The organism is Paracoccus sp. pheM1 (genome assembly GCF_018499825.1).
Lineage (GTDB): Bacteria > Pseudomonadota > Alphaproteobacteria > Rhodobacterales > Rhodobacteraceae > Paracoccus > Paracoccus versutus.
In genome coordinates, this window is record NZ_JAGXCX010000003.1 from 674,526 (window position 1) to 730,060 (window position 55,535).

Sequence of the window (55,535 nt, forward strand, 5' to 3'; positions counted from 1 at the left end):
AACAGGGCGAAGTGGTTCATATTTCCGCCCGCGGTTCCGCCCGTATTTTCGGCAGACGCCATATCCGCTTCAACCTCGGTGTTGAACAGCGGGATACCGTTGCCAACCTGCTCGGCTGTCAGCGGTCCAAAGATCAATACGGCAAAAAAGACGAAGAAGCACAGGATGGTGAACAGGATCACCTTGCGAACCGCCGAGACGGGGGCAAGAAAATGCAACAGATCCCAGAACGGAATTTTGCGCCGGGTTGCGTCCCAATGCAGCAGCTCAACCGACTGCGGTAGTGCAGGGCGGATCACCTCGGCCAAGGCGGCATGCAGGGCGACCAGATCCTTGATCGGAATATCCTGGCGTTTCGAGATTCCCAGGTCGAGGATCGTTATTCGTTCAAGAATGGCCGGCGCGCAGGAAATTCCCCGACCGGCCATCAGCGCGATCATCGCCTCGCATTCCCGATAGAGGCGCGCATGAAGATCGACGTTATCTATGGGTTCTTGATAGATATCATCCATAGCGAATCCCGCCTTCAAGCGCGCTCGCACTGTATCGGATTACAATGCACAGAGCGGGAGAAATTTTAACCGCAGAGAACTCATCAGCTGCCGCAAGACGATCTTGATCTGCACACCGTGCAGGTCACTGAATGCTATCGAGGAGGCGTCACGTCAATATTGTTCCGGCGAACGGCGATTTTCGCGGATGCCGGATTAATAAAAGCCCAACAGGGTGCAGGACTGCCGGTCGACAGTCGATTCGAATTCTGGATAAGGTCTCGGTCAGCTTTCTCCATTTTGAGCGTTTTGGCAATATCAATATCTGCCGCACTCTCAGGCCGGAGAGGAAATTTAGCGGGCAGACCCTCTTGCCGCTGAGCATGTCCAGCCTGGCGTTCAGGCCGCCTTTTGTGCGCATGATCGCCTGCGGAAGGCCCCGTTCGCAGGGCTTGAGGCCGCTGAGGGTTTTTAGTCTGTGGGCGGGTCGAGCATGATCATATCGGCACCCTGACCAGCAGTTCGTTGAAGAAAGCGGGATACGGTGCGAGCTTGCCATGGCCCTTGGGACGGTCCTGAGGGGTGGCCCGCGCATGACCCATCGCTTCGCACCCACCGCACACCTGCCTTCGGCGACAGCTTCAACCGTGCCGCCGCCGCGCCTGGATCTTCATTGAGGTAGCGCGGAAACCGAACCCAAAATGCCGATGGTGCGGTGCTGACATGATCCATCTTCCCAAAGGAATGGAATCACAGGGCCGCTTGCCAGGAATCCCCCTGATCCAGGTTTCTGGCACATCGGTTCAATTCGATGTCATTTTCAAGCAATGCACCATGGATTATCGGCCGAACCTCCTGGAGGTATCGAAGCCTATTAAGCCGGACCAAGACGGACGCCCATCCTTGAACAGCAGGGCGAGGTCGGTTTCATCAAGCATCTGGCCCGCGATTCTCTTTCCAACGTCACGATAAGCCTCGAACTGCTCCATCGAGAAAAACTGGTCCGTCGTGCTCTCATAGGGAAATTCGGGGTGTCCGCCCCGATAGCTGCGTGTCGAGATCGATAAACCCGGAATGAGGGCGGATTTGAGATAGATGAGCAACCCCTCTTCCGGACCCAGTTTCTCTTCTGGAGCCTTGCCATATTTGGAATGCGAGGCCGCAGGAACTTTCCTGATGCGTTTTTCCATCTGGCTTTGGCTGGCGTAGCGGATCGTTCCTAGGAAGTAGCCGCGGCGCGCGAACTCGACCTCCTTGGGATATTCGTTCTCGTGCTTCCGTGCCACGATATGCTGCGGTCCAGAGGGCTGGAATTCTCCGCCACTCTTGTCGAAGATCTTCATGTTGAAATCTATCTCCGCGGCAAAATCCTCGCGAATAAGCCGGATGGCCGCGGTGAAGTTGTTATAGGCAGTGGTGGGGTCCGACTCGCCATCGCAAACGATAATCAATGCACAGCGCCGACGCACCAGCTCATAGAGTCCCAGGTTCTCGAAATGCCCGCCGTCGCTGAGTTCAACGAACACCGGGTTTTTCGTTTTGGAGTTTAATACCCGACGCAGCAGGTTGGTCGTGACGGGGAAAAGGTGGTTGCCATATGGATTCAACCATTGACGCCACTTCGCTATTTTTCGCCATCGGAACCAATAGCCGAGGCGCATGCTGAGAAGCGTCATCGCAGTTGCTACGACGATATTGGTTGTAGGACCGGCACCCGCGAAACCACCACCTGGATTTGCAGCCGCGCCGGAGATTGCCATGGCCGTCGGCAGCGACAGATTCCCGCCGAGCGCTTCTTGAGTGGGTTGCCAGCTCGTCACTGTCGAGCCGCAATAGAGTGGCGAAAGGATGAAGGAATCGCCGCCGCGCCGCCGGTCTGTCATGTCTTCCGCCCAGGGCGTCATCACCGTCGTACAGATCAGCGGATAGGGTCCGTTGAGCCTGCGCGGCTCAGATGGCATAACGATATTGCTCTCGTCCTCGCCAGGCTTATCCTTTTGGGGAAGATTTGCGATTTCTCTCATCTTGTAGCGATCGGCCGAACCCGCCGCGCCGACTTTGCGGAGGTCGACGCTTGCCTTGTCCGGCATATAGGCTTCCATCAACCGATCGCGATAAAAGCGACCCAATGAGATATCGTTGATATTGACAATGAAACAGAGCGCGGCAGCGGTGATCACGGCAACCATATAGAGAACATGGCGCAGCTCGAGCGGATTGGTATTGTCCAAGAGCGCCTTATGGATCTCGAGCAGGTCCAGCGCGGCCAGATATGCGGCTATGCCTGCGCCATAGACAAGGATCGCAGAGCCAGCGACAATGACCACGGTGGCTTTCTGTCCCAATACTCCCTTCAGCCGCGCCTGGTAGAAACCGAAAAGCGCCGACATGGTGGCTATGAGATAGATAGCGAAAGGCAGAAGGCCCAGGTGGCCGCCCTCTTCAACGCCTTTTGGGCCGCCACCGATCTCGCCGACTAAAAAGGGGAGGAGAGGAGGAATGAAGGGAATGATGCCGACCAGAAGGAATCCCACAGCGAGAATGAGCATTCCCCCAGAGAGGGCCTCGACCATGCGCCGTCGTCCGTATTCCGGGGCGGGCGGGCCATTCGGCGACCGGCCGCCTCCACGGAGGCGGGCGGGAATATATGCTCCGACCAACCAGAGACCAACCAGCGCAAAAGCCGTAAAGATAACGACTGGGGCGGGTTTCACGAACCAGGGCACGGACCGGAGTATGGGCCATGGCTCGGCTCCCCAAAGCACAAGGGCTACGAAGGGCAGGCAGAGCAGAACGAGACCCGTGGAGAATCGCCAGAGATTTTCCTCCTCCGTCTTTCCCGCCTCGTTCGGCCGGAAGCTCGAGATGGAAGCCATGACCATCAGAACAACGATTACGCCAAAAAGGAAAAGTGATAGCGTAAGAAACAGCCAGAAAACGATATTTTCGTGCCTGCATATATATTCCGAATATTGTTCAAGCCAGGATCCTGTCATGCGAGGGCACGACAGGTAGCTATGCCAGCCCTTATACCAGGAATTATCCTTGGGAATGACCCACATGGAAAATTTCATGAGAGCTGCAACGACAACGCCGGCAAGCAGCGTCCAGATGAACAGGTTGAACAGGATTGATCTGGCAACAACGTAGAAGCCGGTTGCAAAACCCCGGAAGCCTTCCGGCGCAAGATAGTTCGCATTGTTGTGCAAGAAGTTCAGTGCGCGACCACCATCATCGTCCTCCTCGGGCTCCTTGAATGGAAAGTTCCCATCTGGATCCCCCGCTTCGGACGGATTTTCATCGCGGTTTTGCGCGTAATGCAGCGCCATCGCTGATGCGATATATCCGCCGCCCGAGACCGCCGACATATAGTCGAGATGCTTGATGAGCTTCGCCTTTGCCAAAGCCTGAAGAACCCCCAAAGCAAAGGTTGCGGAGCGAATGCCGCCTCCCGAAAGGCAGATGCCTGTCCGGTAGCCTTTCCGGTCCTCTTTCCCGGCTCTACCATAGGCGCCGTCGATGATCTCTTCCTCACTCTTGAAGAGATCGCTCCATTTGTCCTGCTTATTCTGTTCTTCTTGCCGAAAGGTGGAGGTCGTGCCGGATGTGTGTGGCATCGGATGCACCTAGACGGGAAATAATGGTAAAATTCTACCATTTTCACAACTGCAAGTCACTCATTTGTTTATTCGATCAAATGCTCTCAATTCATGCAATGATATAGTGTCGTCCTTTGGTTGATCGACCTCTTCTGGTGGGTCGATCTTGATATGATAGGATGGCCCCCGGCGGCATTGATCTGCCAGGGTAGGGGTTGAAGAACACCGTGGAAGGAGAATGCCTTTCAGGCGCAAGGCTGCCAATACTGTTGATCGGTCGTTCCGCCCCCTGACGATGCGGGGCAAGGTGTGGAATTCTTCTCAATGCAGCCAAGCTGCGTCGTTGCGTTGGAAGCACGTGATGGCGCTTACCATTCAGCTCGGGCGGGCGTAGGACCACGATGTCCGGCCCATTTCTTCAGCTTATGCCCTTTGTGAAACGGCAAAAGAATGACGCGGCTGGGTTCGATCTTCGACGAGGTCGTGGAACCAGACATGGTTGGGCTGCTCGGCGCGCAGGCGGATGCATCAGCCGTCACCCGTCATTGAGCCAGAGCCGGTCTCGCTTTGGTTGTCTGTCCGCCTTACCCCGTCCTTGCCGCGCGACCTGCTTGTCATTGACCACTCGGCCCGATCGGCTGAGCCGAAGTTCGGCGATCTGGCGATAGCCGTGGCGGCCATGGCGGAGGGCCCCCGCAACCACCGCTGTCATAACTCGCTAATCATCCAAGTATAATCGATCGCTCGGGCTGCAAAAGGGCGGCCTTTCTTATCTTGAAGCATGCAAAATATCGGCCGTTCGCCTGCCAGATCAGCTCATATGGCGGCGGATTGTATGGCGAGCGGATACCCTTTTTTGCAGAACGGCCACAGGCGGTTCGGTCCAGATGCCGCAGCAATGGCAATCGAGCAGTTCGGGCGCACCGGCCACGAACACATGTCCAGCCGGTTGGTTCAGGGCTGCATCGACAGTATCGCTGGCGGTTCAGCATTCTCGACCGCGATGCCGGGAGGCCCGCTACCGAAACCGGTCGCAGCCCAGTCCAGCCCGACAAGCCGCAGGAGGTTATCGATGAACCCCGTCGTTCGTCGGATCTCCACGCCAAAGAGCACCTGTATTGAGAGGCGCGTGGGCGAGAGGGTGACGGCGGTCGTGGTCCCGACTGGCTGCTCCGCCCTGACCGGGACGGATATGCTGGCCCTGCTGGAAGGGCGGCTGGCGAGGTTCAGGCAGCGCAAGCGCGTGCTGTTCGTGGACGAGTTACCGCGCAACGCCATGGGCAAGGTGCAGAAGAACCTGCTGCGCGACCGCTTCGCCGGGCTTTGCGACCAGGGTCCGGTCGCGCAGGCGGGCAGGAAATGGGGCAGGGCGGCGATGGCCGCCCTGCCTGTCGCGGGTCAGGCTCGGGCGACGCCGCCGTAGACCAGCCGGCCCTTGTGGAACGCGGCGCTGCGGGCCGAGCGCCGGGCCACCGCCTCGGCCGAGCAACTGGCCTCGGCCAGCGCGAACTCCGCCGCATCGCCGGGTTTCGGCCAGGCGCGGTCGCCCGCATCGTCCAGCGGCAGCACGTCGCCGGTGGCGATGGCCATGGCGCGGGTCAGGCCGAACTCGTCGCGCCCGCCGTAAAGCTGTGCGCAGAGATTGGCCTTTTCCAGCATGTCGCCGGTGCCGAAGGGCGACCAGTGGTCGATCACGCTGTCGGTGCCGGTCATCAGCGTCACGCCCTTTTCGCGCAGGCGCGGCAGGGGCATGGTCAGCGCCCCGATGGGCACGGTCGAGATCACCGTGACGCCCTGCGCCGCCATGCGCTCGGCCAGCGCGTCCAGTTCGGCCTCGGGCAGCGTCCCCAGCGCGAAGGCGTGGCTCAGGTTCAGCCGGCCCTTGAGTTGCGGGGTGCGCTCGACCGTCTCGACCATGTAGTTGATCGCGGCGGTGCCGGAGGGGCCGGTTTCGTGCAGGTGGATGTCCACCGCCTTGTCATGGTCCAGCGCGATCTGGAACATCGCGTCCAGAGACTGTTCCATTGCGCCGTCCACGTTGGTCGGGTCCAGCCCGCCGACGAATTGCACGCCCATGGCCATCGCCTCGCGCATCAGCCCGTCCACCTTGGAATGCAACAGGCCGTGCTGCGGGAAGGCCACGATTTCGCATTCGAAGCGGTCGCGGTGCTTTTCCAGCGCAAGCTGCAGATGCTCCAGGCTTTTCAGCCCGCTGACCGGGTCGATGTTGCAATGGCTGCGCGCCACGGTCGTGCCTTGCGACAGCAGCAGATCGATCAGCGCCTCGGCCCGCTGCTGCGAGGTGGGCAACAGCTTCGGCAGCAGGATTTCCTCGCGTGCGATCATGTCCATGATCGTCTTGCCCTGCCGGGGCAGCGGCGCCTGCCACGGCCCGCCATAAAAGGTCTTGTCCAGGTGGATATGCATGTCGCGAAAGGCCGGCAGCGCCAGCTTGCCCCCGGCCGAATAGCGCGGGACGTCCGGCGTCAGCGCGGCGCCTTCCTCCAGGATCGCCTGGATGCTGCCGTCGCGGATTTCCAGCGTATGCAGCGCGGTGCGGGTGGCGGTGATGTATTCGCCCTCGCGCTCGAAGCCGCTTTCAAGCCGGACCTCGGTCAGGTAGTAATGCGTCTCGGCGATCTCGCCGGTCAGTGCCAGTTCCTCGGCGGCCCCGGCCCCGGCGGCGGCTCCTGCGGCGCTGGCGGTTCCCATGCCCATCACGGCCGATGCGGTCATCAGCCCCCCGGTGCCGCACAGGAAGGCGCGGCGGCTGTGGCGGTGCTCGGTGTGCAAATGCGTTTCCTCCCGAATGTCGTTTGTCCTGCGTTCTGGATAAGCGCGACCGGGATCATCTGGAAATTAAATGTCCAGATGATAAACATCGTGAAATCGAATGGAGTCCGGGATGCTCGATCCGCGCCTGCTGCGCGCCTTTGTCGCCATCGTCGATAGCGGCAGCTTCACCCGCGCCGCGGAACGGCTGCACATGACGCAATCCACCATCAGCCAGCAACTGGCCCGGCTGGAGGATGCCGCGGGCCATGCCCTGATCGACCGTGCCGCGCGCCCGGTGCTGCCGACCCCGCAGGGCGAGCGGCTTCTGGGCTATGCCCGGCGCATCCTGGCCCTGCAGCAAGAGGCGGCGGCGGCGCTTGGCGATCCCAGCGGCACCAGTTCGATCCGGCTGGGCCTGCCCGAGGACATCTTCAACCCCGAGATGTGCGGGATCTTTCGCGACTTCACCCGGCAGTTCCCGCAGATCCGGCTGGACGTGACCGTCGGCCTCAGCCGCGAGTTGATGCGCCGCTATCGCGCGGCCGAACTGGACATCGTCGTGGTCAAGGAGCCCGCTCCCGAGAGCGATTGCCGGGCGCATTTTACCGAGGCGATGGCCTGGTTCGAAAGTGCCCTCCTGCCGCGCGACTGGCAAGACCCGGTGCCGCTGGTGGTGTTCCCGCCCGGCGGGCTTTACCGCGACGCCATGTTCGCGCGGATCGAGCGCGAGCAGCGGCGCTGGTATGTCGCCTTTTCCGGCAGCAGTCTGCCCAGCGTCATCCTGGGCGTCGAGGGCGGGCTGGGCATCACGCTTCTGCCGGTCGCGGCGGTCTCGGGCGCGCGGCTGCGGCGCTGCGACAGTTTCGGCGGCGAGCCGGCCATGGTGGTGTCGATCTATTCCTGGGAAAGCGCCGGTTCCATCGGCCGGCTGATCGGCGAGATGACCGGCCTGCTGTCCGAGCGGCATCGCCGCAGCCTGGCGGCAGCCGGCAGGTGATCGCCGGTCAGCCGGCGCCCCCCCCCCCCCGCATCCGCCAGTCCCAGCCAGCGCATCCGGCGATAGATGGTGCTGCGGTCCACCCCCGGCTGCCGCGCCACCGCCGAAATATTGCTGCCGCATACCCCGATCAGCCGGCGCAGCGCGGCACGCTCCGCGGCATTCGGGGTGCTGTCATGACGCGATTAGATGTTGTTTCGTCCGTGTTTCTTTAAACTGGTCACAGCAAACGAACGGGTGCCAAGCTGACCTGCTTTCCGAATCGGTCAAGTTTGTTTTCGGGGCGCTTACTCCTCGACGACGAGTGGCACGCAGATCCCCTGCGCCCGCGTCAGCGGTAGCCGATATTCATGACATAATCGTGCAGCAGGTTTTCCTCCTCCCGGACTTCCTGCAGCAGCGTTTGAAGAACATCGCGCGCATTCAGCACGCCGAGCGGGTGGCGATTTGCATCGACGATCGGAATGTTCTTGAAGCCGCGGGTCTTCATGATGTCCCAGACATCCTGGAGCCAACCGTCCGGGGTCACGGTGGTGACGTCGCGCGTCATCGCCTCGATGACGGGTGCGGTGCAGCTGGCGCCGGCACAGCGACCTGTCTGGCGGACCACGTCGGTCTTGGTCAGGACACCCGCCAGTCGGCCGGCAGCATCGCAGACCAGCAGCATGTCGCAGCCCTCGCCAAGCCGCCTTGCCGCCTGCAGAAGCGCCGCGTTCACATCGATCGATTGCAGGTGCCGGCGCGCAGTAGGCAGAAATTTCTGGATAAGCACGTGAACTCCTTCCTATGGCATCAGCGCGACGCGCAGCACCGAAGCGATGCCGAACACGACACCTGCAAAGCAGGCCAGCTGGATCGCCGCCGCGGCGACGAACCGCGCGCCGGAATGAATGTAGTCCTCGGCCAGAACCTGGAGCCCCAGCGCCGCATGATGAAAGCCGGCCATCAACAGCAGGATCATGCGCCCGGAATTGAGCGGCGCCGCCAACCGGGCCACCAGCTTCGCGTGATCCGCGGCCGCGCCGCCGGCCAACGCCAGGACGAACCACAGGACCAGCGGCACCAGACCCGCGGCCGAGACCCGCTGTGCCCACCAATGACCCGTGCCATGCCCCGCTGCTCCAAGGCCGCGTGCCCGTGCGAATGGCGGGATAGGGCGGATCGTCATGCCAGCCCCCATGTCCACAACGCCAGCGTCAGGATCAGGCTTGTCCCCACCACCGTCCATCCGCCGGCATAGATCGCGCGCAATTCGAAGCCCCGGCCACTGTCCCAGACCAGATGCCGGACGCCGTTGCAAAGATGGTAAAACAGCGCCAGCGTTACAAGAAAAAGCGCAATACGGCCAGGCACGGACAGCAGCAGCGCCTGCGCGCTTCCGAACGCATCCTGGCCCGAGGCGCCGGCCATCAGCCAGCCTGCGAGGCCGAAGGCGCCGAGGCTCAGCGCCACGCCCGAAAGCCGGTGCCCGAACGACAGGACGGAGGTCAGCTGTGGCCGGTAGTTCTGCATGCTGGGTGATTTTGGACGGCGGTGAGACATGGCGCTTCCTTCGTGTCAGCCTTGTCGCTCGATCATTTTCTTCTTGATCTCGGCGATGGCGCGGCCGGGGTTCAGCCCGCGAGGACAGGTGCGGGTGCAGTTCAGGATCGTGTGGCAACGATAGAGGCGGAACGGATCCTCGAGGGCGTCGAGCCGCTCGCCGCGTCCCTCGTCGCGGCTGTCGGCCAGCCAGCGCCACACCTGAAGAAGCGTGGCGGGACCTAGAAAGCGGTCACCGTTCCACCAGTGGCTGGGGCAGCCCGAGGTGCAGCAGAAGCACAGGATGCACTCGTAATAGCCGTCAAGTGCTGCACGCTCCCTGGGCGATTGCAGCCGCTCGCGCTCCGGCGCCGGCGTCTCGGCGTGCAGCCAGGGCTCGATCATCTCGTATTGGGCGATCAGCCCGGCCGTCCCGGCGGTGAACAGGTAAAGGATGCCGATGTCCTTGTGGTTCGTCGACATGAACCAGCGGGTGAAGAACCCCCGCTTCTCTTCGATGCTGTCGCTGATCTGGGCTGACATGGTCCTGTCCTTTATCTGTGCAGGCTCCGGTTTGCGGATACGCGGATGGTCGGGCGCGGCGGCAGGGCGACCTGGCCGGCCCTGCGGCTATCGGCAAGGCCAAGGGTGGCATCGAGCCTCGCGGTGATCTGCCGGACTGCCGCCGCGCCCTTCATGCAGGCCTCGACCCCTAGCCATGTTCCGCAAGGGACGGCAGCAGGGCATGGGCAGGCTTCACGCGCCATCGATCTGGTCCAGCACCGCAAGCGCCTTGTTGGCATGGGCATGGGCGGCCCCGGCGCGCATCTCGGCCGCGACCCAGATCGCCTCCATGATCTGCTCGGGACTGGCGCCCTCGCGGCGGGCACCCTTGACATGGCCCTCGATGCACCAGGGGCATTGCGTGACATGGGCCACGGCGACCGCGATCAGCTGCTTGGTGCGCTTGTCCAGCGCGCCGTCGGCAAAGACCGCCTTCGACAGCGCCAGAAAGGCATCGTCGGTCGCCGGCGCCAGCGCGTGCCGCCTTGCCGCAAGCGCGGCGCTGGCCTTGGGCATGGAGATGTCGGCCATGATCGTCCTCCGTTCAGGTTCATTCGCGCCAATAGTCGTTGGCCGCGGCGATGGTCGCGAACCAGGCCGCCGCCACAGCCGAGACGTCGATCAGCCTGCCCGCATCGGCCGCATAGCCCGGCCGCCCCGCCCTCAGCGCCGCGACATCGGGCTGGGTCGTCCCGACCGCCCGCCGCGCCATGCCGATGGCCAGGTCGAAGCCCTGCTGCGGCGTCCGGGTCTGCAGGCTGGGCAGCCATGTCTCTTCCGCCGCCGCGGTCGTGGCGGGCTGGCCGGTCTGGGCAAGGCCGGCAGCCGGCAGCAGCGCCAGCGAGGCGGCGAGGATGCAACCGGGTCGGACCATGGAACCTCCTCCTTGAAGGGGTGGCAAAAGGCGGGCTTCGGGGCGTCGGATGCGGCGCCGGCGGCGGGCGGCGCCGCATGAAACAGCGGGCGGGCAGCGGGCCTCATGCGGCCTTTTCAAAGCGCGGGAACAGCACGTTGTTTTCCAGATGGATATGCTCCATCAGGTCGGCCCGCAGCTGCGCGGTCCCGGCGTAAAGCGCCTGCCAGGTCCGGCAGGCGCCCTCGGGCAGGGTATGGTCCTGCGTCAGCCGCGCCAGCTCCGCCAGGAAGGCGCCGTGATCGTCGTGATCGTGCCGCATCTCGGCGATGGGGGCGGCGATCCGGTCCGCCGCCTGCCGGCGCATGGCCGGGAACAGGATCAGCTCTTCCTTCTTCATGTGCACCTCCAGTTCGCCCCATATCCGCTGCAGCAGGTCGGCCAGGCCGCCGGGCACCTCCGGGTGGCCGGCATGGACCGCCTCGACCTTGCGCGAAAGCGCGATCAGCTCGGGGATCTGCCGGCGATGCGCCTGGTGATAGCGGGTCTGGATATGGTCGATCAGCGCCCCGGTCTCGCGTGGCGCATCGGGGATCGCCAGCGGGTCGAGGTCGCCCAGGACCGCCTCGAGCGCGCCAAGGTCCAGTTGGCGCCGATTGGCCGCCTCGGCCAGCGGCACCTCTCCGTGGCAGCAGAAGTCGATGCCGAAGCGGCGGAACACGCCGGACGCGCCGGGAAGCCGCGCGGCGATCTCGCCGACCGTCCGGTCGTGCAATGGGAATGTGGTCTGGGGCATGGCTGTCTCCATGAGCGGGGGATCTGACGGTGAGTCGGGCGCCGCGGGGCAGGAGGATGCGCGAAGCCCATATTCGGTACTTGCAATGCCGAATATCCGCCCACATAATCGGTATTGTCAATACCAATTCAGGAGAGCCGATGCGTCTTGCGACCTTTACCGACTACGGATTGCGGGTGCTGATGCGCCTGGCGGGGGCGCCGGAAAAGCCGATCTCGACCGGGCAGATCGCCAGGGAGTTCGCCATCTCGCAGCATCACCTGGCCAAGGTGGTCAGCGACCTGGGGCTTGGCGGCTTCGTGCGGTCCGAGCGCGGCAGGTCCGGCGGGCTGCGGCTGATGCGCCCGGCGCATGAGATCACGCTGGGGCAGGTGGTGCGCCATCTGGAGCGCAAGTTCGCCATCGTGGAATGTTTCCGCGCCGACGGCGGTGCATGCGTCCTGCGGCCGCACTGCCGCCTGCGGCCGCAGCTTTCCGCGGCGCGCGAGGCCTTCATGGCCGAGCTGGACCGCACGACGCTGGAGGATTGCGCCTGGCCCGGAGCGGGTCCGGGAGGGCGCGTGGTGGCGGCCGAGTGAGGCCGGGAAAGAGAGGCGGCGATGCCTGGGATCGACTTGCAGCAGGACGGCGCCCGGATCGACGCGGCCGTCCTGGCCAGGGCGTTCGGGATCAGCGCCGACGATTTGCGGCAGGGCATGCGCGACGGCACGATCACCAGCCGGTTCGAGCGCGGCGCGGGCAAGGATGCCGGCACGGTGCGGCTGATCTTCTTTTCGTCCAGCCGCCGCATTCGGATCACCGCGGACGCAAGCGGCAGGATCCTGAGCTGCGGCGCGCTGGATTTCGCCCGATCGCCCGGCCCCGGAAGCCCAGGCGCGGAGGCCGGCGGGGATCACGAGACCCCCTTGCCGGCGAGGGACCGGGATCCGGGACAGGCGGCGCATGTCGAGACGCTTCTCGACCTGGCGCTGCAAGGAACCTTCCCCGCCAGCGACCCCATCGCCATCACCATCGACGCACAGCCCCGGACATCCCGCCCACAAGGCGAGGGGCCATGATCGTCGATCGCTCGGACGAGGTGCCGCGTCTGAAGTGGCCACGGCGCTTTCCGGTCCCGCGCAACCTGGGTGTGGCGGTGCATTCGCGCATCGCCGAGGGGAAATCCTGGCCCGCGCCGGAGGGCGCCACGCGGATTGCAACGCTGCGCATCTATCGCTTCGATCCCGACGGCATGGCCGGCCCGCGGTTGGATACGTTCCGCGTCGATCTGGACGATTGCGGGCCGATGCTGCTCGACGCGCTGATCTGGATGAAAAACAGGATCGACCCGACGCTGACTTTCCGGCGTTCGTGCCGCGAGGGCGTAGGCGGGTCATGCGCCATGACGATCGATGGCACGAATTGGACCGCTTGCACCCGCGCCATGGCTGATCTGGCCCAACCCGCGACGATCTTTCCGCTGGCCAACCTACCGGTGATCAAGGATCTGGTGCCCGACCAGAGCCGAGCCAGGCATCGACGGCGTTGATCGTCTCGATCATGGCGGTGAAATCCCGGCCCTGAACGATCTTTTCGACCAGACGCAGCTTCTCATCGGCGACGCGGGCGTTTTCGTCCCAGACGGTGATCGTCGCGGTGACATAGGCCGACCAAAGCTGCAACCCGAGGCCGACAGCCCCGGCCAGCGTGCCGTTGAGGATGGCGACGCTCCGGGGCGCCCCGCCGAGCAGGATCGGCTCGGTCAGGGCGCGATGCACCGGGACCGAGAAGCCTGGAACCGCGTCCAGTTGTTCCAGCCCGGCAGACATCACACCGGCGCCCCGCCGCCGAAGCTGAAGAAGGACAGGAAGAAGCCGGAGGCCGCGAAGGCAATGGAGATGCCGAAGACGATCTGGATCAGGCGCCGGAAGTCGCCGCCTGTGTCCCCGAAGGCCAGGGTCAGCCCGGTGACGATGATGATGATCACTGCCACGATCTTCGCCACCGGTCCTTCGACCGAATCGAGGATAGATTGCAGCGGCGCTTCCCAGGGCATCGAGGAACCGGCAGCATGTGTGGCCGGAGCGATGAACAGACTGACATAGGCAGCGGTCGCGGCCGTCGCGGCGTGATGGTGGAGGCGCAGGGCAGGACGGATCATTCTGGTTCTCCAGTGTTTTCTGTCGTGTCGGTATCGGGAATGACGGAGGCGATGCGGTAGTCGCCATCCGGGCCGAGGCCTTCCACGCGGGCGAGTTCGACCAGCGGGCGGGATGCGCCACGGCCGGCAAGCACGGCAATAAGATCGATGATCTCGGCGATCAGGGCGCGCGGCACGATGACGACGGCCTCCTGGATCAGCTGTTCGAGCCGCCGCAATGCGCCGATCCCGGATCCGGCATGGACGGTGCCGATGCCGCCGGATGGCCGGTCGTCCAGGCTTTGAGCAGGTCGAGGGCCTCGGCACCGCGCACCTCGCCGATCGGGATGCGGTCGGGGCGCAGGCGCAGCGAGGACCGGACCAGATCGGACAGCGTAGCGACACCATCCTTGGCGCGCATGGCGGCAAGGTTGGGCGCAGCGCATTGCAGTTCGCGGGTGTTCTCGATGATCCGTCCGCGGAAGAAATGCCAGGTCGAGATGCCCCCAGAGCACCCCTGTTACGCCTGACTCCGAGGTGACCTCGCTGATTTCGACCTGACCTCCGGGTACTTCGCATGGAAGGTGTTAGGCAATTCGGCAAGGAACCCGCCGGACAGGGAGGTCATGATGCCGATGCGCAGAATTCCGGTTGCGCCCTTCTTGAAGTTTCGGGCGCTGTCGACCGCCCGAAGGAGCGTGGTCATTCCGCGCTCGGCATCCTCCACGAACCTGGCTCCGGCAGGGGTGAGGTGGGCTCCAGTCGTGTCGCGCTCGAAGAGCTGGAAACCCAGCCTTCGCCCCAGGAGGCTGACGCGGCGGTTGACGGTCGTGTACGATAGATCGAGGCTCTCGGCCGCCGCGCTGAAGCTGCCGAGGCGCGCGACGAGGATCGCATAGTGGAGAAAGCGGAGATCGAGGGCGATGTCAGGCATAATGAGCCTCGCGCGATGGGCGCAATAGATCGTTCTGGACTGCAAGCTCCACGGAACTGGGCTGATGGAAGCGACACTTGGTCTGAGGATTTCTGGCTTAGAGCCAGGTAGAAAAAGGCTTTAGCGGGCGCAGCAGCGCCCGCTGATCGAACACAGTACTGACTATCCAGGAAATAGACCGCCTCAGCATTCCCCTTACGATGCACACAAAAGAAAAGTCAGCTTCCGTCGCGGTCATGGACCGTGTCGAAGAACAGGTCGCGCCAGTCGTCGGTATCGCTGGCGATCAGCCCGACCCGCGCCATGAAGTTCACATAGGGCAGCAGGCGCTCGGGCGTGGTCGTCCATTTGGTCTGCGGATCCTGGATCAGGGCGACGATCTCTTCCTGGGTCAGGTTCGTGCTCTCGGCCCCGGCCCAGATCTGCGCAGCCTCTTCGGGGTTTTCCTTGATGAAGGCGATGCTTTCCTCAAGCGCGGCCATGAGCGCTCCGACGACCTGGGGGTTCTTCTCGACGAAATCGTTCTTGGCCCAGAGGACCGTGAAGGTGTGGGGACCGTCCAGGACGTCGTAGCTGTCGAGAATCTTGCGGGCCTGCCCATCCTTCACCTCCTGGTTCTGGAAGGGTGGTGAGCCGAAATGGGCGTTGATCTCGGACTGGCCGCCCAGAAGGGTGAGTTGCGCATCGGGATGGCCCATCGAGACCGTGTAGGTATCGAGGTCGGCATGCTTGCCTTCGCCCAGATATTTCTCGGCCGCCATCTGCAGGGTGATGGCTTGGATCGAGGTCTTGACCGCGGGCAGGGCGATCTTGTCGCCTTGCGAGAAATCGGCGATCGATTCGATCTCGGGATCGGTGGTGACAAGATGCAGCGGCATCGATGACAAGGCGGCCACGCCCTTGATCGTGAGGTTGTTCTGCGTCCGCGCCCAGATCGTCAGCATCGGCGTGGTGCCGCCTGCAGCGATATCCAGATTGCCCGACAGCAGTGCCTCGTTCATGCCCGAACCGCCGGTGAAGCGAAGCCATTCGGTGGTGACATCCACGCCGGCCTCTTTCGCGTGCTTTTCCAGCAGGCCCTGTTCCTGCACCAGAGTCAGCGGCATGTAGCCGATGCCGAACTGTCGGGCCAGCCGGACATTGACGGTCTCGGCGACCGACGGCAATGCCCCGAAAACCGAGATGGCTGTGCCAAGCGCGGCGGCCAGCTTGAAGTGTTTCATGTCTCTCTCTCCCTGAAGCTACGGATTCCCTGTCCGTGAAAAGCCCGCCCCTTTCGGGGCAGGCGGCTGTTCGATGTCAGTGCTGCACGCCCCAGCGCTGGATGGTGTAGCGCTCGACGGTGCGGAAGATCAGGTTCTCCACGATCAGGCCGATGACGATGACGGTCAGCAGGCCGGCGAAGACCTTGGGGATGTCCAGCAGGTTCTTGTTCTCGAAGATGAACCAGCCGAGACCGCCCGAGCCAGAGCTGACGCCGAACACCAGCTCGGCCGCGATCAGCGTCCGCCAGGCGAAGGCCCAGCCGATCTTCCGCCCGGTGAGGATGCTGGGGAAGGCGGCCGGGATCAGGATCTTCGTGATGAAGCCGAAGCCTTTCAGACCGTAGTTCCGGCCGACCATCTTCAGCGTCCTGCTGACGCCCAGAAAGCCGGAATGGGTGTTCAGCGCGATGGCCCAGGTGACCGAATGAACCAGCACGAAGACCAGACTGGCATTGCCGAGCCCGAACCAGATCAGCGCCAGCGGCAAGAGCGCGATGGCCGGCAGCGGGTTGAACATCGAGGTCATGGTTTCGAGGAAGTCCGTCCCGATCCGCGATGCCATCGCCAGCGCGGTCAGCGCGGCGGCCAGCGCAATGCCGATGACATAGCCGGTCAGCAGGACCTTGACCGACACCCACGCCGCCGCGGGCAGGGTGCCGTTCATCAGCGAGCTGAAGAAGGCGCCGGCCGTGGCCGTGAAGGTCGGGAACAGCAGGTCGTTGTTCAGAATCCGGCCGTAGATTTCCCAGATGCAGGCCAGCACGACCAGGATGAACAGCTTGCGCAGCCACGGCTCGCCATAGAGCGTCTGGAAAAGCGAGAGCGGCTGTTCGACGATATCCAGTTCGCCCCCCTCGACCTCGTCGTGATAGATCTCGGGGCGGTCGGTGGCGGCGCCGGGGCGATGGGGCATGACGCGGGCGGTCGCTTCAGGCATGTTCCACCTCCTCGGGTTCGTGGGCGAAAAGCATCTGGTGGATATGGCGCTCCAGCTCGGCGGCCTCTTTCGGATCCGTGGTGCTGTTCAGCTCGGCCTTGACCCGGCCCGGATGCGGAGACAGCAGCAGGATGCGGCTGCCGACCTTGATCGCCTCGGCGATGGAATGGGTGACGAACAGCACGGTGAAGCGGGTATCGTCCCAGAGCTTCAGCAACTCGTCCTGCATCTTGCGCCGGGTCAGGGCGTCCAGTGCGGCGAAGGGTTCGTCCATCAGCAGGATGTCGGGCTCCATCGCCATGCCCCGCGCGATGGCGACGCGCTGCTTCATCCCGCCCGACAGCATGTGCGGATGGCTGTTGGCGAATTTGCCCAGGCCCACCTTCTCGACATATTCCATCGCCTTTTCCTCGGCCTGACGGCGCGACATGCCCTTGGCGTTCTGCAAGGCGAAGGCGACGTTCTGCTTGACCGTCTTCCACGGCAGAAGCTGGTCGAATTCCTGGAACACCATCATCCGGTCGGGGCCGGGCTGGGTGATCTTGCGGCCCTTCAGCGTCATTTCGCCCTCGGTGGGGGTGATATAGCCGCCGACGGCCTTCTGAAGTGTGGACTTCCCGCAGCCCGACGGCCCGAGCAGGATGAAACGGTCACCCTGATAGACATCGAAGCTGACGCGATAGGTTGCCGTGATCAGATGATGTGGCGTCTTGTACTGAATTGTGACGCCACGAACGGCAAGCAGCGGATCCTGTTGCTGCATGTCTCCTCCCTGCGGTTTCTGGCACGCGGCCCGATACGGGTCGCCCTGATGCTGGCTGCTCCCCCGGAAAGAGGGGAATGGGGTCGATAGCGGTTCCTGCATTCCTCCTTGCAGGTCAGGCGGCGCCCCTGAGACAGCGCATAGCGCCGGTCAGCACATGGGCCACCTCGTGGGAACACTCTATGTGAAAATTTTACTGCCACAAAAACATTAATTCTTATATGTAATGAAAGGTAAATTTACCATAGATCCCTGCGCCGGCAGGTGAGGAACAAGGATTATCCTTATCTGACAACTGGTTGATGGCGGTATCGGGGTGGGGCAGTCATCTATCCTGCTCCCTTTCGGTTCGGCTGCGGGCAGGGTGCTGGTCAACAGGAACAACTTGCCGCGGAGCCCGTCTGTCGTCGTCTGCGACCTGTTTTGCTGTGTGGATTGGTTGAATTCGCGGGCGCCGGCGCGCGCATTTCATGGCGGCTCGCATCAGATCATAAATTTTACTTACATAACTATTTAGTATTAGTTCCTTTATGTTAGATAATATCGAGTATACGGTGACAGCACGAGACGAGCCAACAGGTGTGCTGTGAGCGAGATTACAAAGACAATGGAGGTTTCGGTCTGGCGCGGATCGGGAGATCAGGGCGCCTACGAGACCTTCTCGGTGCCAGCCCAGGACAATCAGACCGTACTCGATGTCGTCAGCTGGATTCAGCAGACCGTCGATCCGTCCCTGACCTATCGCTATGCCTGCCGCGTGGGCATGTGCGGTTCCTGCGCGATGATGGTCAACGGCCAACCGCGCTGGACCTGCCGGACCCATGTCAAGCGTGTGCTGGCGGATGGCAAGCTGCAGATCGGTCCGCTGCGGAACCTGCCGGTGATCAAGGATCTGGCGGCGGACATGGACCCGTTCTTCGACAAATGGGTGGAGGCCGGCGGCGTTCACAAGCCCAGCCGCAGCCGCGCCGAACCGATTCAGGAGGTCAGCCCGGAGGAGCCCGGCCGCGTCGTTGCGAATACCGCGATCGAATGCATCAACTGTGCGGTCTGCTATGCCTCCTGCGATACGGTCGCGGGCAATCCCGATTACCTCGGCCCGGCGGCGCTGCAACGCGCCTGGACGCTCTATAACGACGTGAAGGTGGAGGACCGGCAGGCCGTCCTCGACACCGTGACCGGGCCGGGTGGCTGCACGAACTGCCATTCGCAGGGCAGCTGCACGCGCTTCTGCCCGAACGAACTCGATCCGCTGAGTGCCATCGCCGGGCTCAAGCGCGCCGCCGCGCGGTCGTTCCTGAAGGGGAGGGGATGATGCTCAATCTTCATTACTACATGGCGCAGCGGCTGAGCGCGATGGTCATGGGGCCGCTGGTGCTGGGGCATCTCGCCGTCATGATCTACGCCATCCAGGGCGGGTTGAGCAGCGCGGAGATCCTGTCGCGCACGCAGGGAAGCATCGCCTGGTTCCTGTTCTACGGCGCATTCGTGGTGGCGGTTTCGGTCCATGCGGCCATCGGGCTGCGAGTGATCGTCCACGAGGTTACCGGCCTGCGCGGGCGGTGGCTTGAGATCTTCACCTGGGGCGTCGGGATCGTCCTTCTGTTCATGGGGGCGCGCGCCGTTTCGGCCGTGACGATGCTGTGATGATGAAGCCGTATCGCAAACACCCGCTCTGGCTGGCCTATATGCTGCACCGGCTGTCGGGGCTGGCGCTGGCCCTGTTCCTGCCCGCGCATTTCTATGTGCTGTCGCTGGCGCTGACGCGGCCGCAGCAGTTGGACCGCTTCCTGAGCTTCGCCGACAACCCGCTGGTGAAATTCGCGGAATTCGGGCTGGTTTTCCTGTTGGCCGCACATTTCTTCGGCGGGCTGCGCCTGCTGGCGCTGGAGTTCCTGCCCTGGTCGCCGCGGCAGAAAAGCCTCGCGGCGGCAACGATTGCCGGCGCCTTCCTGATCTCCGGAACCTTTCTTCTGCGGGCGGTGTGAACCATGCCATTGAAATTCGACATCGAACGGGACGAAACCGACATCCTGATCCTCGGTTCGGGCGGGGCGGGGCTGTTCGCGGCGCTGCATGCCCAGCAAAGCGCGCCGCCGGGCACGCGGATCACGCTGGCCGTCAAGGGGCTGGTCGGCAAATGCGGCTGCACGCGCATGGTGCAGGGCGGCTATAACGTCGCGCTTGGCGGCGGCGATACGGTCGAGCGGCATTTCATGGACACGATCAACGGCGGCAAGTGGTTGCCAAACCAGGACATGGCCTGGCGGCTATGCGAGCAAGCCGTCGTCCGCATCCGCGAGCTGGAAAACGAGATCGGCTGTTTCTTCGATCGCAACCCGGACGGCACGCTGCACCAGAAGGCTTTTGCCGGCCAGACCGCAGACCGCACCGTCCACAAGGGCGACCTGACCGGCATCGAGATCATCAGCCGGCTGATGGAGCAGGTGCTGGCCCGCCCGATCCGCAAGCTGCAGGAACACCGCGCCATCGGGCTGATCCCGACCGCGGACGGGGCCTCGCTGGCGGGGGTGCTGTTCATCGACATGCGGACAGGCCGGTTCCGCTTCGTGCGCGCCAAATGCGTGATGATGGGCACCGGCGGCGGCCCGACCATGTACAAGTATCACACACCCTCGGGCGACAAGACCATGGACGGGCTGGCCATGGCGCTGCGCATCGGCCTGCCGCTGCGCGACATGGAGATGGTGCAGTTCCATCCCACGGGCCTGCTGGCGGGCGACCACACCCGCATGACCGGCACGGTGCTTGAAGAAGGCTTGCGCGGCGCCGGCGGTCAGCTTCTGAACGCGCGCGGCGACCGCTTCATGTTCGACTATGACGCACGCGGCGAGCGGGCCACGCGCGACGTGGTCAGCCGCGGTATCTATGCCGAGATGCGCAAGAACAACGATCCTGCGCAAGTCGGCATGTTCATTTCCATGAGCCACCTCGGCCCCGAGAACGTGCGCAAGAAATTCGCAGGCATGGTCAAGCGCTGCGCCGACAGCGGCTTTGACCTGGCCGCGGGCAAGGTCGAGGTGGTGCCGACCGCGCATTACTTCATGGGCGGCGTTGTCGTTGATCCCGATACACGCACCGAGATGGAGGGGCTTTATGTCGCGGGCGAGGATGCCGGCGGCGCGCATGGCTCGAACCGTCTGGGCGGCAATGGCGTGGCGAACTCGACCGTCTTCGGCGGCATCGCCGGCGACGTGATGGGCGCCGACATTCGCCGCATGGGTGCGCTGCGCGATCCCGACGAAACCGTGTTGGCGGCCGAGGTCGCGCGCGCCTGCCATCCGTTCTCGCGCACGGCGGCGCCGATCCAGCCGCTGCGCCACAAGCTGCAGGAGGCGATGTGGGAGGATGTCGGCGTCATGCGCACCGGCGCCGGCCTGCAGCGCGGCCAGAAGCGCATCGCCGAGATCCGGGACGAGCTGATGCAGACCGGAGTCGATCCGGCGAACCTGGCCTTCAACCTGACCTGGCACGACTGGCTGAACCTGGCCTCGCTGGTCGAGGTGTCCGAGGTCATCGCGCGGGCGGGCGAGTTGCGCGAGAACTCTCGCGGCGCGCATTTCCGCGAGGATTTCCCCGAAAGCGGCGATCTTGAGACCTCGTATTTCACTCTCGCGCGGAAACAGGGCGACGACCTGACGCTGAGCCGCGAACAGGTGCAGTTCACCATCGTCCGCCCTGGGGAAACGATCCTGCCCGCGCATGAACCCGAAACGCTCGTTGCAACCCAGTGAGAGGGGCCGGGCGCGCGTCCCGGCACAGGAGGAAGCTGACGTGATACCGATCAACCTGATCCAATCCACCGCCGAGGATCTCATGGCCAAGGCCGCCATCGAGATTCCCGACGATTACCTGCAGGGACTACAGGCCGCCGCGAAGACCGAGGATGGCGACCTGTCGTCCTTCGTGCTGCAGGCGATGCTGGAGAATTACGAGGCTGCCAAGCAGGACCGGCGCGCGATGTGCGGCGATACCGGCACGCCGCGCTGGTATGTCAAGATGGGCAACGACACCCGCATCGAGGGTGGTCCCATCGCACTCGAGGAGGCGCTGCGCCGTGCCACCGCCAACGCCACGAACGGCGTGCCCCTGCGGCCGAACCGGGTGCATCCGCTGTGGCGCACCGACCACAACAACAATGTCGGCATCGGCGCGCCCGAGATCGAATATGGCTATGAGCCCGGCGGCGAATGGATCGATCTGATCACGGTCCACAAGGGCGGGCTGTTCGGCACCGATTACCGGATGCTGTTCCCCTCGGACGGCATCCAGGGCATCAAGCGGTTCTATCTCGACAGCCTGGTGGCCTTCGGCAAGCGCGGGCTGGCCTGCCAGCCGGCGATCATCGGCATCGGGCTCGGTGGCTGCAAGGACACCTGCATGGTGCTGGGCAAGCGCGCCGCCTGCCTGCGCACGGTGGGCGACCGCAACAGCGATCCGCGCATCGCTGCGCTGGAGGAAGAGTTCAAGGAACTCGGCAATTCCATCGGCATGGGTGCGATGGGCTTTGTCGGCAAGAACATGGTGATCGATACCCATATCGAGGTCGGCTACTGCCATACCGGCGGCATGCAGATGTCGGTCCATGCCTTCTGCCTCTCCTCGCGCCGCGCCGTGGCCCGCATTTATCCCGACGGGCGGGTCGAGCATCGCACCGATCCCGACTGGTTTACCCCCTATCAACGCCGCGAGACCGTGGGCTGGGACATGGCGATGGAGGCCGCCGAATGAAACCGCGTGAAGTCATCCTGTCCACCACCCCCACGCCCGAGGAGATCGCCGCGCTGCGCATGGGCGACATCGTCTATCTGAACGGGCTGATGTATACTGCGCGCGAAGGCGTCTATATGCGCGCGCTGGAGGACAAGGCGAACATCCCGATGGAACTGCCGTCGCAGAGCGCGGCGAATTTCCATTGCTCGCCCGCCGCGACCATCCGCGAGGATGGCAGCTTCGACATGGGCGCCGTCACCGCCACGGCCAGCTTCCGCTTTGCGAAATGGCTGCCCGAGTGGATGGCCAAGACCGGCGCCAAGCTGATCATCGGCAAGGGCGGCATGTCGTCCAGGGACTACAAGGAATATTTCGTCCCGAACGGTGCCATCTACCTGTCCACCGTGGGTTACGGCACCGGCGCGCTTCTGGGCCGCGGGGTCGAGAATGTCGAGGCCGTGCACTGGAACGAGGAACTCGGCCTGGCCCAGGCGATGTGGGTGATCCGCTGCAACCGGATGGGGCCGTTCCTGGTGGCCTCGGACCTGGAAGGCAACTGCCTGTTCGAACGCGAGAACGCCAAGATCGCCGAGAACCTGGAGCGCGTCTACGAAGGCACCAAGCCTGCCGTCCTGAAGCGGTTCGGCGAGACCGATGACCGCCGGGATGAACTCATCGGATGAAGCAGTTTGCTCTTGCTACGCCATCCATAGCGCGGCTGCTGTTCCCCGGCATTCTCTCGGCTGTCACGGTAGCGCTGGCCGCACGCTTCCTCTCGGATCACTATGGCGCGCCGATCATGCTTATGGCCCTGCTGCTCGGCATGGCCTTCACTTTTTTGGCTGAACCGGACTCCTCGACCGCGGCTGGCATCGAGTTCGCCGCAAAGAAGCTTCTGCGTTTCGGTGTCGCTCTGCTGGGCCTCGGTATCACGGTTCAGCAGATCGCAGCAGCGGGGCTGGGTGTCGTCTTCATTACCTTTGCCGGCGTCGGGCTGACCATCGCTGCGGGCGTGATCTTGTCCCGACTGTTCGGCCGCTCGCTGTCCTTCGGCCTGCTGACGGGCGGCGCAGTTGCGATTTGCGGTGCCTCGGCGGCTCTGGCGATCTCGTCGGTGCTCCCCAAGGACGATCCCAATCACGAGCGCGACACCATCTTCACGGTCATTGCCGTCACCGCGCTGTCGACACTGGCGATGATCGTCTATCCGATGGTCGGTGCGGCACTCGGCATGTCCGAACATGCGATGGGGGTCTTTTTCGGAGCCACCATCCACGACGTGGCACAGGTCGTTGGCGCCGGCTATTCCGTCTCAGACGAGACCGGGGCGACCGCCACCTTCGTCAAGCTGCTGCGCGTCGCGCTGCTGGTCCCGGTGGTCGTCACAATCTCGCTATTGTTTGGCAAAAGCCGCGCGCCCGGCCAGTCGCTGCCGATTCCTTTCTTCGTGATCGGCTTTGCCGCGCTGGTGCTGATCGGCAGCGCCAAGCTCATCCCGCCCGAAGTGACGGCGTTGTTGCTTGAACTGTCCCGTTGGTGCCTGGTCACCGCCATCGCCGCGCTCGGAATGAAAACCTCGCTGAAAAAGCTGGGCGAGGTCGGCGGTACCGCGATCGGCATCGTCTGCTGCCTGACCGTGCTGCTGGCTGTCTTCGCGCTGGTCACCATCCACCTGCTTCATTTCTGAACCAAACCTGACTGAAGGAAGATCGCGATGTTCATCGACATGCGGACCTATACGCTGAAGAACGGCAATGTGCCCAAATTCCTCAAGCTGTATGAAGAAGAGGGACTGTCGGTGCAGACCCGCATCCTTGGCAACATGGTGGGCTATTACTTCACCGACATCGGTCCGCTGAACCAGATCGTGCATATGTGGGGCTATGACAGCATGGACGACCGTTGGGAACGGCGCAGGGCGTTGCAAGCGTCGGAGGAATGGCAAGCCTATGCCGTTCAGATGCGCCCGCTGGTCGATCACATCGAGAACAAGATCCTGATCCCGGCGCCCTTTTTCAAGCAAGCTTGAACTTCCGGACTGGAAAAGGGGGCCGGCAACATTCGCCGGCCCCTTTTCACATGAGTTCGCGCAGGGCAAGCGCCACGCCCGAGGCGAACATCACCCCGATCAGCAACCGGCGAAACTGGGTGTCGTTCAGGTGGTGGAACAGCCTGATGCCGAGCTGAGCGCCGATGATGGTGGTCGGCAGAGCCATCGCGATCAACAGCAGGGTTTCGCGGTCGTAGAGGCCCTGCAGGGCAAAAAGCGCGACGGCCATGCCCAGGATACCGACGTTATAGGGCTGCAGCACCGCGCGGGTCTCGCCTTTGGGCCAGGGGCGCATGGCGCACCACATCGTCGGCAATGCCCCCGACAGGGATGCCGCGCCGCCCAGGACGCCCCCCGTAAAGCCGATGCCGACGTCAATCAGGGGCGTCGGTTGTTCGAAACGGGGCAATGAACGGCGCAGCGTGAAGAAACCGCCATAGGTGATCATGAAGCCGGCGATCACCAGCTTCAACACCGGCGCGCTGATCACGCTCAGCAAGCTCACCCCCAAGGGCAGCCCGATCAGCCCCGGCGCGAGAAAGCGTGCCAGCCGGCCTGGGCGGTCGCGGATCTCGCGCCGGGTGATCCACAGCCCCTGCAAGCCGCTCACCACCGACATGACCACAACAATGGCCACCGCCTGTGGCGGCGGCATGATCTGCAACCAAAATCCCAGGGACAGCAGGGCCGTGCCGAATCCCGCCAGGCCGTTGATGAACCCGCCGGCGAATGCTCCGGCAAGAAGCGCCGTGATGAAGCCTGTCGTCATGGGGTCGGCGTCCTTGCCGGATATGCGGGTGAAGTCGCGCTGCCTTTCAAGGCAGGGCAGGTGAGGCCATTCGGGGTGATCCGGGCAGGTGATAGATGATCGGTCATGATTGCTTTCGGGTCGATGCGGCGGCCAGCCACAATTTCTTCTTACAGTCATGTAAATAAAATCTTATATTATTTACATATACTTAAGATGCGCGCCCCGCAGCGGCAATGCAAGTGCAACCTTCCCTTGCGGTACGTCACGAGATCCGGGCGATCGTCTCGGGCGAGAAGATACCCACCTCGACGGCGCGCTCCATCGCGCGGGCGATCTCGCCCAGGACGCGGTTCTTGGTGCTGTCTTTGCGCTGCACCAGCCCTAGGTGCCGCATGGGGGCGTCTTTGGGCGCCAGCGGGATGCGCCGCAAGGGAGGCGGATTGGCGATCCTGACGCAGGATTCGGGAACGATCGAGACCCCGAGCCCGGCCAGCGCCATGCTGTAGATCGCCTCAAGCCCAGCCAGTTCCATGCTGTCCTTGGCGGCGATATTGTTGGATAGCAGCCATTTCTCGATGATCGAGCCCACCACGGCATCGCGGGTGAACCGGATGAAAGGGTTTTCATTCAGGATCCTGACCGGGTCGTCGTCCTTGATCTGTTCGGAACAGATCAGGACCAGTTCCTCGGAGGCGATGGGATGCCAGATCAACTCACGCGGCAGCATGTCGGGCTTGGAGATCAGCGCGCCATCAAGTGCGTTTCGCTCGACTTGGTGGATCAGCGGGATGGACAGGCCAGGGAACAGCCCCACGTGCAGTTCCGGGCATTTCGTTTTCAGCATGGCGGTGGCAAAGGGCACCAACCCGATCAGCGTCGTCGGCACCGCGCCCAAGTTGAAATCGCCTTTGAGGCCATCGTCGCCCAGAACCGACGGCACGATGTCGTCATAGGCGCGCACCACCTCGCGCGCCTTGGCCAGCAGCGCCCGCCCGATCGGGGTTAGTTCCGGGGTGCGTTTCGAGCGATCGAAGACCGCGACCTGCCATTCCGCCTCCAGCGCGCGCATCTGCTGGCTGACGGCGGCATGTGTGACGAAAACCGCGTCTGCCGCGGCGCTGAAGGTGCCGTGATCGGCGACGGCGATGAGTGTTCTAAGTATTCGTATGGACATGGCGGCCCTCCATGCCAAACAACAATAGTTATGCTTACATTTAATGCAACCATAATTTTATTTGATTTAGATATACTTTCATTTCAGAGCAGGCAGGGGATGCAAGCTCATTCAGCAGCCAGCAAGAGGGAACCGATGGGGGGCGCTTTTCAAACGACCCGCGCTTTGCGGCAGCGGGCCTGTTTCGCGGGGGCGTGGCGTAGCTCGTCGGACAGTGCAAGCATCGCCGTCACCTGCCCCGCGACGGGCGAGCATATCGGTGACGTGCCGCGACTGACGCGCGAGGCTGCCGCCCTGGCCATCGAGGCTGCCGCAACGGCCTTCACCGAATGGTCTGCCCGCACCGCCGCACAGCGGGCGCAGATCCTGAAGCGCTGGCACGCGCTGATCCTGCAAGAGCGCGAGAGGTTGGCGCAGATCCTGACCCTGGAACAGGGCAAGCCGCTGGCGGAATCACCTGTGGAAATCGACATCAGCGCCGCCTGTGTCGAATGGTTCGCCGAGGCCCACCAACAATGACAGGATGAGCAAGACGGAAAGGGTCATGCGGGTGGGCCTTCGCTGCCAGGCGGTTACATGGAACGGGCGTGGGAGCACCGAAGGCTCGCCAGATTCTCACATCAAGATGCTGCTCGCTTCCACGTCACGGGAACCGCAGAGAGACCGTTGGCGAGCGCAAACCCGAGGCAAGGCGCGCCCGCCTTCCATCTTCATCGGGGCCTGCAAGTCGAATCGCGGATCCCCGATCGTTCGTGCAGGCAATGCTGGTTGTCGTATGGCTCCTTGCCGGAGCCATGCGATTTGATTCACGCGATTCTGGACAGCAGCGTCTCGGGCAGTTCGATCCCTTCGGCGGCGGCCTTCCGGCGTTGAGCAATGCGTCGCGAGCCGGGGATGCGGGCGTTTTTCTGCGCTTCAATGGCGGCGGCCAGGTGCTCGACATGGCTCAGCGTGCTCGATCCACCCAGAACCCGGGGGTCGAGGGTGATGATCAACTGCCCCGTGGAGGGTGGCCCGCCCTGGTCGTCGAGGAAAGACGAGGCGTTGGCCGCGTATTGCGCCCCCGTCAGCCCCGCCGCCAGCAGTTCGACCATCAGCGCCAGTGCCGTGCCCTTGGCATCGCCAAGCGGCAGCATGGTTCCCGCCAGCGCTGCGACCGGATCGGTGGTCGGCTGGCCCTGGGCATCGAGCGCCCAGCCCTCGGGGATCGGCGTGCCCTTTTGCTTGGCCGCCATGATATTGCCACGCGCCACCTTGGAGAGCGACATATCGATGACGATCGGTGCGCCGTTTGTGCGTGGGCAGGCGAAGGCAATGGGATTGGTGCCGAACAAGGCGGTGGTGCCGCCCCATGGCGCGATGGCCGCAGGGGTATTGGCGAACAGCAGGGCCGCCAGTCCTTGTTCGGCCAGCCGCTCGACCACGAGCCCAGCTGCCCCGCAATGATGCGAGCGATGGATAGAGGCGGCGGCGATGCCGGTTTCCCGTGCGATGGCGGGAAGCTGCTCGACCGCAAGATCGAGGGCCGGATAGGCGAAGCCATGGGCGGCGTCGATGCGCAAGACCGAGGTCGCGACGCGCTCGGCCACAGGGACGGCGCTGGGGTCGATCTTGCCGCTGCGCACCTGCGAGAGATAGCTGGGCAGGCGCGACAATCCGTGGCCCTTCAGCCCGTCGGCCTCGGCCCCGACCAGGGCACATGCTACGGACAGGGCCGCTTGTTCGGCAACCCCCTCGTCGCGGAGGGCGGCGGCAACGGCGGCCTGCGCCTGTGCAATGGATGCTTTCGTCATGCCTGTTCCCGCTCCAGATGGTCGAGGACATTCCTGACCGTCAGCCACGAAACCCGGTCGTTCGATTCCACCGTGACGCCGGCGATATGGGGTGTCAGCACCAGGTTGGGCACGTCGGCGAAGGCTGCGCCTGCCTCGGCGCTCAGCGGCTCGGTCTCGAACACGTCGAGGGCGGCACCGCCAAGCGTTCCGCTTTTCAGCGCGGCGACGGTCGCGGCCTCGTCCACGACGCCGCCGCGCGCCGCATTGATCAGGATCGCGTCGTTGCGCATGCGCGAAATCGCCGCCGCATCGATCATTCGCCGGGTGTCCGCGGTCAGCGGCACATGTAGCGAGACCACGTCCGATCCGGCCAGCAAGTCATCAAGGGACAGCGGTGTGACCTTGCCCCAGCTCTGGGTCCAGACCGGACTGTCGGCCGTCAGGAAGGGATCATAAGCCACCACCGTCATGCCAAGAGCTACGGCCCGCTGAGCCGTCGCCCGTGCGATGCTGCCAAAGCCGATCAGGCCCAGCACCTTGCCGGAAATCTCGCGCCCGGTCAGGCGGTTGCGCGGCCATGTTCCGGCTACCAGATCGGCATTCGCGCGATAGGCCCCCCGCAACAGCAGCATGGCAGTGCCGATAACATATTCCGCCACCGAATCGTCGTTCGCGCCCATGGCGGGGCAGACCGCGATTCCTCGCGCCTTGCAGGCTTCCATGTCGATATTGTCCAGCCCGACCCCCAGGCGGCCGACAACGTGCAGATGGGGTGCAAGATCCAGCAAGGCCGGGCGGACCTGCGTGCGGTTGCGCACGATCAGCGCGCGGGCATGGGCCAGATGGCCCGCCAGTTCGTCGGGCTTGTCGACGAGCATGGGGTCATAGACCACATCCCGACCGGAGAGGCCTTCGCGAACGGCGGCCTCGTCCATGAATTCCGTAATGACTATCATAGTGGTTCCTCAACAAGAGCAGATAGGAACCAGGCGGTTTTCCCGCCCGGTCGGGTTTATTCGGCCTGGTTGCCCAGAACCCGTTGCCATGTCGCGATCTCGGCCTGCAGCTTTTCGTCATGGGCAGCGGGGCTGCGTTGATCGGTAGGGAAAGGTGCGGTGCCAACCGCGGCGAAGCGGTCCACAATTTTCTGGTCGTCGAGGGCGACCTGCAACGCGGCGTTCAGCGTTTCGACGATCTCGGGCGGCGTGCCGGCGGGTGCGTAAAGCCCGTGCCAGATGGTGAAGTCGAATCCGTCCAGGCCCAGTTCCTGCAAGGCGGGCAGATCCTTCAATGCCTCCAGCCGATCGGCCGAGGTGACGGCGTAGCCCTTGACCGTGCCGCCTTCGAGCTGCGGGATCGCGGTTGTGGACTGGTCGCACATCACGTCGATGCTGCCAGCCATCAGGTCGTTCATCGCCGGCCCGGTGCCCTGATAGGCGGCAAGCGTGAACTTGGCGTCCATCGCATTTTGCAGCAGCACCGCGCAGAGATGCGAATTCGATCCGACGCCGGCATGGCCCACGGAAATATCCTCGCCGCCTTCCTTCATCCGTTGGATCAGGGTGGCGGCGTCGGGGGCGTCGAAATCCTTACGGGCCAGCAGGACCATCGGACCTTGATTGATCATCCCGATCGGGGCGAAAGCCGTCGCGGTGTCATAGGTCAGGTTGGGATAGAGGGTCTCGCCCGCCGCCAGTGAGACATGCGCGATCAGCAGCGTATAGCCGTCCGGATCGGCACGGGCCACGCGCGCCGCGCCAAGGGTGCCGCCGGCACCGCCTACGCTTTCGACCACCAGTTGCTGGCCCAGCGTTCCCGACATCGACTGGCCGACCAGACGCGCGATGGCGTCGCTTGGCCCGCCCGCAGCGAAAGGCACGACCAGGTTGACGGGACGTTCAGGATAGGTTTGCGCCCCTACCATCCCCGCCGCGAACGTAGCTGCGGTCGAGACAAGCACACGCAGAAAATTCCGCATGGATATTCCTCCCATGTTGTTGCTCCCGCTCCTCCCCGGAGCGGCCGGCACCTCTGTGCCGTCTTGCTCTTATATCATATCTCTTATATAAAACTATAGATGATTGACCGAGATGAACGTCTGCTGTGGAGGGCGGCGTGCAACCGGGATCACATATCAGGGAGGAGAATAAATATGTCTCAAGACCCATCGCAGCCAACACAGTCCGAGACAATGAGGCCCCCCGGAAAGGGTAGGGGTCGGCTGCTGAATCAGAGCTTTATCGGAGGGTTATGCCTGCTTGGGCTGGCTGGTAGCGCCTTCCTGGCCATGGGGGATCTGGCCAGCGGCAGCTTGCGGGCGATGGGTCCGGGCGGGATGCCGCGCGGCACGGCCTGGCTGATTGCCGTGATTGGGGCGGGGATGGTCGTCGCCGGCATTTTCCGCGGCGGTGAGCCGATTCCGCGAATCTCGGTGCGCGGGCCTGTCATCATCATGCTGGCCCTGGTCGTTTTCGCCTTCACGATAAGACCGACGCCCATCGGCTCGTTCACCACGCCTGGCATCGGCATCGTCGGAGCGGGACCGCTTGCCGTCCTGATCGCCGGCTTTGCCGAGCGGGACCGCGACTGGCTCGACCTTGCGATTCTTGCCGCGGCGCTGACGGCGTTCTGCATTCTGCTGTTCGGCTATCTGCTGAACCTGCCGATGCCCGCCTTTCCCGTGTCCTGGCTGAAATATTTCCCGGGCTGGAGCCAAAGGCAGGTGATGCTGCTGGTCTCGGGGGCGCTGCTGGTCGTTGCGCTGGCCTTATATCTTGTCCGGCGGCGCCGCGGAGGGAATGCCTGATGGAGCTTATCCAGAACCTTGGGCTGGGCTTTGCAGTCGCGCTGTCGCTGCAGAATCTGGGACTTTGCCTGCTGGGCTGCTTGGTCGGGACGTTGATCGGCGTGCTGCCGGGGGTGGGGCCCATCGCGACCATTGCCATGCTGCTGCCGATCACCTTCGGGCTGGATCCAGCGGGCGCGCTGATCATGCTGGCCGGTATCTATTACGGCGCGCAATACGGTGGCTCGACCACCGCCATCCTGGTCAATATCCCCGGCGAGGCCACTGCCGTCGTCACCACGCTGGACGGGCATGCGATGGCGCAGCGTGGACGGGCGGGGATCGCGCTGGGGATTGCGGCGATCGGGTCTTTCTTCGCCGGAACCGTGGCCACATTGATTATTGCCGCCCTTGGGCGACCCTTGACCGAACTGGCGATGCTGTTCAGGCCGGCCGAGTATTTCTCGCTGATGCTGATGGGGCTTGTGCTTGCCGTGGTGCTGGCCAGCGGTTCCGTCATCCGGGCGATCGGCATGGTGCTGGTGGGCGTATTGTTGTCTTGCGTCGGCACCGACATCGAGACCGGAGAAGCGCGGATGACACTCGGCTGGTTCTCACTTGCCGACGGGATCGATTTTTCCGTGCTGGCGATGGGGATCTTCGGCATCGCCGAGATCCTGCGCAACCTGGAAGTGACCGAGGCGCGAGACGTGGTGCGCGCCCGCATCGGCCGCCTGCTGCCGGGGCGCGAGGAAATGAGGCAGAGCGCCAAGCCCATCATGCGCGGCACGGTCCTGGGGGCCATCCTGGGACTATTGCCGGGCAATGGCGCGGTGCTGGGACCCTTTGCCAGCTATGCGGTGGAAAAGCGTCTGGCAAAGGATCCTTCGCGCTTCGGCAAGGGCGCAATCGAGGGCGTTGCAGGACCGGAATCGGCTAATAACGCGGGCGCACAGACCTCGTTCATCCCGATGCTGACGCTCGGCATTCCGCCCAACGCCGTCATGGCGTTGATGGTCGGCGCCATGACCATCTTCGGCATCGTGCCTGGGCCCCAGGTCATCACCGCGCATCCGCAACTGTTCTGGGGCATGATTGCCTCGATGTGGCTTGGCAACCTGATGCTGCTGCTGATCAACCTGCCGATGGTCGGACTTTGGGTGCGGCTGCTGAAAGTGCCTTACCGGCTGATGTATCCGACCATTCTGGTCTTTTGCAGCGTGGGGATCTATTCGATCAACTCGCAGATCACGGATGTGCTGTTCATCGGCTTCTTCGGCTATGTCGGCTATGTGCTGGTCAAGGTTGGGTTCGAACCAGCACCCTTGCTGTTGGGTTTCGTGTTGGGATCGCTGATGGAGGAAAACCTGCGCCGGGCACTGGTCCTGTCGCGTGGCGATCCCTGGGTGTTCGTCACCAGCCCGATCAGCGCGGTTCTGTTGCTGATCTCGGTCGTAGTGCTGGTGCTGGCGTTACTGCCCAGCGTCAGGCGTGAACGAGACGAGGTTTTCGCGGAGGCAGATTAAGCCGTCCGTCCTGAACAACCCCGAGGGTGTTGGTCGCGTTGGTCGTGGCGATCTGCTTGAAATACAAGAAAGCCCGGATCTGTCGTTCGGGCTTTCTGCTTCTTTTCGCTGTGCATAGGGCACCAGCCCCGAGCTTGTTATGTGGCCTGGATCTTATATATTATAAGATTACTGGAGGTATGCCGTTCCCGCAAAGCGAGCGGAAATCTGCGCCTTGTAACCGAGGAGTTCCGATGTCCGACGATCTTGTCGCCGCCAAGCCCCTTTACGCGCAGGTGCGCGACCAGCTTACGCGGCGATTGGTGTCGGGGGAATGGGTGCCGGGCATGCTGATCCCCAGCGAACATGAACTCGCCCGGCAGCTTCGCGTCAGCCAGGGCACGGTGCGCAAGGCGCTGGACGCGATGACGATGGACAATCTTCTGGTCCGGCGGCAGGGGCGCGGCACCTTCGTATCCCAGCCCGAGGATCCCAAGCTGCTGTTCCAGTTTTTCCGCCTGACGGCCGACGGCAAGGAGGCGGAGTTTCCCCTTTCGCAGATGCTGGGGAACGCCGAAGTGCCGGCCCCGCAAGAGGTTGCCGAGCCGCTGGGACTGGCCGAGGGCGCCCCGGTCGTTCGGATCGAGCGGGTGCGCTTGATGGCGGGCGCCCCGGTCATCAACGAAGTCTTGTGGCTGCCCGCCGCGCGCTTCGCCGGACTGGCCGGGCTCGATGGCATTCCCAACAACATCTACAAGCTTCTGTCGGCGAAATGGGGCGTGACGATCGCCCGAGCGGACGAGCAGCTGCGCGCCACGCTGGCCGATGCGCAGGATGCCGAGCGGCTGGGTTGCGCGGTCGGGCATCCGCTGATCGCTATCCAGCGGATCGCCTATGACCTCGAGGACAAGGCGGTGGAGCTGCGCCAGTCGCGCTGCCTGACCGATGCCGTGCATTACTCGGTCAGCTTGCGTTGATCCGGCATGCAACCGCGGCCCGGCGTCCCGATACCGTAAAGGTCCGTTGACGGTATCGGGACGGTGCCGGGCCTAGGGAACCAGCACGACCTTGGGCGAGGCAATGGCATTGCCGACCATGCCGGCGAAGGCCGCGGAGCCATCGGCCAGGTCCCGGATGTCGGTCCAGTCGCAACGCCCGAGGCGGCCCTCGATGATCGCGGCGGTGCATTCCTCGAAGTCGCTGTGGCTATAGGTATAGGTGCCGATGAAGGTGATCTCCTGCAGCGTCATGCGCCGGATGTTCAGCCCGTCGGTCGCCTGCCCAAGGCCGATATGCAGGATGACCCCGCCTGGCCGCACCGTTTCGGAAGCCACCTCGCGGGTGGCGCTGAAGCCGGCCGCGTCGATCACCAGGTCGGGGGCAGCGCCAGACGGCGCACGTTCGACGACGGGGAAATCGTCGATCTCGGTCAAACGCTGGCGGCGGATGGCGTTCGGCTCGACGATGGTGACGTCGGTGCTGCCCAGGGCACGAGCGGCCAGGGCCGCACCGAAGCCGATCGCACCGCCGCCCAGGATCAGCACCCGCGTCGCCGGGCCGCCCAGGACGCGGTTGCCCAGCTTGACCGCGTGCCAGCCGCAGGCCAGCGGCTCGGCCAGGCAGGCGACGGTCGCCGGCAGGGCATCTGGAATGGCGACGAGGTTGCGCTCGGGCGAGGTGATGAATTCCGCGAACCCGCCCTCGCGCGGCGGCATCGAGATGATCTGCCGCTGGGGGCAGAGGTTGTCGCGCCCCTCTCGGCAGGCGGGGCAGGTGCCGCAGGTCGCCAGCGGGTTGACGGTGACGCGCTGGCCGGTGCGGGCGCCGCTGGCGATGGTGCCCGCGACCTCGTGGCCCAGGATCAGCGGCGCCGGGCGGCGCTCGTCATGGCCCAGATAGGCGTGGATGTCCGAGCCGCAGATGCCGACGGCATCGACGCGCACCAGAACCTCGCCCGGCTTGGGGACGGGGTCCGGCACCTGTCGCATTTCCAGCGCGCGTTCCCCCGTATAGACCAGAGCTTTCATTTCGCGGTAAATCCCCCATCAACCATCAGGATCTGCCCGGTCACATAGGCGGACGCCTCCGAGCAGAGGAAAAGCAGCGGCCCGTCCATGTCCTCGGGCTCGCCATTGCGGCCCAGGCAGGTCTGCGCCGCATTCCGTGCGGCCAATCCTTCGTCGGCAAAGACCGCCGCGGTCAGTTCCGTGCGAAAGAAGCCCGGCCCCAGCGCATTGGCGGTGATGCCCGAACCCGACCATGCCTCGGCCATGGCGCGGGTCATCTGCGCCACGCCGCCCTTGGAAGCGCCATAGGCGATGCCGGCGGCAAAGGCGCGGAAGGATTGCAGCGAGGCGAAGTTGACGATCCGGCCCCAGCCCTTTTTCTTCATCGCAGGCACCAGCGCCTGTGCCAGGAAGAAAGGCGTCGACAAGTTCAGCGCCAGCGTCAGATCCCAGCCCTGCGGCGTCACCTTGTCCGCATGTTCGCGCGTGTTCACCCCGGCCGCGTTGATCAGGATGTCCGGCGCGCCAAAGACCGATGCCGCCTCCTGCGCAAGCTGGGCAAGGCTGTCGCGGTCGGTCAGATCGGCGGCAAGGGGCTGGATGTGCCCCTCGCCTTGCCGGGCCAGTTCGGCAAGCTCGGCCTCGCGCCGGGCAATGGCGACGACATGCGCGCCGCGGCGGGCCAGAGTCAGGGCCGCCTGCCGCCCCAGACCACTGCTGGCGCCGGTCACGCAGGCGATCCGGCCTTCGACGGAAAACAAATCCTGTTTCATGTCAGGCGCTGGCATTCAGTTCGAACCGGGCTTCGGGAAAGTATTTCTTCAGCCGGATGTCGGCGGTGCGGGCGTGCCCCTCCATCCCCTCCAGGCGCGAGATGCGGGCTGTCGCCTCGGCGATGGGGCGGGCGCCTTCGCGGGTCGCGCGCTGCCAGGTCACGACCTTCATGTATTTGTGGACGGAAAGCCCGCCGGTATAGCGTGCCGCGCCCGAGGTCGGCAGGACGTGGTTCGGCCCCGAAGCCTTGTCGCCGAATGCGACCGTGGTTTCCTCGCCCAGGAAAAGCGAGCCGTAGCATTGCAGGCGCTTGAGCCACCAATCCAGGTCGGCCGCCTGCACGGTCAGGTGTTCGGGGGCATAGTCGTCGGAGGCCGCCGCCATTTCCTCGCGATCCGCGCAAAGGATCACCTCGGCATAGTCGCGCCATGCCGCCTCGGCGTTCATGCGGTTGACCTCGGGCAGGTCGGCGATCAGTTCCGGGACCAGTTTCAGGACGGCTTGTGCAAGCTTTTCATCGTCGGTGACGAGCCAGACGGGCGAGTTGTAGCCATGCTCGGCCTGGCCCACGAGGTCGGCGGCGACCACCAGCGGATCGGCGCTGGCATCGGCCAGGATCAGGCTGTCGGTCGGGCCGGCGAACATGTCGATGCCGACGCGGCCGAACAGGATGCGCTTGGCCTCGGCCACGAACTGGTTGCCGGGACCGACCAGGATGTCGGCCGGGGGGCAATCGAAAAGGCCGAAGGCCATGGCGGCGATGCCCTGCACGCCGCCAAGCGCCAGGATGCGATCCGCCCCGCACAGATCGGCAGTATAGACGATCGCCGGATTGATGCCGACGCCGGGACGCGGGGGCGAGCAGGCGGTGACGTGCTGGCAACCCGCGACCTTGGCCGTCGTGACCGTCATGATCGCCGAGGCGACATGGCTGTAGCGCCCGCCCGGCACGTAGCAGCCGACCGAACGGCAGGGGATGCTGCGCTGCCCGGTGGTCAGGCCCGGCACCAGCTCCAGCGAGAAGTCGCGCAGCGAATCGCGTTGCGCCTCGGCAAAGCGGCGGACGTTGTCATGGGCGAACTTGATGTCGTCCTGCAGCTTTTGCGGAACCTTGGCCTTGGCTGCCTCGATCTCGTCCCGCGTCAGGACGATGTTGCCGTCGTATTTGTCCAGCTCGAGCGCGTATTTGCGGGCGGCTGCCTCGCCGCCCTGCTCGATGTCGCCAAGGATCTTCTGGACGATCTCGCGGGTCTCGCCGGCGTCGGTGGTCGCGGTCTTCGGCGCTTTCTTCAGATAGTGCAGAGCCATGAAATTCTCCGGGTTCTCGTGATCGGCCTTGTGCTTCGACGGCTCTGATCGAGCCGGTTGCGAAGCGTCCTCCTCTTGGCCATGGCGTGATGTAAGCGCTTTCATTTGGGTGATGCAAGCTTTTCTCAACGGTTCTGGTCAAATTATTCGCTTGCTGCGAAAGTGGCTGCCGAAGCGCAGATCCAGCGAGGACAGGTTGTGAGCGAGAAAACGGTGCATGCGACGGTGGACGATGTGGCGGCGCTTGCGGGCGTGTCCACCGCGACCGTCTCGCGCTGCCTGAACGCCCCCGACCGCGTGGTGCCGGCGACGCGGGAAAAGGTCATGGAGGCGATTCGCGCCCTGAACTATTCCCCGAATTTCGGCGCCCGTGCCTTGGCGTCGCGGCGGACGGGCATTATCGGCGCAGTGATCCCGACGCTGGAGAACGCGGTCTTCGCGCATGGGATCGACGCCTTCGAACGCTCGCTTTCGCCGGGAAAGTTCGCGCTGCTTGTCGCCTCTTGCGGCTATGACCCGGAACGCGAAAAGCAGCAGATCGAGGCCCTGGTCGCGCGGGGAGCGGATGGTTTGCTGCTGGTCGGTTTCGATCACGATCCCGCGATCTATGAATGGCTGGCCATCCGCAAGGTGCCTTACGTGCTGGCCTGGGCCTGCGGTGATTCGCACCCTTACGCGGGCTTCGACAACGTGGCAGGCATGGCTGCGATGGTGCGCATGGTTCTGGACCTGGGCCACAGGAACGTCGCGATGATCTCGGGGCTGACCCAGGGCAACGACCGGGCCAGGGGACGACTGGAGGGCGCCCGCGACCTGCTGGCGGGCGAGGGGCTTGCCTTCCGCGGAGTGGCCGAGGTGCCATACGGCTTGGAAAGCGGTGCAAGGGCCTTTGCGGAGCTGATGGCGGATCGCAGCATCACCGCCGTCATTTGCGGCAACGACGTGCTTGCTGCCGGCGCCCTGCGCGCTGCGCATCGCATGGGGTTGCGCGTGCCCAGGGACGTGACGATCACCGGCTTCGACGACATCGACATCGCCTCGATCACCTTTCCCGAACTGACGACCGTGCGGGTTCCGCATACCCGCATGGGCGAGCAGGCGGCCGCCCTGCTGCAGCAGCTTATCGAGGGCAAGCGCGGCGAAAGCGTGCTTTTGCCGACCGAGATCGTTGCGCGGGGCACCCATGCGCCGCCGGCGGCGCGAAGGCGATTCGCCAAGGCGTAATGCCCTGCCACGAAAACCCCGCACTGGGCCGACCCAAGGCACGTCCCGATGCAACATGCTTATAACAAACGATAAAATATTGGATCTCCTTGATCTCTTCTGGATCTCGCGCGTCTTTTGACGCGGCCGGATTGGAAAAAGATTGACTGTCCCAGGCATCTATGTAACCGCTTACATAGCTAAGGGAGGACGAGGATGTCACGCAAGGCAGTGGTGGGTGGCGCGACCATATTCGCGGCTCTTGCCCTTTGGTATGTTGCGACTTCGGTGACGCAGATGATCTCACCGGGCCGGTTTCCCTCGCCGGCGGACACCTGGGCGGCTTTCGGCCAGATCACCGGCGTCGGCTATGCCAATGGGGTGCTGATCGACCATGTCCTGCGCTCGGTCACGCTGGTCACGCTGGGCTTTCTGGTCGCGATCTGCACCGGGGTTCCCCTGGGCCTGTGGATGGGCTGGAGCCGCAAGGCCGAGGCGCTGATCAACCCGGTCTTCCTGATCATCCGCCCGATCCCGCCGCTGGCCTGGATCCCGCTGGCCATCCTGTGGCTGGGGCTGGGTGACATGGCCAAGATCCTGGTGATCTGGTTCGCCGCCTTCGTGCCCTCGGTCATCAACGCCTATGCGGGCGTGCGCAACCTCGACAAGACCCTGATCGAGGCGGCGCAGATGCTGGGCACGCCCTTCCTGACCTTCGTGCGCGAGATCCTGTTGCCGGGCGCCAGTCCGATGATCTTTACCGGGTTGCGGCTGTCCCTGCAGGCGTCCTGGACCACGCTGGTCGCGGCCGAGCTGGTCGGCGCGATGACCGGGCTGGGCCGGGTGCTGAACGCGGCGCAGCAGGATCTTTACCCCGGAATGATCCTGGTCGGGATGATCGTGGTGACGCTTTGCGGCTGGCTGATGACCGCGGCCCTGGGCGTCGCGGAGCGTCGCGCGCTTTCGTGGAATACCGCCTCGCAGGCAGGGGAATGAGGGACATGCGGATCTTCGACACCAACAACACCGTGGTTCTGGGGCTGATCGGATTCGGCGGCTTCCTGGCGGTCTGGACATTGCTCAGCCTTTCGGGGCTTATCCCCAGCCTGTTCCTGCCGTCGCCCGCCGCCGTGGTCGAGCGTTTCGTCTATCTGCTGAACCACAGGTTCGCCGGCGGCACCCTGGTCGACCATCTGGGGGCCAGCATGCTGCGCTTTGCGGGCGGCTTCGGCCTGGCGGTTCTGGTCGGCATCCCGCTGGGCCTGCTCATGGGTTGGTTCCGGCTGCTCGACGACATCGTGACGCCGCTGTTCGATGCGGTCCGCTTCATCGCGCCGATCGCCTGGGTGCCCTTTGCCGCGCTGTGGTTCGGCACCGGCATCGGCGGGCCGATCATGATCATCTTTGCCGGCGCCTTCCCGCCCTGCCTGATCAACGCCTATCGCGGCGCGAAATTCGCCGACCCCCGCCTGATCGAGGCGGCGCGCATGCTGGGCACCCCGGACCGGCGGATGATCACCGAGATCCTGCTGCCCTCGGCCGTGCCCTCGATCATCGCCGGGCTGCGCATCTCGGCCGGGCTGGGCTGGCAGTCGCTGGTGGGGGCCGAGCTGATCGTCGCCTCGACCGGGATCGGCTACATGATGGTGCAGGGGCAGGGGAACGTTTCGACCACCACGGTCATGGCCGGGATGATCGGCATCGGCATCATCGGGCTTGTCATCGACGTCGTCCTGCGCCGGATCGAGGAAGCGATCCTGCGCCGCCGTGGTCTCTCAGCATAATTCGAAAGGAATGGACGAATGGGAGCGATCCGCTTCGACAATGTCGGCCGCATCTATGGCAACAAGCAGGACGGTTTCGAGGCGCTGAAGGGCGTCGAGCTGGAAATCGCCGACAAGGAATTCATGGCGGTGGTCGGCCCTTCGGGCTGCGGCAAGACGACCTGCCTGCGCTTTGTCGCCGGGTTCGACCGCCCCACCTCGGGCATGGTCAGCGTGGACGGGGTCAAGGTGACGAAGCCCGGCCCCGACCGCGCCGTGGTGTTCCAGCAATTCGCGCTGATGCCCTGGAAGACGGTGCGCGAGAACATCGAGCTGGGCCTACGCAACAAGGGCGTGCCCAGGGCCGAGCGCAGGGAACGCATCGACCGCATCCTGGCGCTGATGAACCTGACCGGCTATGCCGATGCCTTCCCCCACCAACTGTCGGGGGGCATGCAGCAGCGCGTCTCGATCGCGCGGGCCTATGTGCTGGACCCCGAGGTTCTGCTGATGGACGAACCCTTCGGCGCGCTCGACGCCCAGACCCGCGTCGTCATGCAGGAGGAGCTGGTGCGCTTGGCGCGGCGCAACCCGCGCACGGTCATGTTCATCACCCATGCCGTCGAGGAGGCCGTGTATCTGGCCGACCGCGTGGCGATCATGGCCCGCCAGCCGGGACGGGTGAAGGAAATCATCGACATCCGCTCGATCCGCGAGGCCGAGCGCTGGGACGACCACGAAAAGATCGAGGACGTGATGGACCTGGAAAGCTTCGTCCATCTGCGCACCCAGATATGGCGCAGCCTGCGCCAGGAAAAGGCGATGGAAATCGCCTGAGCAAGAACCAATCGATAACGGAAACAAGTTCCTGGGAGGAAAAACATGAGAACCGGCATTTGCGCGGGCCTTGCCCTTGGCATGGCGATGGCAGGCGGGGCGGCCAGCGCCGAAGCGATCCGCGTCAGCTATCAGCCATCGCTTTATTGGGCGCTGCCCTTCCATGTGGCGAGCGAGAAGGGCTGGTGGTCCGAGGTTGAGCTGGAGCCCGAATTCGTCACCTTCCCGGCGGGCGCGCCGCAGATTGCCGCCGCGCAGGCGAAGGACTGGGATGTCGGCGGCACCGGCTCGGTCCCCGCGATCCTGGGGGCCTCCCGCTTCGGGCTGAAGACCATCGGCCTGACCAACGACGAATCGCGCACCAACGCGATCATGACCGCCAAGGCCGACATCGAGGCGGTGAAGGCCGATCCCGGTGTGATCAAAAGCCTGCTGGTCACGACCAATTCGACCGCAGATTTCACCGCCCGCGCCTGCCTTGAGAAATGGGGTATCGATCCGGCCTCGGTCGAATTCGTGAATTTGGCCCAGGCGCAGATCATCTCGGCCGTGATCAGCGGCAACGGCCGCTTTGCCGGGGTTTGGGCGCCGAATACCTATACGCTGCAGGAACGTGCGGAATACGACTATCTGTGTTCCGGCGCCGATGCCGACGCCATCGTTCCCGGCGCGCTGGTCGTGCGCGAGGATTTCGCTTCGCAAAACCCCGAGGCGGTTCAGAAATTCCTGGCCGTCTATCTGAAGAGCATTCGCTGGATCAAGGCCAACCCGGAAGAGGCCAGGGAGATGCTGGTCGATTTCTATTCGGAGGGCGGGGTCGAGATCTCGGACGCCGGCGCGAAGGCCGAATTCGAACTGCGGCCGACCTTCACCCTGGACGAACAGCTTGCGCTTATGGCGCGGGAAGGCGGCGCATCGGAGGTCGATGGCTGGATGACGCGCATCGGCGAGTTCATGACGAGTGTCGGCACCATCCCGCAGGCGCCCGAGGCCGAAGGCTATATCGACCCCAGCTATCTGCAGGGCGTAAAGGAAAACACGGCGCTGGCCGAATTCGTCGACGCCGATTGAGGGACGCTTCCCCCGAAGCGCAAATGGCCGGGCGATGTCCCGGCCATTTTTCGTCCCTTGCCCGCCTCAGGTCAGCGACACCTGATAGGCCAGGCTGTCGGTCCGGCACAGGCTGCGCCTCCGCTCGACCGGACGTCCCATGATGTCGAAGGCCACGCGGTCCACGCAGAGCAGCGGCGTCCCGGTGCCGACATTCAGGGCCGCGGCGGACTCGCCATCGGCCAGGACCGCGGAAATCGATTCGTCAGCGCGCAGGATGATGCAGCCGTAGTTCTGCTGATACAGTACATAGAGCGTGTTCGGCAGCGGTGCGCGCTGGTCGAGGCCGACAAAGCGGCTTGCCGAAACTACCGCCGTTTCCAGCACGCTGGGCACGCCTTTGAGGCTGCGCACGCGACGGATCTCATAGACGTTCTTCGGCTCGCCATCCAACCCCTTGCGCTCAGCCGCCAGGGCGCGGCGGTTCGTCACCACCTCGCTGACCAGTTCGGGGCGGATCATCTGCCCGTCCGGCTGCCGCAAGCGAAAAAAATTGAACAACGAACTGTCCGGTGTCCGGGCCGTGACGAAGGTGCCACGCCCCTGTTCGCGCCGGACGATGCCATGCTGCTCCAGCATCATCAGCGACTTGCGCGCGGTTCCCTGCGACACGCCCGTCTCGGCGGCGATCTGCATCTCGCTTGGCAGCATCGAGCCCGGCAATAACTCGCCAGACGAGATCTGCGCCACGATTCTGTCGATCACTTTCTGGTAGAGGGGTGCGGCCATGTCCGGGTCCTTCAGGTTTGCCCACACCTATCATGCGGGCTGCGTGTCGCACAAGAAATCATGAAATAAGTCTTGTATAAGATGTCATGTATATGATAATTGTTGCCTCGTAGATTCATGCTGCTATCCAGAGGAGGGGCACTTGAGGAATATTCCACAACTTCTTGTCCACGATCATGCGGACAACGTTGGTGTCGTCGTGGTCGAGGATTTGAAGGCGGGCACCGAGATGCTGTGCGTCGTGACGTCCGACAACTCGGACTTTCGCCTGACCGCCAAGGCCGACATTCCTATCGGCCACAAGGTGGCGCTGAAGGCGCTGAAGGCCGGCGATACGGTCATCAAGTATCACGAGGACATCGGCAAGATGGTCGGCGATGCCGAGGTTGGCGGCCACGTCCATACCCACAACTGCAAAACGAAACGGTGGTAAGTCATGGCTCTTGATTTCAGCAATGCGACCGTCAAGGCATGGCGTCGCGAGAATGGCCGCGTCGGCGTGCGCAACCACGTCCTGATCCTGCCGGTCGATGACATCTCGAACGCGGCCTGCGAGGCGGTGGCCAACAACGTCAAGGGCACGCTGGCCATCCCGCACGCCTATGGCCGCCTGCAATTCGGCGAGGATCTGGAGCTGCACTTCCGCACCATCATCGGCACCGGCGCGAACCCCAACGTCGCCGCGGTGGTGGTGATCGGGATCGAGCCGGAATGGACGCAGGTGATCGTCGACGGCATCGCCAAGACCGGCAAGCCCGTCACCGGCTTCTCGATCGAGCAGAAGGGCGATTTCGAAACCATCCGCCAGGCAGGCTGGAAGGCCAAGGAATATGTCCACTGGGCGTCCGAACTGCAAAAGGAAGACTGCCCGATCTCGGACCTGTGGATCTCGACCAAATGCGGCGAAAGCGACACGACCACCGGCCTGTCCTCCTGCCCGACGGTCGGCAACATGTATGACAAGCTCTTGCCGCAGGGCATCTATGGCTGCTTCGGCGAGACCTCGGAAATCACCGGGGCCGAGCATATCTGCGAAAAGCGCGCCGCCAATCCCGAAGCGGCCGCCAAGTTCAAGAAGATCTGGCAGGCCTACTCGGACGACGTGATCTTCGCCCACCAGACCGACGACCTTTCTGACAGCCAGCCGACCAAGGGCAACATTCTTGGCGGCCTGACCACCATCGAGGAAAAGGCGCTCGGGAACCTGGAAAAGATCGGGCGCACCTCGACTTATATCGACGCCATGGGGCCTGCCGAAACGCCGTCCAAGGGGCCGGGCCTCTATTTCATGGACAGCTCTTCCGCGGCGGCGGAATGCGTCACGTTGATGGCGGCGGGCGGCTATGTCATCCACACCTTCCCCACCGGGCAGGGCAACGTGGTCGGCAACCCCATCGTTCCGGTCATCAAGATCTCGGGCAACCCGCGCACCCTGCGCACCATGTCCGAACATATCGACGTGGACGTGACCGGCGTGCTGACGCGCGAGATGACCATCGACCAGGCGGGCGATGCGCTGATCGAAATGATCATCCGCACGGCGAATGGCCGCATGACGGCTGCCGAGGCCCTGGGCCATCGCGAATTCTCGATGACCAAGCTCTATCGCAGCGCCTGAGCGATCATTGACGAACGCTAGCCCTGCCGTGGCGGGGCTGGCGGATGCCCTTGGCTCCATCGTTCTCTTCCTGCCGCTTCGTGCGGCCAAAAGGCGGCGGCACATGCCGTTAGTGACGGACGCGCCGTAGGACATTGCGTCCGGCGGTTACTCCTCATTTGATGCTCGGATCCAATCCAAATGGTAGAATCAGTAAACGAAGCGCGATCATCAGGGCGCGCGGGACGGTGGAAGCAGACCGGGGCGAAGCTGTTTCCCGGCATTGCCGTCTCGCTGCTCGTGGCGGTCACGGCGCAGTTCCTGTCCGACCATTACGGCGCCCCTGCCATGCTGCTGGCCTTGCTGATGGGGCTGGCCCTGAACTTCCTGGCCGAGGAAGGCACGCGCACCAAGTCGGGGATCGAATATTCGGCCCGCACGGTATTGCGGCTGGGTGTCGCACTGCTCGGGGCGCGCATTTCGGTCGACATGCTGACGGAACTCGGCGGCGTGATGATCCTGCTGGTCATCGGCGGCGTGGCCGCGACGATCCTGTTCGGAATGGTGGCGGCCAGGTTCTTCGGCAGGGGTTGGCGCATGGCACTGCTTTCCGGCGGCGCAGTGGCGATCTGTGGCGCTTCCGCCGCCATGGCCATTGCGGCTGTCCTGCCGAAAACCGACAAATCCGAACGCAATCTGGCCTTTACCGTGATGGCTGTGACGGTGCTGTCTACCATCGCCATGATCGCCTATCCGCCGCTGTCGTCCTGGTTCGGCTTCACGCCGTTGGAATCGGGTGTCTTTCTCGGCGGGACGATTCACGATGTTGCGCAGGTGGTCGGGGCAGGCTTCTCTGTCAGCCCCGAGGTCGGCGAGACGGCGACCGTGGTCAAGCTCATCCGGGTCTCGATGCTGGCGCCCGTGGTGCTGGTCTTTTCCCTGGCGATCCGCGCCGGCAGGCTGGATGCCGATGCGCCGGGCGGCACCAGGCCGCCCCTGCTGCCGTCCTTCGTCATCTGGTTTCTGGTGCTGGCCGGGCTGAACTCCTTCGGGTTCATCCCCGTATCGGTCTCATACCTGGCCGAGCAACTCAGCCGCTGGGCCTTGCTGGCGGCGATCGCTGCCGTGGGTATCAAGACGTCGCTGGTGCGCATGATGGAGGTCGGCGGCACCGCAATCGGCCTCGTCGTGGTCGAGACCATTTTCCTGGCCGGTTTCGTTCTGGCCGGCGTCCACCTGATTGGCTGAAGGCATCGCTGATGCGGATGATGTTCCGAAAGATCTTGGTAGCGAACCGTGGTGAGATAGCGATCCGCGTGATGCGGGCTGCGAACGAGTTGGGCAAGAAGACGGTCGCGGTCTATGCCGAGGAAGACAAGCTGAGCCTGCACCGCTTCAAGGCGGACGAGGCCTACCGCATCGGCGGCGGGCTGGGGCCGGTGGCGGCCTATCTCAGCATCGCCGAGATCATCCGGGTGGCCAGGGAATCCGGCGCCGATGCGATCCATCCGGGCTATGGGCTGCTCAGCGAGAACCCCGATTTCGTCGATGCCTGCCAGGCCGCCGGCATCGCCTTCATCGGGCCTTCCTCGGACACCATGCGCGCGCTCGGCGACAAGGCCAGCGCCCGGCGCGTGGCCATCGCGGCCGGGGTGCCGGTGATCCCGGCGACCGCGGTGCTGGGCGAGGATTTCGACGCGATCAGGCGCGAGGCGGCCGGGATCGGCTATCCCCTGATGCTGAAAGCCAGCTGGGGCGGCGGCGGGCGCGGCATGCGCCCGATCATGACCCCCGAGGAGCTGCCCGAGAAGGTGCGCGAGGGACGGCGCGAGGCCGAGGCCGCCTTCGGCAATGGCGAGGGCTACCTGGAAAAGATGATCCTGCGCGCCCGCCATGTCGAGGTGCAGCTCTTGGGCGACAGCCATGGCGGGCTCTACCATCTCTATGAGCGCGACTGCACCGTGCAGCGGCGCAACCAGAAGGTGGTCGAGCGCGCCCCGGCGCCCTACCTGACCGAGGCACAGCGCCAGGAAGTCTGCGGCCTGGCGCTGAAGATCGGCCGCGCCGTCGGCTACCGGAACGCCGGCACCGTCGAGTTCCTGATGGATATGGACAGCCAGGCCTTCTACTTCATCGAGGTGAACCCGCGCGTCCAGGTCGAGCATACCGTGACCGAGGAGGTCACCGGCATCGACATCGTGCAGTCCCAGATCTTGGTCGCCGAGGGCGCGACGCTGGCGCAGGCCACCGGCGTCGCCCGGCAGGAGGACGTGCACCTGAACGGCCACGCCCTGCAATGCCGGGTCACGACCGAGGATCCGCTGAACAGCTTCATCCCCGACTACGGCCGCATCACCGCCTATCGCTCGGCCACCGGCAACGGCATTCGCCTGGACGGCGGCACCGCCTATTCCGGCGGCGTCATCACCCGCTATTACGACAGCCTGCTGGTCAAGGTCACGGCCCATGCCCAGACCCCGGAAAAGGCCATCGCGCGCATGGACCGGGCGCTGCGCGAGTTCCGGGTGCGCGGCGTGGCGACGAACATCGAATTCGTCATCAACCTCTTGAAGCACCCGACCTTCCTCGACGACACCTATACCACCAAGTTCATCGACACCACGCCGGACCTGTTCGCGTTCCGCAAGCGCCGCGACCGGGCGACGAAGCTCTTGGTCTACCTGGCCGACATCACCGTGAACGGCCATCCCGAGACCGCCGGCCGCCCCCGCCCGCCGGCCGAGGCCCGCATCCCGGTGCCGCCCCGGCCCCAGGCCGATCCGGCGGCCGAGCCCGCCCCCGGCACCCGCCAGCTGCTGGAGCAAAAGGGCGCCAAGGCCGTCGCCGACTGGATGCTGGGCGAGAGGCGGCTCTTGATCACCGACACCTCGATGCGCGACGGGCACCAGTCGCTGCTGGCCACGCGCATGCGCTCGATCGACATGATCCGGGTGGCGCCCTCTTACGCCGCGAACCTGCCCGGCCTGTTCTCGGTCGAATGCTGGGGCGGGGCGACCTTCGACGTCGCCTATCGCTTCCTGCAGGAATGCCCCTGGCAGCGGCTGCGCGACATCCGCGCCCGCATGCCGAACCTGATGACGCAGATGCTGCTGCGGGCCAGCAACGGCGTCGGCTACACCAACTATCCCGACAACGTGGTGCAAAGCTTCGTCGCCCAGGCGGCCAGGACCGGGGTCGACGTGTTCCGGGTCTTCGACAGCCTGAACTGGACCCCGAACATGCGCGTCGCCATGGATGCGGTGATCGAGAGCGGCAAGATCTGCGAGGGCACGATCTGCTATACCGGCGACCTGCTCGATCCCGCGCGCGCGAAATACGACCTGCAATATTACCTCAGGATGGCGCGCGAGCTCAGCGATGCCGGCGCGCATATCCTTGGCCTCAAGGACATGGCCGGGCTCTTGAAGCCCGCCTCGGCCGCCATCCTGGTCCGCGCGCTGAAGCAAGAGATCGGCCTGCCGGTGCATTTCCACACCCATGACACCGGCGGGCTCAGCGGTGCCTCGATCCTGGCCGCGGCCGAGGCCGGGGTGGATGCGGTGGATTGCGCCATGGATGCGCTCTCGGGCAATACCTCGCAGCCCTGCCTGGGCTCGGTGGTCGAGGCGCTGCGCCACACCGACCGCGACACCGGGCTGGACATCGAGGCGATCCGCCGGATCTCGAACTACTGGGAGGCGGTGCGCGAGCATTACGCCGCCTTCGAGAGCGGCTTGCAGGCCCCGGCCTCGGAGGTCTGGCTGCACGAGATGCCCGGCGGCCAGTTCACCAACCTCAAGGCGCAGGCGCGCTCGCTCGGGCTCGAGGAGCGCTGGCACGAGGTCGCCCAGGCCTATGCCGAGGTGAACCGGATGTTCGGCGACATCGTCAAGGTCACGCCCAGTTCCAAGGTGGTGGGCGACATGGCGCTGGTGATGGTGGCGCAGGGGCTTTCGCGGGCGCAGGTCGAGGACCCGGCGGTCGAGGTCGCCTTCCCCGATTCGGTGGTCGACATGATGCGCGGCAACCTGGGCCAGCCCCCCGGCGGCTGGCCCGAGGCCTTGCAAGGGAAGGTGCTGAAGGGCGAGGCGCCGCTGACCGCCCGCCCCGGCGCGGCCATGCCGCCGGTCGACATCGCGGCCGCCCGCGCCGAGCTGGTCCGCCAGCTGGAAGGCAAGGCGGTCGACGACGAGGACCTGAACGGCTACCTGATGTATCCCAAGGTGTTTTTGGACTACATGGGCCGGCACCGGCAATACGGCCCGGTCCGGGTTCTGCCGACGCGGGCCTTCTTCTACGGCATGGAGCCGGGCGAGGAGATCGAGGCCGAGATCGACCCCGGCAAGACGCTGGAGATCCGGCTGCAGACCGTGGGCGAGACCGACGAGAAGGGCGAGGTCAAGGTCTTCTTCGAGCTGAACGGCCAGCCCCGGGTGATCCGGGTGCCGAACCGGCTGGTGAAGGCGCAGACCGCCGCCCGTCCCAAGGCCGATCCGACGAACGAGGGCCATCTCGGCGCCCCCATGCCCGGCGTCGTCGCCTCGGTCGCGGTGACGCAGGGGCAGAAGGTCAACCCCGGCGACCTGCTGCTGACCATCGAGGCGATGAAGATGGAAACCGCCATCCACGCCGACAGAGCCGGCCTGATCAAGACCCTCCACGTCAGACCGGGCGAACAGATCGACGCAAAAGACCTCATGATAGAGATGGAGCCTGCATCGATTGATGCGGTCACGGAAATTTCCAGGAAGGTTTCCGAACCAGCGGCAAGAGGCAACGATATCAGGGCAAAGATTGCTGCGCTCGATCAGGTCTGACCAGTCAGGATTTCTTCATCGGGTAGATGCAAGGGGCAATACGCAAGCCAGTAGGGAGGTGGCCTGGTGAAGATCGGCGGATTGAAGGAGATTTTTGAGGGGGAGGCTCGGGTCGCCATCACTCCGTCCTCTGCGGGGCATCTGCGCAAGCTGGGGCATGACGTGCATGTCGAGACTGGCGCGGGGGTTCGTGCGGGGTTTTCGGATGCGGCCTACGAGGCGGCGGGCGTCACCGTGCATCCCAATGCCGCGGCGCTGGTCGGGGCGGTGGAGGTGGTGGTCAAGGTCCGGCCGCCGAGCGAGGCCGAGCTGCGGCAGATGCGGCGCGGGCAGACCCTGATCTCGCATTTCTGGCCGGCGCAGAACCCCGACCTCCTGGAGCTGGCGCGCGAGCAGGGCGTCACCGCCATCGCCATGGACATGGTGCCGCGCATCAGCCGCGCGCAGAAGATGGACGCGCTGTCCTCGATGGCCAATATCGCCGGCTACCGGGCGGTGATCGAGGCGGCGAACAACTTCGGCCGCTTCTTCACCGGCCAGGTGACGGCGGCGGGCAAGGTGCCGCCGGCCAAGGTGCTGGTGGTGGGCGCGGGCGTCGCCGGGCTTGCCGCCATCGGCGCGGCGGTCAGCCTGGGCGCGCAGGTCCATGCCTTCGACGTGCGCCCCGAGGTGGCCGAGCAGATCGAATCGATGGGCGCGGAATTCGTCTACCTGGACTTCCAGGACCAGGTGCAGGACGGGGCCGCGACCGGCGGCTATGCCGCGCCCTCGAGCCCCGAGTTCCGGGAAAAGCAGCTCGAGAAGTTCCGCGAACTGGCGCCCGGGATGGACATCGTCATCACCACGGCGCTGATCCCCGGCCGCGATGCGCCGAAGCTCTGGACCCGCGACATGGTCGCGGCGATGAAGACCGGCTCGGTCATCGTCGACCTGGCGGCCGAGCGCGGCGGCAATTGCGAGCTGACCGTGCCGGACGAGCGCATCGTCACGGAAAACGGCGTGGTGATCATCGGCTATACCGACTTCCCGTCGAGGATGGGCGCGCAAGCCTCGGAGCTTTACGGCAACAACATCCGCCACATGCTCTCGGACCTGACGCCGGGCAAGGACGGCGTCATCGTGCAGAACATGGAGGACGACGTGATCCGCGGCTCGACCGTCGCCCATGACGGCGACGTGACCTGGCCGCCGCCGCCGCCCAGGGTCGCGGCCATCGCCGCCCAGAAGCCGCGCGAGAAGCCCAGGGAGCCGACCCCCGAGGAGCGGCGCGCGCAGGAGATCGCCGCCTTCCGCGCCCAGACCCGCAGCCAGGTCACGCTGCTCGGCGCGGGCGCGGCGGCGATGCTGCTGGTGGGGCTGTTCGCGCCCGCGAGCTTCCTGTCGCATTTCATCGTCTTCGTGCTGGCGGTCTTCGTCGGTTTCCAGGTGATCTGGAACGTCAGCCATTCGCTGCACACGCCCCTGATGGCGATCACCAACGCGATCTCGTCGATCATCATCGTCGGCGCGCTCCTGCAGATCGGCTCGGGCGGCTGGCTGGTGGTGTTCCTGGCGGCGCTGTCGGTGCTGATGGCGGGCGTCAACATCTTCGGCGGCTTCCTGGTCACGCGCCGGATGCTCGCCATGTTCCAGAAGTCGTAAGGGGAGAGGGCGCATGGAATACGGATTCACCACCGCCGCCTATGTGGTCGCGGCCGTGCTGTTCATCCTGTCCCTGGGCGGGCTTTCCGGCCAGGAAAGCGCCAAGCGCGCGGTCTGGTACGGCATCGCGGCCATGGCGCTGGCGGTGGTCGCGACGCTGATCGGGCCGGGCTACGGCAACTGGGGGCTGACGCTGGTCATGCTGGCCATCGGCGGCGCCATCGGCTGGGTCGTGGCCAAGCGGGTGCAGATGACCGAGATGCCGCAGCTGGTCGCGGCCATGCACAGCCTGGTCGGCCTGGCCGCGGTGCTGATCGGCTTCAACGCCCAGTTCGAGCTCTCGCGGGTGCTGCGCGCCCGCGCCGCCGACGCGGCGGCCGAGTTCCACGGCTTCGCCGCCGTGCTGGCGCACAAGACCCCGGCCGAGATCGCCATGCTCAAGGTCGAGGTGGCGCTGGGGATCTTCATCGGCGCGGTGACCTTCACCGGCTCGATCGTGGCCTTCGGCAAGCTCGCCGGCAAGATCGACGGCAAGCCCCGCAAGCTGCCGGGCGGGCACATGCTGAACGCGGCTGCGGCGGCGCTGTCGCTCTTGTCGGTGATCCTTTACTGCACTGCCGGGGCGCCGGTGCTGTGGCTGGTGCTGATCACGCTTCTGGCCTTCTTCATCGGCTATCACCTGATCATGGGCATCGGCGGCGCCGACATGCCGGTGGTGGTGTCGATGCTGAACAGCTATTCCGGCTGGGCGGCGGCGGCGATCGGCTTCACCCTGGGCAACGACCTCCTGATCGTGGTGGGCGCGCTGGTCGGCTCCTCGGGTGCGATCCTGAGCTACATCATGTGCAAGGCGATGAACCGCAACTTCGTCAGCGTGATCCTGGGCGGCTTCGGCGGCGAGGCGGGCCCGGCGATGGAGATCGAGGGCGAGCAGGTGGCGATCGACGCCGACGGCGTGGCGGCGGCGCTGAACGAGGCGGACGAGATCGTCATCGTGCCGGGCTACGGCATGGCGGTGGCGCAGGCGCAGCAATCGGTCAGCGAGCTGACGCGCAAGCTGCGGGCGCGCGGCAAGAACGTGCGCTTTGCCATCCACCCGGTGGCGGGGCGCCTGCCGGGGCACATGAACGTGCTTCTGGCCGAGGCCAAGGTGCCCTACGACATCGTGCTGGAGATGGACGAGATCAACGAGGATTTCCCCTCGACCGACGTGGCGATCGTGATCGGCTCGAACGACATCGTGAACCCGGCGGCGCAGGAGGATCCGAACTCGCCGATCGCGGGCATGCCGGTGCTGGAGGTGTGGAAGGCCAAGCAGGTGTTCGTCTCCAAGCGCGGCCAGGGCACCGGCTATTCGGGCATCGAGAACCCGCTGTTCTACAAGGAAAACACCCGCATGTTCTACGGCGACGCCAAGAAATCCATCGACCAGCTCCTGCCCATGATCGAGTGAGCGGGCGATCTCGCTGTTGGTGGCGGCGATGCAGCTCGATGCCCTCAGGTGTCTCCGATATATTCTAATAAACACAACGAGTTGCTGTTGTTATGGCTTTGCCGATGGGCAATGCTTTCCCGAAATGAAGTTGCAAGGCGCGTCCTGGAGGAGGGCCTTGCGGACAGCCGGTTGCGCGCAAAGCGCACCAAGCCACGGAGGAAACCCATGTCCGATAGAACCGATTCCACCTCGATCCCGCAGGATGCCGAGGCCCCGAGCGGATCGCGGCGCCGCTTTCTGAAAACGACGGGGCTGTCCGCGCTTGGCGCCATGCTGGGCATGGCCGTCCCGTTCGAGCGCAACCTGCCCGCCGGCTTCGTGCCCGCCGCCCTGGCCCAGGATACCGGCCTGGACCTGATGGCCGGCAAGCAGGGGCTCATCGTGCTGGGCGACCGGCCGCTGAACGCGGAGACCCCGGCGCATCTGCTGGACGACGACGTCACCCCCTATGAGCGGCTGTTCATCCGCATGAACGGCCTCGTGCCGCAGACGGCGCTGGACCAGGATGCCGAGGGCTGGGTGCTGACCGTGGACGGCGAGGTCGAGACCCCGCTGGAGCTGACCATCGACGATCTGAAGTCGCGCTTCGAGACCGTCACCCGCCGGCTGGTGATCGAATGCGGCGGCAACGGCCGGGCCTTCTTCCAGCCCGGAACCTCGGGCAACCAATGGACCGTCGGCGCGGTCGGCTGCCCGGAATGGACCGGCGTGCGGCTGGCCGACGTGCTGAAGGCGGCGGGCGTCAAGGAAAGCGCCGTCTATACCGGGCATTACGGCAACGACGTGCATCTGAGCGGCGACGAGGAGAAGGAGGTGATCTCGCGCGGGGTGCCGATCGAAAAGGCGCTGGAGGAGGACGCGGTCATCGCCTGGGCGATGAACGGCGAACCCTTGCCGGCGCTGCACGGCTTTCCGCTGCGGCTGGTGGTGCCGGGCTATCCGGCCTCGGCCTCGCAGAAATACCTCGACCGCATCCGGGTCCGCGACAGGGAACATGACGGCGCCAAGATGACCGGCGATTCCTATCGCATCCCGGCCTATCCGGTCGCCCCCGGCACCGAGGTGCCCGAGGAGGACATGGTGGTGCTGACCGAGATGCCGGTGAAGTCCATCGTCACCTTCCCGCAGACCGGCGCCGAGGTGAAGGCGGGCGAGGCGGTCGAGGTCCGCGGCCATGCCTGGTGCGGCAAGGGCGACGTGGCCGCGGTGCATGTCTCGCTGGATTTCGGCCAGACCTGGCAGGACGCGGAACTGGAGCCGGCGGCGAACCGCTTTGCCTGGCAGCGCTGGCGCGCGACGCTGACCCTGCCGCAGCATGGCTATTACGAGGTCTGGGCGCGGGCCACCGACCAGGACGGCATCGGCCAGCCGCCGCTGTCGCCGGTCTGGAACCCGCGCGGCTATGCCAACAACATCCAGCACCGCATCGCGCTGGTCGCGGTCGGGTGAGGGGTGATGGCGATGCGCATTATTCTGACGACCGTGGCTGCGACCCTGGCCGTGCTGGTGCTTGGCGCCGGGCTGGCCGTGGCCGAGGCCAGGCTTGACCCGATGCAGGCGCTGGCGGGCCGGCCCGCCGGCGCGAACCCGCTCGACCCGATGACGGCGATCCGTGCCAAGGCGGATGCGGGCGAGGCGCGGGCGGGGAACGAGGAATTCGGCGGCCTGCCCGACGGCGCGGGCGCCGAGGAGACCTATTACCAATGCGTCGCCTGCCATTCGACCGAGATCATCAAGCAGCAGCGCGTCACCGACCACCGCTGGGACGAGCTGTGGCGCTGGATGGTCGAGGCGCAGGGCATGGTCGAGCCCGAGCCGGAAACCAAGGCGCTGATCCTGGCCTATCTCAAGGCGAACTTCTCATCCGAGAGGTAAGGGCTACGGCGCTTTCTCCACCTCCTCCGCAAACTCCTGCCTGAGTTTCGGCCCCTGCACCAGTCGGCGCCCAAGCGTGGTGACGAAAGCGTCGTAGCGCTTTGCGGCGCTGGCGCGGGCGGCCTGTTGGGCGGGTTCGGGCAGGGGCGGGCTGGTGGTGAGCCAGAAGCGGATGAAGACTGCGAGCGTCTCGACGGCGATGCCGAGATCGCGCTCCAGCCGGGTCAGGTGGCGGTCCATCTGGTCGAGGCGGCGGATCAGCGCCGCCTCCTGGCGCTCGGCGGCGTCGGGGGACAGGAAGGAGGCGATCCCGGCCTCGGCGATCAGCGACAGGGACTGGTTGCGCCGCGCGGCATGGGCGGCCAGCGCCTGCATGATCTCCGGCTCCAGATAAACCGAGAGGCGCTTCTTGCGGGGTGATTTCGCCATGACGTCCTCCTAGAGTTCGATGCCGTCGCCTTTGTCCATGGAGGCCTGTCGGGCGACGCTCAGCATCCTGCGGGTCATGCGGCTGCTGCGGGCGATGTCCTTATCCGTGTCCTCGGCGGGCTCGCCGAAATCGAATTCGTTCTCGATCGGCTGCTGGCGCTCGACGGTCTGGCTCGTTGGGGGTTCAGCCTATGCCGCGGTCTGCCGATGCAGCCAGCGGCGCTTTTCGACGGTCCTGGTGTTGATCTCCTTTCGCCGTTTGAGAAGGGTTTCGGGAACACCCATCTGCTCGTCCAGCCTGTCTTGGTGGCCGACGGCTCCGTGGAAATTCTTATAATAGGCGAAGACGTGGCGGGAATCCAAAGGCGGTCAGGTTGGCGATCCCGACCGGTCAGGAGGGGCGGCTGATGGCCTGAACCGAGCCAAGCGCATGCATCGGCTTGATCAACGAGCAGGTATGCGTTCGTCGCCCCACAGCTCTTTTCGCGCGATGACCTTCTGGCGAAAATCAGCCTCTGCCTGCGGGTCCAGCTTTTCGTCGGTATAGGTCTCGAAATAGGTGGCGACATAGGACAGCCGGACCGACAGGGGCTCTCGCACGTTCAGCGCGTAATATCCCATCTGCGTATAATAGAAGTTGCGCGCCCGGATGATCGCCTGGCGTTCGGCAAAGCCATGGGCCGCGAACATGGCGATCAGCGCGTCCATCCGCTGCTGGTCCGATTGCGCGATGACCGCCTGAAGCGCGGCATCGCCCCGCGCCCAGTCGCGCACGGCGAAGTCGAGCCGCGGATCGAACAGTTCGGGATCCAACCAGCAGATGAACAGGGCCAGGATGCGGTCCTGAAGCGTGCCCGGCGCAGTCGCGGCCTGAATGACGCTGGCCGTGTTGGACTGCTGCCACACGTCCAGCATGGCCTCCAGCAATTCGTTGCGGTCGGCAAAGTGCCAGTAGAAGCTGCCGCGCGTCACCCCCAGCAGATCCGCAAGCCGGGTGATCCTGACCGCGTCGATGCCGTTCTGGATCAGCATTTCCAGGGCTTTTTCCAGCCAGTCCGCGCGTGTCAGCCGGGGCTGGGCATGATCCTCCTCGGCTTCCTTGCTGACACGCTCTATCAGCTGGCGCTTTTTCATTGACTGCTCCATACACGTCTGTATCTTCCAATACACCACTGTATGGCGTTGGACGATTCCTTTCTGCACCAGAACAGATGGCATGACCGTGGGGAAGAGAAAGATGACGAATGCCGACAAGGCGCCGGCGCGCCTGAACCGCTTTTCCGACCTGCGTTTCCAGCCGCGTTTCGCCTATCCCGCGATGGCCGAGGTCGCGGAGGTCGCCGGCCTTGCGGATCGCAGCGAGCTTGCGGGCGGCTTCGCGAGGTTCCGGGATGCGGACATTCCCTGGCAGGTCAAATACGACGAGCTGATCCTGGTCATCTCGGGGACATTCGCGGTCGAAACGCCGCAAGGCCGGCTGGAAGCCGGGCCCATGGACACGATCTGGCTGCCCGCCGGCACGGAGGTGCGCTATGTCTCGGAGGATGCGCTGGTGTTCTACAG

57 protein-coding genes and 3 pseudogenes (2 of these 60 cut by a window edge) are annotated in these 55,535 nt (G+C 64.6%); 31 read left to right on the plus strand and 29 right to left on the minus strand.

Features of this window, described 5'->3' with window-relative positions:
- From KF941_RS25955 to KF941_RS28230, 3 genes and pseudogenes are all read right to left on the minus strand, one after another.
- Positions 1-512 carry the 5' end (the start) of a hypothetical protein gene (locus tag KF941_RS25955; protein ID WP_214275005.1) on the minus strand. Its footprint begins 1,387 nt before the window's first position, so only the first 512 of its 1,899 coding nucleotides appear in the window; it begins with the start codon at positions 510-512; its stop codon lies off the left edge, out of view.
- Between the two features lie 818 nt (positions 513-1,330).
- Positions 1,331-4,108: a patatin-like phospholipase family protein gene (locus KF941_RS25960; protein ID WP_214275006.1), complete on the minus strand. Its 2,778-nt coding sequence runs from the start codon at positions 4,106-4,108 to the stop codon at positions 1,331-1,333.
- A 1,017-nt stretch (positions 4,109-5,125) separates the two neighbouring features.
- Positions 5,126-5,221, minus strand: a pseudogene (locus KF941_RS28230) (IS5/IS1182 family transposase); the annotation flags it as partial.
- On the opposite strand from KF941_RS28230, the gene KF941_RS25965 reads away from it, so the two are divergent.
- Positions 5,220-5,513 carry a hypothetical protein gene (locus tag KF941_RS25965; protein ID WP_240540683.1) on the plus strand — a complete coding sequence of 98 codons (294 nt, stop codon included), beginning with the start codon at positions 5,220-5,222 and terminating at the stop codon, positions 5,511-5,513. The pseudogene KF941_RS28230 and the gene KF941_RS25965 overlap by 2 nt on opposite strands.
- Here KF941_RS25965 and KF941_RS25970 read toward each other — a convergent pair.
- Positions 5,489-6,883 (minus strand): amidohydrolase family protein, encoded by a 1,395-nt coding sequence (locus KF941_RS25970; RefSeq protein WP_214275007.1) that lies wholly within the window; start codon positions 6,881-6,883, stop codon positions 5,489-5,491. The genes KF941_RS25965 and KF941_RS25970 overlap by 25 nt on opposite strands.
- Before the next feature lie 112 nt (positions 6,884-6,995).
- On the opposite strand from KF941_RS25970, the gene KF941_RS25975 reads away from it, so the two are divergent.
- Positions 6,996-7,862 (plus strand): LysR family transcriptional regulator, encoded by an 867-nt coding sequence (locus tag KF941_RS25975; RefSeq protein WP_214275008.1) that lies wholly within the window; start codon positions 6,996-6,998, stop codon positions 7,860-7,862.
- Between the two features lie 331 nt (positions 7,863-8,193).
- Here the strand turns inward: KF941_RS25975 and KF941_RS25980 are convergent, their stop codons facing one another.
- From KF941_RS25980 to ric, 7 genes and pseudogenes are all read right to left on the minus strand, one after another.
- The gene (locus tag KF941_RS25980; protein WP_140848572.1) at positions 8,194-8,634 is read right to left on the minus strand and encodes a CBS domain-containing protein; all 441 of its coding nucleotides are present in this window, start codon (positions 8,632-8,634) and stop codon (positions 8,194-8,196) included.
- A gap of 12 nt (positions 8,635-8,646) precedes the next feature.
- A complete protein-coding gene (gene sdhD / locus KF941_RS25985; protein ID WP_346429031.1) occupies positions 8,647-9,090 on the minus strand; it encodes a succinate dehydrogenase, hydrophobic membrane anchor protein in 444 nt (147 codons plus the stop codon).
- Positions 9,027-9,404 (minus strand): succinate dehydrogenase, cytochrome b556 subunit, encoded by a 378-nt coding sequence (gene sdhC, locus KF941_RS25990; protein ID WP_214275010.1) that lies wholly within the window; start codon positions 9,402-9,404, stop codon positions 9,027-9,029. The genes sdhD and sdhC (KF941_RS25990) overlap by 64 nt, the downstream gene beginning before the upstream one ends.
- 15 nt (positions 9,405-9,419) lie before the next feature.
- Positions 9,420-9,800, minus strand: a pseudogene (locus KF941_RS25995) (4Fe-4S dicluster domain-containing protein); the annotation flags it as partial.
- A gap of 339 nt (positions 9,801-10,139) precedes the next feature.
- Positions 10,140-10,478, minus strand: a complete 339-nt coding sequence (locus tag KF941_RS26000) for a carboxymuconolactone decarboxylase family protein (protein ID WP_214273529.1) — start codon at positions 10,476-10,478, stop codon at positions 10,140-10,142.
- 19 nt (positions 10,479-10,497) lie between these two features.
- Positions 10,498-10,821: a hexameric tyrosine-coordinated heme protein gene (locus tag KF941_RS26005; protein WP_214273528.1), complete on the minus strand. Its 324-nt coding sequence runs from the start codon at positions 10,819-10,821 to the stop codon at positions 10,498-10,500.
- Between the two features lie 103 nt (positions 10,822-10,924).
- Positions 10,925-11,596, minus strand: coding sequence for an iron-sulfur cluster repair di-iron protein (gene ric / locus KF941_RS26010; protein ID WP_114536727.1), 672 nt, complete (start codon positions 11,594-11,596; stop codon positions 10,925-10,927).
- A gap of 140 nt (positions 11,597-11,736) precedes the next feature.
- Here ric and KF941_RS26015 point away from each other — a divergent pair, with 140 nt between their 5' ends.
- The 3 genes from KF941_RS26015 to KF941_RS26025 are packed head-to-tail and all read left to right on the plus strand — an operon-like array spanning position 11,737 to position 13,124.
- Entirely contained in the window at positions 11,737-12,174 is a 438-nt protein-coding gene (locus KF941_RS26015) for an Rrf2 family transcriptional regulator (RefSeq protein WP_214273527.1), read from the plus strand.
- A gap of 21 nt (positions 12,175-12,195) precedes the next feature.
- Positions 12,196-12,654 (plus strand): DUF6522 family protein, encoded by a 459-nt coding sequence (locus KF941_RS26020; protein ID WP_214275012.1) that lies wholly within the window; start codon positions 12,196-12,198, stop codon positions 12,652-12,654.
- Positions 12,651-13,124, plus strand: coding sequence for a 2Fe-2S iron-sulfur cluster-binding protein (locus tag KF941_RS26025; protein ID WP_214275013.1), 474 nt, complete (start codon positions 12,651-12,653; stop codon positions 13,122-13,124). The genes KF941_RS26020 and KF941_RS26025 overlap by 4 nt, the downstream gene beginning before the upstream one ends.
- Here KF941_RS26025 and KF941_RS28235 read toward each other — a convergent pair.
- The 7 genes and pseudogenes from KF941_RS28235 to KF941_RS26060 form a co-directional block, all read right to left on the minus strand.
- Complete coding sequence (locus KF941_RS28235; protein ID WP_240540629.1) at positions 13,075-13,404, minus strand: VirB3 family type IV secretion system protein; 330 nt, start codon at positions 13,402-13,404, stop codon at positions 13,075-13,077. The genes KF941_RS26025 and KF941_RS28235 overlap by 50 nt on opposite strands.
- Positions 13,404-13,736, minus strand: a complete 333-nt coding sequence (locus KF941_RS26035) for a TrbC/VirB2 family protein (protein WP_214275014.1) — start codon at positions 13,734-13,736, stop codon at positions 13,404-13,406. The genes KF941_RS28235 and KF941_RS26035 overlap by 1 nt, the downstream gene beginning before the upstream one ends.
- A pseudogene (locus KF941_RS26040) lies at positions 13,733-14,187 on the minus strand (ATPase, T2SS/T4P/T4SS family); the annotation flags it as partial. The pseudogene KF941_RS26040 and the gene KF941_RS26035, both read right to left, overlap by 4 nt.
- 48 nt (positions 14,188-14,235) lie before the next feature.
- The gene (locus tag KF941_RS26045; RefSeq protein WP_214275015.1) at positions 14,236-14,649 is read right to left on the minus strand and encodes a LysR family transcriptional regulator; all 414 of its coding nucleotides are present in this window, start codon (positions 14,647-14,649) and stop codon (positions 14,236-14,238) included.
- Between the two features lie 218 nt (positions 14,650-14,867).
- A complete protein-coding gene (locus tag KF941_RS26050) occupies positions 14,868-15,872 on the minus strand; it encodes an ABC transporter substrate-binding protein (protein WP_036759403.1) in 1,005 nt (334 codons plus the stop codon).
- A gap of 76 nt (positions 15,873-15,948) precedes the next feature.
- Entirely contained in the window at positions 15,949-16,851 is a 903-nt protein-coding gene (locus KF941_RS26055; protein ID WP_240540630.1) for an ABC transporter permease, read from the minus strand.
- Entirely contained in the window at positions 16,844-17,614 is a 771-nt protein-coding gene (locus KF941_RS26060) for an ABC transporter ATP-binding protein (protein WP_214275016.1), read from the minus strand. The genes KF941_RS26055 and KF941_RS26060 overlap by 8 nt, the downstream gene beginning before the upstream one ends.
- Before the next feature lie 607 nt (positions 17,615-18,221).
- On the opposite strand from KF941_RS26060, the gene KF941_RS26065 reads away from it, so the two are divergent.
- The 8 genes from KF941_RS26065 to KF941_RS26100 are packed head-to-tail and all read left to right on the plus strand — an operon-like array spanning position 18,222 to position 24,377.
- A complete protein-coding gene (locus KF941_RS26065) occupies positions 18,222-18,929 on the plus strand; it encodes a 2Fe-2S iron-sulfur cluster-binding protein (protein ID WP_240540631.1) in 708 nt (235 codons plus the stop codon).
- Entirely contained in the window at positions 18,926-19,261 is a 336-nt protein-coding gene (locus KF941_RS26070) for a succinate dehydrogenase (protein WP_240540632.1), read from the plus strand. Before KF941_RS26065 ends, KF941_RS26070 begins: the two co-directional genes overlap by 4 nt.
- Complete coding sequence (sdhC, locus tag KF941_RS26075) at positions 19,261-19,602, plus strand: succinate dehydrogenase, cytochrome b556 subunit (protein WP_214275018.1); 342 nt, start codon at positions 19,261-19,263, stop codon at positions 19,600-19,602. The genes KF941_RS26070 and sdhC (KF941_RS26075) overlap by 1 nt, the downstream gene beginning before the upstream one ends.
- A gap of 9 nt (positions 19,603-19,611) precedes the next feature.
- Positions 19,612-21,369: an FAD-binding protein gene (locus KF941_RS26080; RefSeq protein WP_214275249.1), complete on the plus strand. Its 1,758-nt coding sequence runs from the start codon at positions 19,612-19,614 to the stop codon at positions 21,367-21,369.
- Positions 21,370-21,409: 40 nt separating this feature from the next.
- Complete coding sequence (locus tag KF941_RS26085; RefSeq protein WP_036759410.1) at positions 21,410-22,366, plus strand: fumarate hydratase; 957 nt, start codon at positions 21,410-21,412, stop codon at positions 22,364-22,366.
- Positions 22,363-23,031 carry a fumarate hydratase C-terminal domain-containing protein gene (locus KF941_RS26090; protein ID WP_036759411.1) on the plus strand — a complete coding sequence of 223 codons (669 nt, stop codon included), beginning with the start codon at positions 22,363-22,365 and terminating at the stop codon, positions 23,029-23,031. The genes KF941_RS26085 and KF941_RS26090 overlap by 4 nt, the downstream gene beginning before the upstream one ends.
- Entirely contained in the window at positions 23,028-24,035 is a 1,008-nt protein-coding gene (locus KF941_RS26095) for a YeiH family protein (protein WP_072463786.1), read from the plus strand. The genes KF941_RS26090 and KF941_RS26095 overlap by 4 nt, the downstream gene beginning before the upstream one ends.
- 27 nt (positions 24,036-24,062) lie before the next feature.
- Entirely contained in the window at positions 24,063-24,377 is a 315-nt protein-coding gene (locus KF941_RS26100) for an NIPSNAP family protein (RefSeq protein WP_214275019.1), read from the plus strand.
- 46 nt (positions 24,378-24,423) lie between these two features.
- On the opposite strand, the gene KF941_RS26105 is transcribed toward KF941_RS26100, so the two are convergent.
- Together KF941_RS26105 and KF941_RS26110 are read right to left on the minus strand one after the other, a co-directional pair.
- Positions 24,424-25,167, minus strand: coding sequence for a sulfite exporter TauE/SafE family protein (locus tag KF941_RS26105; protein ID WP_214275020.1), 744 nt, complete (start codon positions 25,165-25,167; stop codon positions 24,424-24,426).
- 244 nt (positions 25,168-25,411) lie between these two features.
- A complete protein-coding gene (locus tag KF941_RS26110; RefSeq protein WP_072463789.1) occupies positions 25,412-26,323 on the minus strand; it encodes a LysR family transcriptional regulator in 912 nt (303 codons plus the stop codon).
- A gap of 135 nt (positions 26,324-26,458) precedes the next feature.
- On the opposite strand from KF941_RS26110, the gene KF941_RS26115 reads away from it, so the two are divergent.
- Positions 26,459-26,842 (plus strand): aldehyde dehydrogenase family protein, encoded by a 384-nt coding sequence (locus KF941_RS26115; protein WP_214275021.1) that lies wholly within the window; start codon positions 26,459-26,461, stop codon positions 26,840-26,842.
- 287 nt (positions 26,843-27,129) lie between these two features.
- On the opposite strand, the gene KF941_RS26120 is transcribed toward KF941_RS26115, so the two are convergent.
- From KF941_RS26120 to KF941_RS26130, 3 genes are read right to left on the minus strand one after another with little or no spacing between them, the layout of a single operon-like run.
- The gene (locus KF941_RS26120) at positions 27,130-28,116 is read right to left on the minus strand and encodes an Ldh family oxidoreductase (protein ID WP_214275022.1); all 987 of its coding nucleotides are present in this window, start codon (positions 28,114-28,116) and stop codon (positions 27,130-27,132) included.
- Positions 28,113-29,054, minus strand: coding sequence for a hydroxyacid dehydrogenase (locus KF941_RS26125; protein ID WP_214275023.1), 942 nt, complete (start codon positions 29,052-29,054; stop codon positions 28,113-28,115). Before KF941_RS26125 ends, KF941_RS26120 begins: the two co-directional genes overlap by 4 nt.
- 56 nt (positions 29,055-29,110) lie before the next feature.
- Positions 29,111-30,127, minus strand: coding sequence for a tripartite tricarboxylate transporter substrate-binding protein (locus KF941_RS26130; protein WP_208021411.1), 1,017 nt, complete (start codon positions 30,125-30,127; stop codon positions 29,111-29,113).
- A 48-nt stretch (positions 30,128-30,175) separates the two neighbouring features.
- Between KF941_RS26130 and KF941_RS26135 the strand changes: the two genes are divergently transcribed.
- From KF941_RS26135 to KF941_RS26145, 3 genes are all read left to right on the plus strand, one after another.
- Positions 30,176-30,904, plus strand: a complete 729-nt coding sequence (locus KF941_RS26135) for a tripartite tricarboxylate transporter TctB family protein (RefSeq protein ID WP_214275024.1) — start codon at positions 30,176-30,178, stop codon at positions 30,902-30,904.
- Complete coding sequence (locus tag KF941_RS26140; RefSeq protein ID WP_208021409.1) at positions 30,904-32,409, plus strand: tripartite tricarboxylate transporter permease; 1,506 nt, start codon at positions 30,904-30,906, stop codon at positions 32,407-32,409. Before KF941_RS26135 ends, KF941_RS26140 begins: the two co-directional genes overlap by 1 nt.
- 233 nt (positions 32,410-32,642) lie before the next feature.
- Positions 32,643-33,365, plus strand: coding sequence for a GntR family transcriptional regulator (locus tag KF941_RS26145; protein ID WP_036759425.1), 723 nt, complete (start codon positions 32,643-32,645; stop codon positions 33,363-33,365).
- 72 nt (positions 33,366-33,437) lie between these two features.
- On the opposite strand, the gene KF941_RS26150 is transcribed toward KF941_RS26145, so the two are convergent.
- From KF941_RS26150 to hisD, 3 genes are read right to left on the minus strand one after another with little or no spacing between them, the layout of a single operon-like run.
- On the minus strand, positions 33,438-34,415 hold the full coding sequence (locus KF941_RS26150; protein ID WP_214275025.1) for an alcohol dehydrogenase catalytic domain-containing protein: 978 nt from the start codon (positions 34,413-34,415) through the stop codon (positions 33,438-33,440).
- Positions 34,412-35,167, minus strand: coding sequence for an SDR family oxidoreductase (locus KF941_RS26155; protein WP_240540633.1), 756 nt, complete (start codon positions 35,165-35,167; stop codon positions 34,412-34,414). The genes KF941_RS26150 and KF941_RS26155 overlap by 4 nt, the downstream gene beginning before the upstream one ends.
- 1 nt (position 35,168) lies before the next feature.
- Positions 35,169-36,476: a histidinol dehydrogenase gene (gene hisD, locus KF941_RS26160; protein WP_214275027.1), complete on the minus strand. Its 1,308-nt coding sequence runs from the start codon at positions 36,474-36,476 to the stop codon at positions 35,169-35,171.
- A gap of 198 nt (positions 36,477-36,674) precedes the next feature.
- Between hisD and KF941_RS26165 the strand changes: the two genes are divergently transcribed.
- The 5 genes from KF941_RS26165 to KF941_RS26185 all read left to right on the plus strand — a co-directional run bounded on the left by KF941_RS26165 (position 36,675) and on the right by KF941_RS26185 (position 41,350).
- Entirely contained in the window at positions 36,675-37,700 is a 1,026-nt protein-coding gene (locus KF941_RS26165; RefSeq protein ID WP_214275028.1) for a LacI family DNA-binding transcriptional regulator, read from the plus strand.
- Between the two features lie 195 nt (positions 37,701-37,895).
- Positions 37,896-38,675, plus strand: coding sequence for an ABC transporter permease (locus KF941_RS26170; RefSeq protein ID WP_036759434.1), 780 nt, complete (start codon positions 37,896-37,898; stop codon positions 38,673-38,675).
- A 5-nt stretch (positions 38,676-38,680) separates the two neighbouring features.
- The gene (locus tag KF941_RS26175) at positions 38,681-39,463 is read left to right on the plus strand and encodes an ABC transporter permease (RefSeq protein WP_214275029.1); all 783 of its coding nucleotides are present in this window, start codon (positions 38,681-38,683) and stop codon (positions 39,461-39,463) included.
- 18 nt (positions 39,464-39,481) lie between these two features.
- A complete protein-coding gene (locus tag KF941_RS26180) occupies positions 39,482-40,279 on the plus strand; it encodes an ABC transporter ATP-binding protein (protein ID WP_036759435.1) in 798 nt (265 codons plus the stop codon).
- A 45-nt stretch (positions 40,280-40,324) separates the two neighbouring features.
- Positions 40,325-41,350, plus strand: a complete 1,026-nt coding sequence (locus KF941_RS26185; protein ID WP_140848080.1) for an ABC transporter substrate-binding protein — start codon at positions 40,325-40,327, stop codon at positions 41,348-41,350.
- A gap of 66 nt (positions 41,351-41,416) precedes the next feature.
- On the opposite strand, the gene KF941_RS26190 is transcribed toward KF941_RS26185, so the two are convergent.
- Complete coding sequence (locus tag KF941_RS26190) at positions 41,417-42,118, minus strand: GntR family transcriptional regulator (protein WP_072463798.1); 702 nt, start codon at positions 42,116-42,118, stop codon at positions 41,417-41,419.
- A 142-nt stretch (positions 42,119-42,260) separates the two neighbouring features.
- Between KF941_RS26190 and KF941_RS26195 the strand changes: the two genes are divergently transcribed.
- The 8 genes from KF941_RS26195 to KF941_RS26230 all read left to right on the plus strand — a co-directional run bounded on the left by KF941_RS26195 (position 42,261) and on the right by KF941_RS26230 (position 53,543).
- A complete protein-coding gene (locus KF941_RS26195) occupies positions 42,261-42,551 on the plus strand; it encodes a UxaA family hydrolase (RefSeq protein ID WP_036759437.1) in 291 nt (96 codons plus the stop codon).
- A gap of 3 nt (positions 42,552-42,554) precedes the next feature.
- Positions 42,555-43,736, plus strand: coding sequence for a UxaA family hydrolase (locus KF941_RS26200; RefSeq protein WP_036759439.1), 1,182 nt, complete (start codon positions 42,555-42,557; stop codon positions 43,734-43,736).
- 180 nt (positions 43,737-43,916) lie between these two features.
- The gene (locus KF941_RS26205; RefSeq protein WP_214275030.1) at positions 43,917-44,963 is read left to right on the plus strand and encodes a putative sulfate exporter family transporter; all 1,047 of its coding nucleotides are present in this window, start codon (positions 43,917-43,919) and stop codon (positions 44,961-44,963) included.
- Between the two features lie 20 nt (positions 44,964-44,983).
- A complete protein-coding gene (locus tag KF941_RS26210) occupies positions 44,984-48,532 on the plus strand; it encodes a pyruvate carboxylase (RefSeq protein ID WP_240540673.1) in 3,549 nt (1,182 codons plus the stop codon).
- Between the two features lie 66 nt (positions 48,533-48,598).
- Entirely contained in the window at positions 48,599-50,173 is a 1,575-nt protein-coding gene (locus KF941_RS26215; protein ID WP_214272460.1) for a Re/Si-specific NAD(P)(+) transhydrogenase subunit alpha, read from the plus strand.
- Between the two features lie 13 nt (positions 50,174-50,186).
- Positions 50,187-51,626: an NAD(P)(+) transhydrogenase (Re/Si-specific) subunit beta gene (locus KF941_RS26220; protein WP_114536335.1), complete on the plus strand. Its 1,440-nt coding sequence runs from the start codon at positions 50,187-50,189 to the stop codon at positions 51,624-51,626.
- Between the two features lie 207 nt (positions 51,627-51,833).
- Positions 51,834-53,117 carry a sulfite oxidase gene (locus tag KF941_RS26225; protein ID WP_114536160.1) on the plus strand — a complete coding sequence of 428 codons (1,284 nt, stop codon included), beginning with the start codon at positions 51,834-51,836 and terminating at the stop codon, positions 53,115-53,117.
- Between the two features lie 12 nt (positions 53,118-53,129).
- Positions 53,130-53,543, plus strand: a complete 414-nt coding sequence (locus KF941_RS26230; protein ID WP_116222450.1) for a cytochrome C-552 — start codon at positions 53,130-53,132, stop codon at positions 53,541-53,543.
- A 3-nt stretch (positions 53,544-53,546) separates the two neighbouring features.
- On the opposite strand, the gene KF941_RS26235 is transcribed toward KF941_RS26230, so the two are convergent.
- Both KF941_RS26235 and KF941_RS26240 read right to left on the minus strand, forming a co-directional pair.
- Complete coding sequence (locus KF941_RS26235) at positions 53,547-53,972, minus strand: CopG family transcriptional regulator (protein ID WP_214275031.1); 426 nt, start codon at positions 53,970-53,972, stop codon at positions 53,547-53,549.
- A gap of 444 nt (positions 53,973-54,416) precedes the next feature.
- Positions 54,417-55,106, minus strand: coding sequence for a TetR/AcrR family transcriptional regulator (locus tag KF941_RS26240; RefSeq protein ID WP_052096343.1), 690 nt, complete (start codon positions 55,104-55,106; stop codon positions 54,417-54,419).
- A gap of 103 nt (positions 55,107-55,209) precedes the next feature.
- On the opposite strand from KF941_RS26240, the gene KF941_RS26245 reads away from it, so the two are divergent.
- On the plus strand, positions 55,210-55,535 hold the 5' portion of the coding sequence (locus KF941_RS26245) for an ethanolamine utilization protein EutQ (RefSeq protein ID WP_114537319.1). It continues 40 nt past the right edge of the window; 326 of the gene's 366 nt are visible here — the first part of the coding sequence; its start codon is at positions 55,210-55,212; its stop codon lies off the right edge, out of view.

Coding starts and splice junctions, on each gene's coding strand:
- KF941_RS25960 (WP_214275006.1), bottom strand. CDS start 4,108: ATGCCACACACATCCGGCACGACCTCCACCTTTCGGCAAGAAGAACAG.
- KF941_RS25975 (WP_214275008.1), top strand. CDS start 6,996: ATGCTCGATCCGCGCCTGCTGCGCGCCTTTGTCGCCATCGTCGATAGC.
- sdhD (WP_346429031.1), bottom strand. CDS start 9,090: ATGGACGGTGGTGGGGACAAGCCTGATCCTGACGCTGGCGTTGTGGAC.
- sdhC (WP_214275010.1), bottom strand. CDS start 9,404: ATGTCTCACCGCCGTCCAAAATCACCCAGCATGCAGAACTACCGGCCA.
- KF941_RS26000 (WP_214273529.1), bottom strand. CDS start 10,478: ATGGCCGACATCTCCATGCCCAAGGCCAGCGCCGCGCTTGCGGCAAGG.
- KF941_RS26005 (WP_214273528.1), bottom strand. CDS start 10,821: ATGGTCCGACCCGGTTGCATCCTCGCCGCCTCGCTGGCGCTGCTGCCG.
- ric (WP_114536727.1), bottom strand. CDS start 11,596: ATGCCCCAGACCACATTCCCATTGCACGACCGGACGGTCGGCGAGATC.
- KF941_RS26015 (WP_214273527.1), top strand. CDS start 11,737: ATGCGTCTTGCGACCTTTACCGACTACGGATTGCGGGTGCTGATGCGC.
- KF941_RS26020 (WP_214275012.1), top strand. CDS start 12,196: ATGCCTGGGATCGACTTGCAGCAGGACGGCGCCCGGATCGACGCGGCC.
- KF941_RS26025 (WP_214275013.1), top strand. CDS start 12,651: ATGATCGTCGATCGCTCGGACGAGGTGCCGCGTCTGAAGTGGCCACGG.
- KF941_RS28235 (WP_240540629.1), bottom strand. CDS start 13,404: ATGTCTGCCGGGCTGGAACAACTGGACGCGGTTCCAGGCTTCTCGGTC.
- KF941_RS26035 (WP_214275014.1), bottom strand. CDS start 13,736: ATGATCCGTCCTGCCCTGCGCCTCCACCATCACGCCGCGACGGCCGCG.
- KF941_RS26045 (WP_214275015.1), bottom strand. CDS start 14,649: ATGCCTGACATCGCCCTCGATCTCCGCTTTCTCCACTATGCGATCCTC.
- KF941_RS26050 (WP_036759403.1), bottom strand. CDS start 15,872: ATGAAACACTTCAAGCTGGCCGCCGCGCTTGGCACAGCCATCTCGGTT.
- KF941_RS26055 (WP_240540630.1), bottom strand. CDS start 16,851: ATGCCTGAAGCGACCGCCCGCGTCATGCCCCATCGCCCCGGCGCCGCC.
- KF941_RS26060 (WP_214275016.1), bottom strand. CDS start 17,614: ATGCAGCAACAGGATCCGCTGCTTGCCGTTCGTGGCGTCACAATTCAG.
- KF941_RS26065 (WP_240540631.1), top strand. CDS start 18,222: ATGGAGGTTTCGGTCTGGCGCGGATCGGGAGATCAGGGCGCCTACGAG.
- KF941_RS26070 (WP_240540632.1), top strand. CDS start 18,926: ATGATGCTCAATCTTCATTACTACATGGCGCAGCGGCTGAGCGCGATG.
- sdhC (WP_214275018.1), top strand. CDS start 19,261: ATGATGAAGCCGTATCGCAAACACCCGCTCTGGCTGGCCTATATGCTG.
- KF941_RS26090 (WP_036759411.1), top strand. CDS start 22,363: ATGAAACCGCGTGAAGTCATCCTGTCCACCACCCCCACGCCCGAGGAG.
- KF941_RS26095 (WP_072463786.1), top strand. CDS start 23,028: ATGAAGCAGTTTGCTCTTGCTACGCCATCCATAGCGCGGCTGCTGTTC.
- KF941_RS26100 (WP_214275019.1), top strand. CDS start 24,063: ATGTTCATCGACATGCGGACCTATACGCTGAAGAACGGCAATGTGCCC.
- KF941_RS26105 (WP_214275020.1), bottom strand. CDS start 25,167: ATGACGACAGGCTTCATCACGGCGCTTCTTGCCGGAGCATTCGCCGGC.
- KF941_RS26110 (WP_072463789.1), bottom strand. CDS start 26,323: ATGTCCATACGAATACTTAGAACACTCATCGCCGTCGCCGATCACGGC.
- KF941_RS26115 (WP_214275021.1), top strand. CDS start 26,459: ATGGGGGGCGCTTTTCAAACGACCCGCGCTTTGCGGCAGCGGGCCTGT.
- KF941_RS26120 (WP_214275022.1), bottom strand. CDS start 28,116: ATGACGAAAGCATCCATTGCACAGGCGCAGGCCGCCGTTGCCGCCGCC.
- KF941_RS26125 (WP_214275023.1), bottom strand. CDS start 29,054: ATGATAGTCATTACGGAATTCATGGACGAGGCCGCCGTTCGCGAAGGC.
- KF941_RS26135 (WP_214275024.1), top strand. CDS start 30,176: ATGATTGACCGAGATGAACGTCTGCTGTGGAGGGCGGCGTGCAACCGG.
- KF941_RS26140 (WP_208021409.1), top strand. CDS start 30,904: ATGGAGCTTATCCAGAACCTTGGGCTGGGCTTTGCAGTCGCGCTGTCG.
- KF941_RS26145 (WP_036759425.1), top strand. CDS start 32,643: ATGTCCGACGATCTTGTCGCCGCCAAGCCCCTTTACGCGCAGGTGCGC.
- KF941_RS26150 (WP_214275025.1), bottom strand. CDS start 34,415: ATGAAAGCTCTGGTCTATACGGGGGAACGCGCGCTGGAAATGCGACAG.
- KF941_RS26155 (WP_240540633.1), bottom strand. CDS start 35,167: ATGAAACAGGATTTGTTTTCCGTCGAAGGCCGGATCGCCTGCGTGACC.
- hisD (WP_214275027.1), bottom strand. CDS start 36,476: ATGGCTCTGCACTATCTGAAGAAAGCGCCGAAGACCGCGACCACCGAC.
- KF941_RS26170 (WP_036759434.1), top strand. CDS start 37,896: ATGTCACGCAAGGCAGTGGTGGGTGGCGCGACCATATTCGCGGCTCTT.
- KF941_RS26175 (WP_214275029.1), top strand. CDS start 38,681: ATGCGGATCTTCGACACCAACAACACCGTGGTTCTGGGGCTGATCGGA.
- KF941_RS26180 (WP_036759435.1), top strand. CDS start 39,482: ATGGGAGCGATCCGCTTCGACAATGTCGGCCGCATCTATGGCAACAAG.
- KF941_RS26185 (WP_140848080.1), top strand. CDS start 40,325: ATGAGAACCGGCATTTGCGCGGGCCTTGCCCTTGGCATGGCGATGGCA.
- KF941_RS26190 (WP_072463798.1), bottom strand. CDS start 42,118: ATGGCCGCACCCCTCTACCAGAAAGTGATCGACAGAATCGTGGCGCAG.
- KF941_RS26200 (WP_036759439.1), top strand. CDS start 42,555: ATGGCTCTTGATTTCAGCAATGCGACCGTCAAGGCATGGCGTCGCGAG.
- KF941_RS26205 (WP_214275030.1), top strand. CDS start 43,917: ATGGTAGAATCAGTAAACGAAGCGCGATCATCAGGGCGCGCGGGACGG.
- KF941_RS26210 (WP_240540673.1), top strand. CDS start 44,984: ATGTTCCGAAAGATCTTGGTAGCGAACCGTGGTGAGATAGCGATCCGC.
- KF941_RS26220 (WP_114536335.1), top strand. CDS start 50,187: ATGGAATACGGATTCACCACCGCCGCCTATGTGGTCGCGGCCGTGCTG.
- KF941_RS26225 (WP_114536160.1), top strand. CDS start 51,834: ATGTCCGATAGAACCGATTCCACCTCGATCCCGCAGGATGCCGAGGCC.
- KF941_RS26230 (WP_116222450.1), top strand. CDS start 53,130: ATGCGCATTATTCTGACGACCGTGGCTGCGACCCTGGCCGTGCTGGTG.
- KF941_RS26235 (WP_214275031.1), bottom strand. CDS start 53,972: ATGGCGAAATCACCCCGCAAGAAGCGCCTCTCGGTTTATCTGGAGCCG.
- KF941_RS26240 (WP_052096343.1), bottom strand. CDS start 55,106: ATGAAAAAGCGCCAGCTGATAGAGCGTGTCAGCAAGGAAGCCGAGGAG.